This window comes from Quadrisphaera sp. KR29 (genome assembly GCF_052644995.1).
On the sequence record NZ_JBQXXG010000025.1, the window covers coordinates 1 to 45,847 of the forward strand.

42 protein-coding genes and 3 pseudogenes are annotated in these 45,847 nt (G+C 77.3%); 26 read left to right on the plus strand and 19 right to left on the minus strand.

Going from position 1 to position 45,847, the window contains the following annotated elements; translation table 11 throughout:
* Positions 1 to 74 precede the first annotated feature (74 nt).
* The 4 genes from ACUN9U_RS16885 to ACUN9U_RS16900 all read right to left on the minus strand — a co-directional run bounded on the left by ACUN9U_RS16885 (position 75) and on the right by ACUN9U_RS16900 (position 3,428).
* Positions 75 to 1,151, minus strand: a complete 1,077-nt coding sequence (locus ACUN9U_RS16885) for a GNAT family N-acetyltransferase (protein ID WP_445486160.1) — start codon at positions 1,149 to 1,151, stop codon at positions 75 to 77.
* A gap of 82 nt (positions 1,152 to 1,233) precedes the next feature.
* Positions 1,234 to 1,521 carry a YciI family protein gene (locus ACUN9U_RS16890; RefSeq protein ID WP_445486161.1) on the minus strand — a complete coding sequence of 96 codons (288 nt, stop codon included), beginning with the start codon at positions 1,519 to 1,521 and terminating at the stop codon, positions 1,234 to 1,236.
* Positions 1,522 to 1,650: 129 nt separating this feature from the next.
* Entirely contained in the window at positions 1,651 to 2,370 is a 720-nt protein-coding gene (locus ACUN9U_RS16895) for a class I SAM-dependent methyltransferase (RefSeq protein WP_445486162.1), read from the minus strand.
* The gene (locus ACUN9U_RS16900; protein WP_445486163.1) at positions 2,367 to 3,428 is read right to left on the minus strand and encodes an FAD-dependent oxidoreductase; all 1,062 of its coding nucleotides are present in this window, start codon (positions 3,426 to 3,428) and stop codon (positions 2,367 to 2,369) included. The genes ACUN9U_RS16895 and ACUN9U_RS16900 overlap by 4 nt, the downstream gene beginning before the upstream one ends.
* Positions 3,429 to 3,505: 77 nt before the next feature.
* Between ACUN9U_RS16900 and ACUN9U_RS16905 the strand changes: the two genes are divergently transcribed.
* The 8 genes from ACUN9U_RS16905 (at position 3,506) to ACUN9U_RS16940 (ending at position 9,859) form a co-directional block, all read left to right on the plus strand.
* Positions 3,506 to 4,111: a helix-turn-helix domain-containing protein gene (locus ACUN9U_RS16905; RefSeq protein ID WP_445486164.1), complete on the plus strand. Its 606-nt coding sequence runs from the start codon at positions 3,506 to 3,508 to the stop codon at positions 4,109 to 4,111.
* A 318-nt stretch (positions 4,112 to 4,429) separates the two neighbouring features.
* A complete protein-coding gene (locus tag ACUN9U_RS16910) occupies positions 4,430 to 5,356 on the plus strand; it encodes a DUF2127 domain-containing protein (protein ID WP_445486165.1) in 927 nt (308 codons plus the stop codon).
* 43 nt (positions 5,357 to 5,399) lie between these two features.
* Complete coding sequence (locus ACUN9U_RS16915; protein ID WP_445486166.1) at positions 5,400 to 6,617, plus strand: histidinol-phosphate transaminase; 1,218 nt, start codon at positions 5,400 to 5,402, stop codon at positions 6,615 to 6,617.
* Positions 6,614 to 7,234, plus strand: a complete 621-nt coding sequence (gene hisB / locus ACUN9U_RS16920) for an imidazoleglycerol-phosphate dehydratase HisB (RefSeq protein WP_445486167.1) — start codon at positions 6,614 to 6,616, stop codon at positions 7,232 to 7,234. Before ACUN9U_RS16915 ends, hisB begins: the two co-directional genes overlap by 4 nt.
* 30 nt (positions 7,235 to 7,264) lie before the next feature.
* Positions 7,265 to 7,777: a hypothetical protein gene (locus ACUN9U_RS16925; protein ID WP_445486168.1), complete on the plus strand. Its 513-nt coding sequence runs from the start codon at positions 7,265 to 7,267 to the stop codon at positions 7,775 to 7,777.
* Positions 7,770 to 8,858 (plus strand): potassium channel family protein, encoded by a 1,089-nt coding sequence (locus tag ACUN9U_RS16930; RefSeq protein ID WP_445486169.1) that lies wholly within the window; start codon positions 7,770 to 7,772, stop codon positions 8,856 to 8,858. Before ACUN9U_RS16925 ends, ACUN9U_RS16930 begins: the two co-directional genes overlap by 8 nt.
* Positions 8,859 to 8,924: 66 nt before the next feature.
* Entirely contained in the window at positions 8,925 to 9,467 is a 543-nt protein-coding gene (locus ACUN9U_RS16935; RefSeq protein ID WP_445486170.1) for a DUF1440 domain-containing protein, read from the plus strand.
* Between the two features lie 83 nt (positions 9,468 to 9,550).
* Positions 9,551 to 9,859 carry a DUF427 domain-containing protein gene (locus tag ACUN9U_RS16940; protein ID WP_445486171.1) on the plus strand — a complete coding sequence of 103 codons (309 nt, stop codon included), beginning with the start codon at positions 9,551 to 9,553 and terminating at the stop codon, positions 9,857 to 9,859.
* 94 nt (positions 9,860 to 9,953) lie between these two features.
* On the opposite strand, the gene ACUN9U_RS16945 is transcribed toward ACUN9U_RS16940, so the two are convergent.
* Both ACUN9U_RS16945 and ACUN9U_RS16950 read right to left on the minus strand, forming a co-directional pair.
* Positions 9,954 to 10,817 (minus strand): glycosyltransferase family 8 protein, encoded by an 864-nt coding sequence (locus ACUN9U_RS16945; RefSeq protein WP_445486172.1) that lies wholly within the window; start codon positions 10,815 to 10,817, stop codon positions 9,954 to 9,956.
* A complete protein-coding gene (locus tag ACUN9U_RS16950; RefSeq protein WP_445486173.1) occupies positions 10,814 to 12,241 on the minus strand; it encodes a D-arabinono-1,4-lactone oxidase in 1,428 nt (475 codons plus the stop codon). The genes ACUN9U_RS16945 and ACUN9U_RS16950 overlap by 4 nt, the downstream gene beginning before the upstream one ends.
* A 146-nt stretch (positions 12,242 to 12,387) precedes the next feature.
* On the opposite strand from ACUN9U_RS16950, the gene hisH reads away from it, so the two are divergent.
* The 7 genes and pseudogenes from hisH to ACUN9U_RS16985 form a co-directional block, all read left to right on the plus strand.
* Complete coding sequence (gene hisH / locus ACUN9U_RS16955) at positions 12,388 to 13,080, plus strand: imidazole glycerol phosphate synthase subunit HisH (protein ID WP_445486174.1); 693 nt, start codon at positions 12,388 to 12,390, stop codon at positions 13,078 to 13,080.
* A gap of 68 nt (positions 13,081 to 13,148) precedes the next feature.
* A complete protein-coding gene (locus ACUN9U_RS16960) occupies positions 13,149 to 14,795 on the plus strand; it encodes an amidohydrolase (protein ID WP_445486175.1) in 1,647 nt (548 codons plus the stop codon).
* A gap of 387 nt (positions 14,796 to 15,182) precedes the next feature.
* Positions 15,183 to 15,950 carry a bifunctional 1-(5-phosphoribosyl)-5-((5-phosphoribosylamino)methylideneamino)imidazole-4-carboxamide isomerase/phosphoribosylanthranilate isomerase PriA gene (gene priA / locus ACUN9U_RS16965; RefSeq protein WP_445486176.1) on the plus strand — a complete coding sequence of 256 codons (768 nt, stop codon included), beginning with the start codon at positions 15,183 to 15,185 and terminating at the stop codon, positions 15,948 to 15,950.
* Complete coding sequence (locus ACUN9U_RS16970; protein ID WP_445486177.1) at positions 15,947 to 17,005, plus strand: SseB family protein; 1,059 nt, start codon at positions 15,947 to 15,949, stop codon at positions 17,003 to 17,005. Before priA ends, ACUN9U_RS16970 begins: the two co-directional genes overlap by 4 nt.
* A gap of 53 nt (positions 17,006 to 17,058) precedes the next feature.
* The gene (locus ACUN9U_RS16975; RefSeq protein WP_445486178.1) at positions 17,059 to 18,156 is read left to right on the plus strand and encodes a TIGR03885 family FMN-dependent LLM class oxidoreductase; all 1,098 of its coding nucleotides are present in this window, start codon (positions 17,059 to 17,061) and stop codon (positions 18,154 to 18,156) included.
* Positions 18,156 to 19,811 carry an alpha-amylase family glycosyl hydrolase gene (locus tag ACUN9U_RS16980; protein WP_445486179.1) on the plus strand — a complete coding sequence of 552 codons (1,656 nt, stop codon included), beginning with the start codon at positions 18,156 to 18,158 and terminating at the stop codon, positions 19,809 to 19,811. The genes ACUN9U_RS16975 and ACUN9U_RS16980 overlap by 1 nt, the downstream gene beginning before the upstream one ends.
* 111 nt (positions 19,812 to 19,922) lie before the next feature.
* Positions 19,923 to 20,055: pseudogene (locus tag ACUN9U_RS16985) on the plus strand (DUF1684 domain-containing protein); the annotation flags it as partial.
* An 11-nt stretch (positions 20,056 to 20,066) separates the two neighbouring features.
* Here ACUN9U_RS16985 and ACUN9U_RS16990 read toward each other — a convergent pair.
* The 5 genes and pseudogenes from ACUN9U_RS16990 to ACUN9U_RS17010 form a co-directional block, all read right to left on the minus strand.
* Positions 20,067 to 20,504: pseudogene (locus ACUN9U_RS16990) on the minus strand (protein-tyrosine phosphatase family protein); the annotation flags it as partial.
* Positions 20,505 to 20,763: 259 nt separating this feature from the next.
* Positions 20,764 to 21,369: a response regulator gene (locus tag ACUN9U_RS16995; RefSeq protein ID WP_445486180.1), complete on the minus strand. Its 606-nt coding sequence runs from the start codon at positions 21,367 to 21,369 to the stop codon at positions 20,764 to 20,766.
* Positions 21,366 to 22,661, minus strand: a complete 1,296-nt coding sequence (locus ACUN9U_RS17000) for a sensor histidine kinase (RefSeq protein WP_445486181.1) — start codon at positions 22,659 to 22,661, stop codon at positions 21,366 to 21,368. Before ACUN9U_RS17000 ends, ACUN9U_RS16995 begins: the two co-directional genes overlap by 4 nt.
* Positions 22,662 to 22,678: 17 nt before the next feature.
* A complete protein-coding gene (locus ACUN9U_RS17005; RefSeq protein WP_445486182.1) occupies positions 22,679 to 23,524 on the minus strand; it encodes an ABC transporter permease in 846 nt (281 codons plus the stop codon).
* Positions 23,521 to 24,459, minus strand: coding sequence for an ABC transporter ATP-binding protein (locus tag ACUN9U_RS17010; protein WP_445486183.1), 939 nt, complete (start codon positions 24,457 to 24,459; stop codon positions 23,521 to 23,523). The genes ACUN9U_RS17005 and ACUN9U_RS17010 overlap by 4 nt, the downstream gene beginning before the upstream one ends.
* Before the next feature lie 235 nt (positions 24,460 to 24,694).
* Between ACUN9U_RS17010 and ACUN9U_RS17015 the strand changes: the two genes are divergently transcribed.
* Entirely contained in the window at positions 24,695 to 25,150 is a 456-nt protein-coding gene (locus tag ACUN9U_RS17015; RefSeq protein ID WP_445486184.1) for an SRPBCC family protein, read from the plus strand.
* A 187-nt stretch (positions 25,151 to 25,337) separates the two neighbouring features.
* Here ACUN9U_RS17015 and ACUN9U_RS17020 read toward each other — a convergent pair whose 3' ends face one another.
* The 4 genes from ACUN9U_RS17020 to ACUN9U_RS17035 form a co-directional block, all read right to left on the minus strand.
* A complete protein-coding gene (locus ACUN9U_RS17020; protein ID WP_445486185.1) occupies positions 25,338 to 25,595 on the minus strand; it encodes an HPr family phosphocarrier protein in 258 nt (85 codons plus the stop codon).
* Between the two features lie 58 nt (positions 25,596 to 25,653).
* A complete protein-coding gene (locus ACUN9U_RS17025; RefSeq protein WP_445486186.1) occupies positions 25,654 to 27,777 on the minus strand; it encodes a PTS fructose transporter subunit IIABC in 2,124 nt (707 codons plus the stop codon).
* A gap of 81 nt (positions 27,778 to 27,858) precedes the next feature.
* Positions 27,859 to 28,836 carry a 1-phosphofructokinase family hexose kinase gene (locus ACUN9U_RS17030; RefSeq protein WP_445486187.1) on the minus strand — a complete coding sequence of 326 codons (978 nt, stop codon included), beginning with the start codon at positions 28,834 to 28,836 and terminating at the stop codon, positions 27,859 to 27,861.
* Complete coding sequence (locus tag ACUN9U_RS17035; RefSeq protein WP_445486188.1) at positions 28,833 to 29,597, minus strand: DeoR/GlpR family DNA-binding transcription regulator; 765 nt, start codon at positions 29,595 to 29,597, stop codon at positions 28,833 to 28,835. The genes ACUN9U_RS17030 and ACUN9U_RS17035 overlap by 4 nt, the downstream gene beginning before the upstream one ends.
* Before the next feature lie 225 nt (positions 29,598 to 29,822).
* On the opposite strand from ACUN9U_RS17035, the gene ACUN9U_RS17040 reads away from it, so the two are divergent.
* Together ACUN9U_RS17040 and hrpB are read left to right on the plus strand one after the other, a co-directional pair.
* Positions 29,823 to 31,574, plus strand: coding sequence for a putative PEP-binding protein (locus ACUN9U_RS17040; RefSeq protein WP_445486189.1), 1,752 nt, complete (start codon positions 29,823 to 29,825; stop codon positions 31,572 to 31,574).
* A 145-nt stretch (positions 31,575 to 31,719) separates the two neighbouring features.
* Positions 31,720 to 34,393 (plus strand): annotated as a pseudogene (gene hrpB, locus ACUN9U_RS17045) (ATP-dependent helicase HrpB); the annotation flags it as partial.
* Here hrpB and ACUN9U_RS17050 read toward each other — a convergent pair.
* From ACUN9U_RS17050 to ACUN9U_RS17065, 4 genes are all read right to left on the minus strand, one after another.
* The gene (locus ACUN9U_RS17050) at positions 34,381 to 35,073 is read right to left on the minus strand and encodes an esterase/lipase family protein (RefSeq protein ID WP_445486200.1); all 693 of its coding nucleotides are present in this window, start codon (positions 35,071 to 35,073) and stop codon (positions 34,381 to 34,383) included. The pseudogene hrpB and the gene ACUN9U_RS17050 overlap by 13 nt on opposite strands.
* Positions 35,070 to 35,765 (minus strand): alpha/beta fold hydrolase, encoded by a 696-nt coding sequence (locus ACUN9U_RS17055; RefSeq protein ID WP_445486190.1) that lies wholly within the window; start codon positions 35,763 to 35,765, stop codon positions 35,070 to 35,072. The genes ACUN9U_RS17050 and ACUN9U_RS17055 overlap by 4 nt, the downstream gene beginning before the upstream one ends.
* A gap of 65 nt (positions 35,766 to 35,830) precedes the next feature.
* Positions 35,831 to 36,505: an alpha/beta fold hydrolase gene (locus tag ACUN9U_RS17060; RefSeq protein ID WP_445486191.1), complete on the minus strand. Its 675-nt coding sequence runs from the start codon at positions 36,503 to 36,505 to the stop codon at positions 35,831 to 35,833.
* 68 nt (positions 36,506 to 36,573) lie between these two features.
* Positions 36,574 to 36,930, minus strand: a complete 357-nt coding sequence (locus ACUN9U_RS17065) for a DUF1844 domain-containing protein (RefSeq protein WP_139713550.1) — start codon at positions 36,928 to 36,930, stop codon at positions 36,574 to 36,576.
* A gap of 350 nt (positions 36,931 to 37,280) precedes the next feature.
* On the opposite strand from ACUN9U_RS17065, the gene infC reads away from it, so the two are divergent.
* From infC to pheT, 8 genes are all read left to right on the plus strand, one after another.
* Positions 37,281 to 38,441 (plus strand): translation initiation factor IF-3, encoded by a 1,161-nt coding sequence (infC, locus tag ACUN9U_RS17070; protein WP_445486192.1) that lies wholly within the window; start codon positions 37,281 to 37,283, stop codon positions 38,439 to 38,441.
* Positions 38,442 to 38,553: 112 nt separating this feature from the next.
* Positions 38,554 to 38,748, plus strand: coding sequence for a 50S ribosomal protein L35 (rpmI, locus tag ACUN9U_RS17075; protein ID WP_445486193.1), 195 nt, complete (start codon positions 38,554 to 38,556; stop codon positions 38,746 to 38,748).
* Positions 38,749 to 38,805: 57 nt separating this feature from the next.
* Complete coding sequence (rplT, locus tag ACUN9U_RS17080; protein ID WP_445486194.1) at positions 38,806 to 39,192, plus strand: 50S ribosomal protein L20; 387 nt, start codon at positions 38,806 to 38,808, stop codon at positions 39,190 to 39,192.
* Between the two features lie 43 nt (positions 39,193 to 39,235).
* Positions 39,236 to 40,276, plus strand: coding sequence for a TrmH family RNA methyltransferase (locus tag ACUN9U_RS17085; RefSeq protein ID WP_445486195.1), 1,041 nt, complete (start codon positions 39,236 to 39,238; stop codon positions 40,274 to 40,276).
* Complete coding sequence (locus ACUN9U_RS17090; protein ID WP_445486196.1) at positions 40,273 to 40,653, plus strand: ATP-binding protein; 381 nt, start codon at positions 40,273 to 40,275, stop codon at positions 40,651 to 40,653. The genes ACUN9U_RS17085 and ACUN9U_RS17090 overlap by 4 nt, the downstream gene beginning before the upstream one ends.
* A gap of 63 nt (positions 40,654 to 40,716) precedes the next feature.
* Positions 40,717 to 41,970 (plus strand): ATP-binding protein, encoded by a 1,254-nt coding sequence (locus tag ACUN9U_RS17095; protein WP_445486197.1) that lies wholly within the window; start codon positions 40,717 to 40,719, stop codon positions 41,968 to 41,970.
* Between the two features lie 76 nt (positions 41,971 to 42,046).
* Positions 42,047 to 43,105 carry a phenylalanine--tRNA ligase subunit alpha gene (gene pheS / locus ACUN9U_RS17100; protein WP_445486198.1) on the plus strand — a complete coding sequence of 353 codons (1,059 nt, stop codon included), beginning with the start codon at positions 42,047 to 42,049 and terminating at the stop codon, positions 43,103 to 43,105.
* Positions 43,105 to 45,738, plus strand: a complete 2,634-nt coding sequence (gene pheT, locus ACUN9U_RS17105) for a phenylalanine--tRNA ligase subunit beta (protein ID WP_445486199.1) — start codon at positions 43,105 to 43,107, stop codon at positions 45,736 to 45,738. The genes pheS and pheT overlap by 1 nt, the downstream gene beginning before the upstream one ends.
* Positions 45,739 to 45,847 lie beyond the last annotated feature (109 nt).

Sequence of the window (45,847 nt, forward strand, 5' to 3'; positions counted from 1 at the left end):
GCCCCGCCCCCCCCCCCCCCCGCCCCGGGGGGCGGGGCCCCCCCCCCCCCCCCCCCCCCCCCCCACGCCCATGATCACGGGGCGGTGGCGAGGACGACGACCCGCTGGCCGTCCCAGTCCACCACCTGCTCGCGCACCAGGCCCAGGCGCTGGGCCACCGCGAGCGAGCGGGCGTTCCCCGGGCCCACGTAGCACTCCACCCGGGCCAGCCCCAGGCCCGGCGCCGCCTGCAGCCACGCCCGCCCCGCCTCGGTGGCGCACCCGGAGCCCCAGGCGTGCCGCGCCAGCCGCCACCCGACCTCCACCTGCTGCGGACGGCGGCGGTGGCGGGCGAGCCCGCAGAAGCCCAGGAAGGCGCCGTCGTCCTTGCGCTCCAGAGCGGCAAGCCCGAAGCCCTCCGCCTCGAAGCAGGCGTCGGCGTACCGCGCCAGCGCGTCGGAGGCGCCGCGCGCCAGCGGGCCCGACGCGAAGTGCTCCATGACCTCGGGGTCGGCGTTCATGGCGGCGAAGGGCTCGAGGTCGGCCTCGCGCCAGCGGCGCAGGAGCAGCCGCCCGGTCTCGAGCACCACCTCGGCGCCGCCACGGCCCACCCACGCGCCGAACCGGTGCCGCGGCGCCAGCAGCGAGGCCGGCACCGCCACCTGCTCGGGATGGGCCTCCACGCGGGCGCGCAGGTCGCGCGCGGCGGTGACCAGCGCCGTCGTCGCGGTGTCGACGACGACGGCGCCGGGCTCGCCGGGCTCGCGCCGCCAGGCCGGCCGGGCGCTGACCTCGCCCCAGCTCGGGACCACCTGGCCGGGCAGGTCCGCGGTGCGCTCGCTCACCCGCCGCTCGTGCAGCGCGGCGTCGGAGCACGCGACGTCGACCTCGAGCAGCGGCACGCCCACCCCGGCGGCCAGCGAGCGCCATCCGTCGCGGGCGACGCGCACGGGGTTGACCGCGTCGACGACGACGTGGCGTCCGCCGCGCAGCGCGTCACCGGCGACGACGTGCGCCAGGCGGTAGCCGGTGGCGTCGCCGTCGCCGTCGTGCAGGCCGAGCGCGGCCTCGAAGGCGTCGACGCGCACGTGCGGCGCGCCGAGCGCGCGGGCGAGCTCTCGCGCCAGCGTCGTCTTGCCGACGCCGGGCGGGCCGCTGAGCACCACGAGCACGCCCCAGACCCTCCACCGTGATCATGGGAGTCCGCCACCCGGGGTGGTCGACTGCCCATGATCACGGAGATGCGTCCGGGGGTCAGGAGGCGGGGAAGGCGTCCTGCAGGCTGCCCATGACGATGGTCCACCCGGCCACCGCGCGCTCCGCGACGATGCCCCCCTCGGTGACGAACGGGTCGTGGTCGAGCAGCTGCTCCACCTCGGTCGCGCTCGCGGCCTCGAAGACCAGGACGGCCCCGTCGGCGTCGGTCGGGCCCGAGACCAGCAGGCCCGGCTGCTCGCGCAGCCAGGACCGGTGCCGGGACCGGACGGCTGAGCGCAGCTCGCTGTCAGGCGTGTAGGTGTACGTCGCGACGAAGACGGCCATGCGGCCAGTCTCGCCCACCCGTCCCGGGGTCCGCTCCTGACCCACCACCGCCCCCCCCCGCGACGATCGAGGAAGTCCCGCCCGCGGTGGTGTGCGCCACTTCCTTGATCGTCGGGGGGGACGGCGGGGTCAGGCGAGGCGGCGGACGAGCACCACGCTGTCGTCGAGGTGCCCGTGCTGGCCGTCGGGTCCCGCGGCCGGGCGCCCTGCGACCTCGGCCCGCACCACCTGCCAGCCCTCGCCGAGGGCGAGGTCGGCGAGCACCTGCTGCGGCGTGGGGAAGCCGATCCGCGCCTGCTCGTCCAGGTCCGCCCACGGCGGCGGCTCGGCGTGGTCGACCACCAGCAGGTGCCCGCCGGGAGCCACCGCAGCCGCGGCGCGCCGCAGCACCTCCGGTCGCGGCCACCCGACCGGCGCCTGGAGGAACTGGGCGTTCACCAGGTCGAAGACCCCCTCGGGGAACGTCCGGGTGAGGTCGTGCCGCTCCAGGACGACGTCGACGCCGCGCGCCGCGGCAGCGCCGCGGGCTTTGGCGACGGCGGCGTGCGCCACGTCGACGCCCGTCACCGACCACCCGCGCTCGGCGAGCCAGACCACGTCACCGCCCTCGCCGCAGCCGAGGTCGAGCGCCCGCCCGGGCTGCACCCCCAGCTGCTCGAGCGCCTCGACGAGGCGCGCGTTGGGACGCCCGCTCCACCGGGTGCCGTCGCCGCTGTAGAGCTCCTCCCACCACGCCGGCAGGCCCTCGGCGGAGCCGGGCAGCGGCGGCATCCCGCGGCGCCCTCCGCCGCGCCCGTGGTCGTGGCCCCGCTCGTGCTCGCCGCCGTGCCCGTGCCCGTGCTCGCTCACCGTGCTGCTCCCGCCATCTCCTCGCGCGCGGCGCGGGTCCGCCGGGCGGCGGCCTCGGCGTCCTCGCGGACCAGGTCCATCGTCATCGCCGCACCGGCCTGCATGCCCGCCGCGGCCACCGCCGGCACCACGGCCATCGGGGCCGCGGCGTTGCCGGCCGCCCACACGCCCGCCGCCGTGGTCGCGCCCACCGCGTCGACGACCACCGCGCCCGTCGCGACGACGGTCCCCATGGCCTCCACGTCGGCCACCGCCGCGCCCAGCTGCTCGGCCAGCGTCGTGTCGACGCGCACCTGCGAGGCGGCCACCACCGCGCCCACCTCGAGCGCGCCGCCGGAGGCGAGCCGCACCCGCACGCCTCCCTCGGCGTCGTCCCCGAGCGGCTCGAGGGCGACCACCTCACCGGCGGTGAACCGCGTGCCGGCCGCCTCCAGCTGCTCGCGCTGCTCGGCGTCGACCGGCGGGCCGGTGTGCTCGAGCACCACCACGCGGTCGGCGACGGCGCGCCACAGCGTGGCGGCGTGCACCGTCATCGCGGCCGGTCCGGTGGCCAGCACCGCGACCGTGCGCCCGCGCACCTCCCAGCCGTGGCAGAACGGGCAGTGCAGCACCCGGCTGCCCCACAGATCGCGCAGGCCCGGCACCGGCGGCAGCGCGTCGGTGCCGCTGTGCGCCAGGAGCAGGCGGCGCGCCGTCGTCGTCCTGCCGTCCTCCAGGACGACGTCGAAGCGCAGCGGCTCGCCGTCCCCGCTGCTGCGCCGCAGCGCGGCCACGCGGCCGTCGACGACGGCGCCGCCGTACCCGGCCAGCTCCGCGCGCCCCGCGGCGAGCAGCTCCCGCGGGGACGTGCCCTCGCGGGCCAGGAGGTTGTGCACGCCGTCGGCGGGGGCGTTGCGCGGCTGGCCGGCGTCGACGACCAGCACGCGGCGCCGCATCCGCGCCAGCGCCACCGCGCCGGCCAGGCCCGCGGCGCCGCCGCCGACGACCACCGCGTCGTACTGCTCGTCGAGCGCGTCCCGGCGCTGGCCGGACTGCTGGGGGAGGGGTGCCTCGGTCATGCCGCGATCCTGCGGACCCAGGCACCCAGACGGCAAGCGTTGTTGCTGGAACAGCAAGGCTCGGGCATGCTGGGTGCGTGGCGGGTGCGACGACCGAGGACGACGTCGACGGCGTGCTCGACGCCGTCGGGCCGCGCCTGAGGGCGCTGCGCCAGCAGCGCGGCGCGACGCTGGCGCAGCTGGGCGAGGCGACCGGCATCTCGGTGAGCACGCTCAGCCGGCTGGAGTCCGGGCAGCGGCGCCCGACGCTGGAGCTGCTGCTGCCGCTGGCCCAGGCGCACCGCGTGGCCCTGGACGAGCTGGTCGGCGCGCCGGCCATGGGTGACCCGCGCGTGCACCTGCGCCCTCAGCGCGCCCACGGGCGGACCGTGGTGCCCCTGACGCGGCAGCCTGGCGGCCTGCAGGCGTGGAAGATCGTCATGGCGCCCGAGCCCGACCGGCAGCCGGAGGCCGACGGCCTCAAGGTGCACGAGGGCTGGGAGTGGTTCTACGTGCTGGCCGGGCGCGTCCGGCTGGTGCTCGGCGATCACGACCTCGTGCTGCGCGAGGGCGAGGTGGCCGAGTTCGACACCCGCACGCCGCACTGGTTCGCCAACCCCGGGCCGGGCCCGGCGGAGCTGCTCAGCCTGTTCGGGCCCCAGGGGGAGCGGATGCACGTGCGGGCGCGCACCCGCCGCGACTGACCGCCGGCCGCTCGGCCGGCGCTGCGTCCCGCCCAGCGGGCAGAAGTCGCCCCAGGCGCCCTCCAAGCCCCCGCCGGTGAGGTTCTGCACGTCCGGCGGGACGAGCCGAGGCCACACGGCCCTCCGGTCGCGGCCACGCGGCCCGCGGGCGTGACGCCCGACGTGCCGGGGTCGGCCGGACGGCGCTCCGCACCGGCCCCGGTGGACCTCGGCACGTCCGGCGTCACGCGCCGCACCGCCGGGGAGGCCGCGACCACGCCGGGTGGCGGTCAGGGAGCTCCCAGGTGCCGTCCAGCGGTCGCGGGTACCCCGTCCGTCGTGACCACCGTGCATCAGGGCGCCGCGGATCAGGCCGGAGGGGCCGGTCGGGCCGAGCGGCTGGAGCGGCCCGGGCAGCGCGGTGGGCGCCACGGCGGCCCGAGCCGGCGGCGCCGGCTGCCGGGGGTGCGCTGGGACCTGCTCGACTGCGCGCTGCAGGGGCACCACACGGTCGGCCGCGACGTCGCCGTCGTCCGCCCGCAGGACGCGCTGGTGCTGCGCGAGGACGCCGACGGCCTGCGCTGGCACCGCTGCCTGCGCTGCGACGCGTGGCTGCCCGCCGCCGCACCCGCACCCGGCACCGCGACCCGCGAGCACCTGCCCGAGCGCGAGCGGATCCAGCTGCCGCTGCGCGGACGTCCGCTGCGCGACAGGTACGTGCTGCGCCTCATCGCGCTGGACAGGGTGGTGCACGTCATCGGGCTGGGCCTGCTCGCGGCGGCGGTGCTGGTCTTCTCCGGCCACCGCGACACCCTGGACCGGTGGTGGACGTGGGGCCTGGACTTCGTCCAGCAGCACGGCGTGGTCGTCGACACCGCCCACGGCCTGCTGGCGGAGGTCTCCGGCTGGTTCGCCACGCCGTCGAGCCACCTGCTCGTCATCGGCCTGGGCCTGGCCGCCTACGCCGCGCTGGAGGCGACCGAGGCGGTGGGGCTGTGGACCGGCCGGCGCTGGGCGGAGTACCTGACCTTCGTGGCCACCAGCGTGCTCATGGTCCCCGAGGTCGCCGACCTGGCCAGCGGCGCGTCCGCCACCGGGGTGGCGCTGTTCGCGCTGAACCTCGCCGTCGTCGTCTACCTGCTCCTCGCCAAGCGCCTGTTCGGCCTGCGCGGCGGCGGCAGGGCGGAGGCCGCCGAGCGCGAGGCCGACTCGGGCTGGCCCGCCCTGGAGCGCACCGCCCCGCCGGCCGTCACGCGGCCGGCCTGACGCGCCCGGCCGTCGCGGCGCCGGCTCACTACCCTGGGCGGTCGTGAGCCCCACCTCCGCGCCGAGCCTGGTCTCGGACACCACCCTGGACGACCTCCCGCTGCGCGAGGACCTGCGCGGGCACGTGCCCTACGGCGCGCCGCAGCTCGAGGTGTCCGTGCGGCTCAACACCAACGAGAACAGCCACGACGTGCCCGCCGAGGTGGTGCGGGCCGTGGTCGCGGCGATCGCCGAGCAGGTCCCGCACCTCAACCGCTACCCCGACCGCGAGGCCGACGCGCTGCGCGACGCCCTGGCCGCCTTCCTGCGCGAGCAGCCCGCCTCCTCCGGCGTGCCGCTGACCCGCGGCAACGTGTGGGCCGCGAACGGCTCCAACGAGGTGCTCCAGCAGCTGCTGCAGGCCTTCGGCGGCCCCGGGCGCACCGCCATCGGCTTCACGCCGTCGTACTCGATGCACCCGATCATCACGCAGACCTCCGGCACCGCCTGGGTGGACGGCCGGCGCGGCGACGGGTTCTCCCTGGACCCCTCCGCCGTGGCCGAGCAGGTGCGGGCAGCCGGCGCTGACGGCCACGGCGCCGACGTCGTCTTCCTCACCAGCCCGAACAACCCCACCGGCACGGCGCTGCCCCTCGACGTCGTCGAGGCCGCCTACGAGGCCACCCGCGGCGTCGTCATCGTCGACGAGGCCTACGCCGAGTTCGCCCGGCCCCTGCACGCCGGCGGCACGCCCAGCGCCCTGACCCTGCTGCCGGGCCGGCCGCGCCTCGTGGTGACGCGCACGATGAGCAAGGCGTTCGCCTTCGCCGGCGCCCGCGTCGGCTACCTGGCCGCGGACCCGGCCGTGGTCGACGCCCTGCGCCTGGTCCGGCTGCCCTACCACCTCTCCTCCCTGACGCAGGCCGCCGCGACGGCGGCGCTGCAGCACGCCGGCGCGCTGCTGGCCACCGTGGAGGACACCAAGGCCCAGCGCGACAGGCTCGTGGCCGCGATGCCCTCCCTGGGCCTGCGCGCCCTGCCCAGCGACGCCAACTTCGTGCTGGTCGGCGGCTTCGACGACGCCCCCGCCGCCTGGAAGGCGCTGCTGGCGCGCGACGTGCTCGTGCGCGACGTCGGCATCCCCGGGCACCTGCGCATCACCGCGGGCACCGAGGCCGAGACGGACGCGGTGCTGGCGGCGCTGGCCGAGGTGGTCGCCGCGGCCGAGGCCGCCGCCCACCCGGAGGACACCGAGGACGACGACGAGGGGCAGCAGGCATGAGCGGGCAGCGCACGGCGCGCATCGAGCGCACGACCAGCGAGTCGAGCATCACCCTCGAGCTCGACCTCGACGGGACCGGCCGCACCGAGATCAGCACGGGGGTGGCGTTCTACGACCACATGCTCACCGCGCTCGGCAAGCACTCCCTCGTCGACCTGCGCGTGCAGGCCACCGGCGACACCCACGTCGACGCCCACCACGTGGTGGAGGACACCGCCATCGTGCTCGGGCAGGCCCTGCGCCAGGCCCTCGGCGACAAGCGGGGCATCGCGCGCTTCGGCGACGCGCTCGTGCCGCTCGACGAGGCGCTGGCGCAGGCCGTCGTCGACGTGTCCGGCCGGCCCTTCGTCGTCCACACGGGTGAGCCGGAGGGCTACGAGCACGTGCTCATCGGCGGTGGCGGCGGCGGGGTGCCGTACGCGGGCAGCCTCACCCGGCACGTCTTCGAGTCCATCGCGCTGCACGCGCACCTGTGCCTGCACGTGCGCCTGCTCGCCGGTCGCGACCCCCACCACGTCGCCGAGGCGCAGTACAAGGCGCTGGCCCGGGCGCTGCGCGCCGCCGTGGCGCTCGACCCGCGCGTCGACGGCGTGCCCTCCACCAAGGGCGCGCTGTGAGCGCCGCCGACGAGCGGGGCTGAGGACGGCGTGGACTACGAGGTGCCCGGGCTCGGCGGCGGCAGGTTCACCGACCCCTCCGAGGGGGCGCGCCGCGCCGTGCTCGTGCTGCCCGTGCTCGACGCCGAGCGCGCCGCCGACCTGTGCGCGATGAGCGGCGTGGCCGCCGCGTGCGCCCCCGTGGCCGGCGCGGGCGTGGTGGCGGTGCCGGCCGCGCGCGAGGACGTGCTGCCGGGGCTGGCGGGGGTCGACGCCGCCGAACGGCTCAGCCGCCTGCTGCGCGGGCTCGACGTCGTCCTGCTCCTCACCGAGGGGGAGCAGGGGCAGGAGGGGCAGGTGACCGCGCAGACCTGGCGCGGTGGTCAGCAGGCGCGCGACGGCCGCCCGGCGGGGCTGCTGCTGGCCTCCTGGCCCGGTGACGTGCTGCGGCTGCTGCTGGGGAGCCTGGAGGCCGGTGCGGTGACGGGCGCCACCACCAGCGTCGGACGCAGCCGCTGGACGGCGGTGCGCGGCGTGCTGCGGGGGCGCCGCGGCCGTGGCTGAGCGAGGCCCGGCGGCCCGGGCGTCGGCCGCGGCGGACCCGTCCGCGCAGCCCGGTCCGGGCGGGCAGGGCCTGACGCTGCCCAGGCTGAGCCGGCGGCGCACGCCGCTGGGCTCCATCGCGGTGCGCCTGGGCCTGGTGCTGCTCCTGCTCCTGGTGAACTGGGGGCTGGTGATGGTCGAGCGCGGCGACTACACCGACAACGCCGACGGGACCGTCTCGGCGATCGACGCCCTCTACTACACGACCGTCACGCTCACCACGACCGGCTACGGCGACATCACGCCCGTCACCGAGCGCGCCCGCCTGGTCAACGCCCTGGCCGTGACGCCGATGCGCCTGATGTTCGTCATCCTGCTGGTCGGCACCACCCTGTCGGCGCTCACCGAGCGCTCCCGCACCGAGATCCGCGTCCACCGCTGGAAGGCCCGCATGCGCGACCACGTCGTCGTCCTCGGCTACGGCACCAAGGGCCGCAACGCGGTCCGGGCGCTGCGGCTGAGGGACCACCCGGCCGACCGGATCGTGGTGGTCGAGGCCGACCAGGCCGCGGCGTCGCGCGCCAGCGGCGACGGCTACGCGGTGGTGGTCGGGTCGGCAACGCACAAGGCGGTGCTGCGCGAGGCCCAGGTCGAGCGGGCCGCCACGGCCATCATCGCCCTGGACCGCGACGACACCGCCGTGCTGGCCGCGCTCACCCTGCGCCGGATCGCCCCGCACGTCACGGTGCTGGCGGCGGCGCGCGAGGCGGCCACCGCCGAGCTGCTGCGCGAGAGCGGGGCGACCTCGGTGGTGGTCTCCTCCGAGACCGCCGGCCGCCTGCTCGGCCTGGCCACCGACAGCCCCGAGGCGGTCAGCGTGGTGGAGGACATGCTCTCCTTCGGCACCGGGCTCGACCTCGACGAGCGGGACGTCGCGCCGGGCGAGGTGGGCCGGCCCCCGCACGCCTGCGGGGTGCCGGTGGTCGGGGTGTGGCGCGACGGGCGCCTGCTGCGCTACAGCGACCCCGCGATCGGCGCGCTGCAGCCGGCCGACCGCATCCTGTTCGTCGCCTCCCGCGAGGACCCGCCGCCGCTGCGCTGACGGCCCTCCTGCTCGCGCGGCTCCGGTCGGGGTGCGCGGTGATCGGTCGTGCAGTACCCAGGTGCGGTGGCCTCCTCGAAGCTCCTGACCGACGTCGCCCTCGGCCTGGCCGCCGGGTGGGTGGGGGAGAAGGTCAAGGCCGCTGCCGAGTCGTCCCTGCAGGAGTGGGGCGAGCAGCTGCTGCCGCCCGAGCCCGGGCAGGAGGAGCTCGACGGCGCTGACCCGCAGGGGCACGGGGACCGCATGCCGCCGTCCCTGCTGTACAGGAAGCTCGTCGCCGCCCGGAAGGGCCAGGAGGCCGCCGACGCCCTGGACGACGACGAGGTCGAGGCCGGCGCCCAGTGGTTCCACCGCGCCCTGGCCTACGGCTACCCGGTGTTCTACGCCGTGCTCACCCGCCGCGTGCCGCTGGCGCGCGCCGGCGCGGGGACCGTGGGCGGCGCGGCGCTGTTCGCCGCCTTCCACGGCTCGACGCTGCCGGCGCTCGGCGTGCAGGCGCCGGCCTCCCAGCTGCCCCGGGCGTGGTGGGTCTGGGAGGGCGGCTCGCACCTGGCCTACGGCGCGGCGGTGGACTTCGTCGTCGACACCCTGCGCCGCCTCACCCGCTGACCCGCCGCCGCACGGGAGTGCGCAGCCCGTCCGGGGCGTTGGTGCTGGTGCACCTGTTCCCTGCGTCTGCACCTGGAGGAGCTGTGAAGGCACTGCTGGACGGCGTCGTGGTGGCCGAGGCCGACGACGACGCGATCGTGCGCATCGAGGGCAACGCCTACTTCCCGCCGAGCAGCGTGGTGGAGGGCGCCCTGTCTAAGAGCGCCACGCCGTACACCTGCCCGTGGAAGGGCGTGGCGCAGTACTGGGACGTCACCGCCCCGGGCGGGAAGACCGCTTCCGACGGCGCGTGGAGCTACCCCGAGCCGTACCCGGCCTCCTTCGACCGGGTCGGCGCCGACTACTCCGGCTACCTCGCGTTCGACAGGGCGCAGCTGCAGGTCACCAGCTGACCCACCCCCTTCGCAGCCGAGCGCCCGGTTGCTGTTCCCGAGCTTCGCGAACAGCAATCGGGCGCTCGGCTGCGATCGGGGGAGGAGGGGTCCGTCAGGCGGCGGACGACGACGGCGCGAGCGAGTCCCGCACCGCGGGTGTCGCATCGGCGAGGTCCCACCACAGCTGGTGCAGCTCGGCGTACCGGTCGCCCGGCTCCGGGCGGCGCTCCCAGGGCTTGTCGATGATGTAGTGGATGTTCTTCACCTCGGAGGCGTCCCACACCCGCGGGTGCTGGTGCGGCAGCGTCTTCAGCGCGTTGTAGACGTACGGCAGGGGCTGCCAGCGCCCGTCGAAGAACTCGTTGAGGAAGTCCTGCTCGGCGAACTGGTACGCCGACAGGTCGGCCAGCCCGCGCAGCTGCGCCAGCATCGCCGCGTGCACCGCCTCGTCGGGCTCGATGACGAGGAACCCGCCGTTGAAGTACTCCTCCACACCGGGCTCGCGCACGTGGTCGCGGCCGCGGCAGTGGGTGTAGAAGCAGTTCTCAGGCACCCAGCTCGCCGGGTAGCTGGCGATGCGGTTGGGGTTGCACCGGCACGCGTGGCACGCGGCGATGCCGCCGACGGGCAGCTCCAGGGAGAACAGCTCGTCCATGGGCCGCACGACGAGCATGTCGGCGTCCAGCACCACCAGCCGCGAGAACTCGGTCAGCCCCCAGGCCCCGAGCTTGGTCCACACCTCGGCGAACCGGGCGTTGGCGTAGTGCGCCTCCAGCGAGGGGTCGGGGCCCACGCGCGGCAGCTCGCGCACCAGCGCGCCGTCGTCGGCGAGGGCCTTGCGGGAGGGCTCGTCGACGTCGTCGGTCACCATCACCACGAGGGGGTGCTGCGAGCCGCTGCGCCGCAGGGAGGCGTGCAGCGCCCTCACGCCCACGAGGTAGGAGGGCTGCGTCAGCAGCGTCGCCCACGCCTTCACGCGGCGACCTCCCCGACCGACGACGGCGCGGGGAAGAGCCTGTCGGTGAAGGTGTTGCTGAACACGCGCTCGGGGTCGAGCGCCTCGCGCACGGCGAGGAAGTCGTCCCAGCGCGGGTACAGCGCCGGCCAGTCGTAGAGGGTCTCGTCGAAGTACTTGCCCCAGTGCGGGCGCCCGCCCTCCGCGGCGAGCAGCTTCTCGACCTCCACGAGGAAGTCGACGCCGTCGGCGCTCAGCGAGCCGTCCTCGGCGTAGTAGACGACGAAGCCGAAGTACAGCGTGTCGCCGCCCTCGGACGGGCTCAGCCAGGCCCGCGACGGGCCCGTGGCGCGCAGGATGATCGGGTAGTGCAGGTGCGGGCTCGTCTCGGCGTGCCAGGCGCGGATCTTCTCCACGACGGCGGGCGCGCGGTCCAGCGGCACCCCGATCTCCACGTTGATCTGCGGGGTCGCGATGCCTCGCATGAAGACCTGGTAGACGTCCCCGGTCACGTCGGAGAAGTCCTTGAACCGGGTCACGGTGCGGAAGGGCTTGCCCTGCGCGTCGAGGATGCGGGTGTCGGCGCGCATGTGGGCCAGCGCGGCGTCGACCGCGCGGTTCATGGCGTCGCTGGTCTCGGTGCGCTCCACCAGCTGCCGCCCGCCGGCCTCCCACGCCGCCACCTCGTCGGTGGAGGCGCGCTGCGCGGTCCAGACGTGCACCTGGTCGTCGTCGGGGAACCACCACGCCTTGGCCATCTCGTGGCCGCGGTTCCACACGAGCAGGTCGCTCTCGAGGGTCTCGGCGCCGGTGGCGCCCTTGACGCACGAGTACACGGCCACGGGCACGGTGCGCAGGGTCACCGCGGTGACCACGCCGAGGGTGCCCAGCCCCACCTGCAGCGCGCCGAACCACGGGTGGTCGGCGCCGAACTCCTCCACCGTGCCGTCGGCCATCACCAGGCGCAGCGAGAGCAGCGCGTCGCCGATGGAGCTCTGCTGCAGCCCCTGGCCGTGGGTGCCCGTGGCCAGGGCGCCGGCGAGGGTCTGCTCGGCGATGACGCCGGGGGAGGAGGGCAGCATGCGGCCCAGGCGTGCGAGGGCGTCGTAGACGTCCTGCAGCACGGTGCCCCCGGCGAAGGTGGCCCAGTCCTCGCCGTGGGCGAGCAGGCCGCGGTGGCCGCGGACGTCGAGCAGCAGCTCGGACTCCGGAGGCCCGGCCGGGGCGAGCATGCGCCCGGCGGACATCCGGCTGCCGACGAGCCGCACGCGGCCGGGCCGCGAGGCGAGCAGCGAGCGGACCTCCAGCTCGCTGCTCGCGCTGACGAGCGCCTCGGAACCGGCCAGCTCGGAGTTGCGGGCCCAGTTCCACAGGCGGCCGGCGTCGTCCTCGGAGACGTCACGGCGGGGGTAAGGACGCTCAAGAGCCATGGCTTGACCTCTCATCGCGCGATCCACCGACCTCGCCGGTGCGGCGGGTCGTCCTGCGCGGGCAGGAGCGGGTGCTCGCAGACGCTAACCGCGCCAGGGCCTGTTCGCTGCGCGCGCCGCCGTGGTCTGGGTCACATCCGCGCAGCGCCTAGCCTGGTGGAGTGACGAGCACGACCGCCGGTGCGACCACGGGCAGCACCACCCGGCGCCCCCGCGTCGTCGTCCTCGACCACGGCTCCGGCAACGTCCGCTCCGCCGTGCGGGCCCTCGAGCGGGTCGGCGCCGACGTCGAGCTCACCGCCGACCGCCGCGCCGCCCAGGAGGCCGACGGCCTCGTCGTGCCCGGCGTCGGGGCCTTCGAGACGGTCGTGCAGGGGCTCAGGGGCGTGCGCGGCGACGAGGTGGTCGACCGGCGCCTGGCCGGCGGCCGCCCGGTGCTCGGCATCTGCGTCGGCCTGCAGGTGATGTTCGCCCGCGGCGTCGAGCACGGCGTCGAGAGCGAGGGGCTGGGCGAGTGGCCCGGCACCGTGGAGAGGCTGCCCGCCGCGGTCGTCCCGCACATGGGCTGGAACACCGTCGACGCGCCGCAGGGCTCGGTGCTCTTCGACGGCGTCACCGACGAGCGCTTCTACTTCGTGCACTCCTACGGCGTGCAGCGCTGGGAGTTGGACGACGACGTCCGCGAGGACGGCTCGCTGCGCCGCCGCCGGCCGCTGGTGACGTGGGCCGAGCACGGCGCCCGCTTCGTGGCGGCGGTGGAGAACGGGCCGCTGTCGGCCACGCAGTTCCACCCCGAGAAGTCCGGCGACGCCGGGGCGCAGCTGCTGCGCAACTGGGTCACCTCGCTGCGCTGACCCGGCGGTGACCGCGCGCTGGCCGGCCCCCTGACGGGCGCGGCCCCGCCGCGCCAGGATGTCGAGCCGTGAGCTCTCCCAGCACGGCCGACCTGCTCGTCGTCGACGCCGACGTCATCACCCTCGACCCCGCCCGCCCGCGGGCCAGCGCGGTGGCCGTGGCCCGCGGCGTCGTCGTCGACGTCGGCGGCGAGGAGGTGGCCGAGCGCTGGCGCGGGTCGCGCACCGAGGTGCTGGCGCTCGGCGGGGCGACGCTGACCCCCGGGTGGGTGGACGGGCACTCCCACCCCGTCGGCGGCCTCACCCTGTCCGCCGGCGCGGACCTGACCGGGGTGCGCTCGCTGGAGGAGCTGCGCGCGCGGCTCGCGCAGCTGGCGCGGGAGAGCACCGACGGCTGGGTCCAGGGCTGGGGCCTGGTGCCCGACGTCTTCCCCGGGGGCGCGCCGCGCGCCGACCTCGTCGACGACGCGCTCGGCGGCGTCGACGGTGCGCGCGCCTTCCTGCGCCTGGCCGACGTGCACTCCGCGCTGGTCAGCACCTCGCTGCTGCGCGCCGCCGGCATCGACGGCCCGCGGCGCTTCCCCAGCGCCTCGGAGGTCGTCTGCGACGCCGACGGCACCCCCACCGGCCACCTCCTCGAGTGGGACGCCATGGCGCTCGCCGAGCGGCACGCGCCCCCGCTGCCCGACGCCCAGCTGCGCACCCGCCTGCGCTCGCTGCTGGAGGCCATGGCCGCCCAGGGCCTGGTCGGCGCGCAGGTCATGGACGGCGACGCCGCCTCCCTGGAGCTGCTGGACCGCCTCGAGGACGACGGCGACCTGCCGCTGCGGCTGCGCGTGGCCCCCTTCTGCATGCCCGGCGCCGACGACGACGACCTCGCCCAGCTGCTCGCGTGGCAGGAGCGCACCGGACGGCGCTGGCGGGTCGCGGGCGTCAAGTTCATGATCGACGGGACCGTGGACGGCGGCACGGCCTGGCTGGAGCACCCCGACGCCAACGGCGAGAGCACCGGCTCCTACTGGCGCGACCCGCAGGCCTACGCGCGCGCCGTGCGCGCGCTGGACGCCGCCGGCACGCCCACCGTGACCCACGCCATCGGTGACGCGGGAGTGCGTTTCGTGCTGAACGTCCTCGAACCGCTCGGCCCGCCGGTCCCCGCCGACGGCGCACCGGGGCGGCGCGCGGCGCACCGCCTGGAGCACCTGGAGACCCTCCCCGACGACCTCGTCGCGCGGATCGGGGCCTCCGGCCTGACCGCGTCGGTGCAGCCCACCCACTGCACCCACTTCGTGGCCGCCGACGGCAGGGACAACTGGTCGGTGCGCCTGGGCCCCGAGCGCGCCCGGCACGGCTGGCGCGTGCGCGACCTGCTCGACGCGGGCGCCCTGGTGGTGCTCGGCTCGGACTGGCCGGTCGCCGACTTCGACGCCCGCGCCATCATGGCCGCCGCCCAGCTGCGCCGGCCCGTGGAGGACGACGGCGCCGCGCCCGTCGGCCCGGAGCAGGCGATCGGCGCCGGCGCCGCGCTGGCCGGGTTCACGCGCGCCCCGGCCCTCGCCGCCGGCGACGCCTCGAGGGGCACCATCCGGGTGGGGTCCGCGGCCGACCTCACCGCCGTGGGCGCCGACCCGACCGCGGTGCCGCCGGCCGACCTCGCCGCCGCGCCGGTGCTCCTGACCGTGGTCGGCGGGACCCCCGTCCACCGGGCGCTCTGACGAGCCGCGAGCCCGACGGCGGGGTGGTCGTGCGGCGGCGTGGTCCGGGACGGACGGCGCGACCGCTCCCGCGGACCTTCCGGAGATGGCCCTCATCCCCGGACGCCGCGGTGACGGCGGATGAGGGTCAACTCCGGAAGCACCCGGCGCAGCGGGGCCGCGCCCCGACCCGTCGGGCCCCGCCTCGACGCGTCGGAACCGCGCCCCGACGCGTCGGAACGGGACCCGTGATCCGACACCTCGTGACGGAGTTCCGACACCTGGGGACCGGACCGCGACGGCGGAGGGGCACCTGGCCGCGGCGACGGCCGATGGGGGCCACCTCCGGAAGCACCCGGCGCAGCGGCGCACGAGGGGTGGGCGGACGGCGGGCGCGCGGCTGGGAGGATGACACCCGTGAGCAGTGAGACCACCGTCCCCTCGAGCGCCGCCCGCCTGCAGCTGCTGCCCGCCGTCGACGTCGCCGACGGCCAGGCGGTGCGCCTGATCCAGGGCGAGGCGGGCTCCGAGACCCACTACGGGTCGCCGCTGGACGCCGCGCTGGCGTGGCAGGAGGGCGGGGCGGAGTGGGTGCACCTGGTCGACCTCGACGCCGCCTTCGGCCGCGGCTCGAACGCCGAGCTGCTCGCCTCCGTGGTCGGGACCCTCGACGTCGACGTCGAGCTCTCCGGCGGCATCCGCGACGACGCCTCCCTGGAGCGGGCGCTGGCCACCGGCTGCCGCCGCGTCAACCTCGGCACCGCCGCCCTGGAGGACCCGGCCTGGACCGCGAGCGCCATCGCCCGCCACGGGGACCGCATCGCCGTCGGGCTCGACGTGCGCGGCACCACGCTGGCGGCCCGCGGCTGGACCAAGGAGGGCGGCGACCTGTGGGAGGTGCTGGCGCGGCTGGACCGCGACGGCTGCTCGCGCTACGTGGTCACCGACGTCACCAAGGACGGCACGCTGCGCGGGCCGAACACCGAGCTGCTCGCGCAGGTGTGCGCGGCCACCGACGCGCCCGTCATCGCCTCGGGCGGGGTGAGCTCTCTGGCCGACCTGGAGGCCCTGCGGACCCTCGTGCCCGACGGGGTGGAGGGTGCCATCGTCGGCAAGGCGCTGTACGCCGGGGCGTTCACCCTGCCCGAGGCGCTCGACGTCGCCGGGCGCCCTTGACCGCCCCCGGCGGGCCGACGACCGGCGGGCCGGCGCACGGCGGGCAGCACCTGCCGGGCCGCCACGGGGACGCCCGCGCCGACTCTGCCGGCACCCCCTGGGCGGGGCGGACGCTCACGGGCAGCCCCTTCGCCGGTGACGACGGCGCGGTCGCGCCGGCGGTGGCCGCCGTGCTCGACCAGGCGCGCACCAGCGGCGGGCCCGTCGACGTCGAGGCGCTCGTCGCCGCCCTGCCCGGCGCGCGGCTCTTCGTGCCGGTGACCGCCGTCTCCGCCGGCACCGACCGGGCCACGGGAGGCGACCTCGGCGCCGACATGGCCATCCCGACCCTGCGCTCGCCCGACGGCCGCGACGCGCTGCCCGTCTTCACGAGCGTCGCCGCGCTCACCGCGTGGAGCGCGACCGCCCGGCCCGTGCCCGTCGAGGCGCGCCGCGCCGCGGTCAGCGCGGTGCAGGAGGGTCAGCAGCTGCTCGTGCTCGACCCGGGCGCCGAGGGGCCCGCCGGCTCCGTCGTCGTCCCCCGCCCGGCCCTGTGGGCGCTGGCCCAGGGCGAGCCGTGGCTGCCCTCCCCGCGCGACCCCGAGGTCGCCGCCGCCGTGGCGGACCTCGGGCGGGGGCTGGACGGCGTCGTGGAGGTCACCGGCGAGGCCGGGCCCGGTGCGGCCGCGGGCCGCGAGCTGCGCGTGGTCGTGCACCTCGCCGCGGGCGCCGGCCGGGCCGGCGAGCAGGCGGGGGCCGCCGTCGCCCAGCGGCTGGGGCAGCACGAGCTGCTGGCCCAGCGCGTCGACTCCGTGGAGCTGGTGGCCCGCGAGCTGGAGCGGGCGGTGCTCGTCGTGCGCCCCCACCCCGGTGGCCTGCTGCGCCGCTGGGCGGTGCACGCCGTCGGGGCCGCGCCCGGGACGTCTCCGCACCCCACCTCCACCCACCGCAGCGAGGGCGCGGCGCGGAGCGCCGCCGCGCGGCTGTGCGAAGCCGACGGCGGGCACGAGCCAGCGCCCGGCGGTGGGCGCTGCCGCTGGTGCGGTGCGGCGGTGGCCCCAGGCACCCGCCTCTGACCTGCGCCGTCTCGACGTGCCCCGAGCGGCCGGTCCCCCTAGCGTCGCTGCCCGTGACGGTGATCGGGTTCCACTGCAGCCACGAGCAGATCCCTCCCAGCAGGCTCCTCGAGCACGCCGTCAGGGCCGAGCAGGCGGGCTTCACCGCGGCGATGTGCTCGGACCACATCACCCCCTGGGGGACCGCCCAGGGCCAGTCGGGCCTGGCGTTCGCCTGGCTCGGGGCGGCGCTGGCCCGCACGCAGCTGCCCTTCGGCGTGGTCCACGCCCCCGGCCAGCGCTACCACCCGGCCATCACCGCGCAGGGGATCGCGACGCTGTCGGAGATGTTCCCGGGGCGCTTCTGGGCGGCCCTCGGCAGCGGCCAGTACATGAACGAGCACGTCACCGGGCAGGGCTGGCCCCCCAAGGACGAGCGCGACGCGCGGCTGGCCGAGGTCGTCGACGTCGTCCGCCGGCTCCTCGCCGGTGAGGAGGTGACCCACCGCGGCCGCGTCGTCGTCCACGAGGCCCGGGTGTTCAGCCGTCCTCCGGTCGAGCGCGCCCCCGCGCTGCTGGCAGCAGCGCTCACCCCGCGCACCGCGCAGTGGGCCGCCAGCTGGGCCGACGGGCTCATCACGGTGAACTCGGCGCCCGACCAGATGCGCTCGGTGGTGCAGGCCTACCGGGAGGCGGGCGGCACCGGGCCGGTGAACCTGCAGGTGCACCTGTCCTGGGCGCCCACCCACGAGGAGGCGCTCGCGGTGGCCCACCACCAGTGGCGCAACAACGTCTTCAGCTCCAAGGTGCTGGCCGACCTGGCCACGGTCGAGCAGTTCGACGACGTCGGCCAGCGGGTGCAGCCCGCCGAGCTGGAGGACTCCGTGCTCGTCTCCGCCGACGCGGCCCGCATCGCGGACACCCTGGCCGAGTGGGCCGGGCTGGGCTTCGACGGCCTCTACCTGCACCACGTGGGGCAGGAGCTCGACGCGTGGGTCGGCGAGGCGGGCGAGCGGGTGCTGCCCCGCCTGTCGCCCACCCGCCCGGAGCCCCTCGTGGGCCGCACCGGCGGCGGGACCACCGCGCAGGCCCTGGCCGAGCGCGGGGGCGGCACCACGCCCACCACCGACCGCGCCGCCGACCGCGCCGCCGCCGGGGCGGGTGGCCTCTGATGCTCACCACGACCGCCGACGAGTGGTGGGCGACCGCCGTCGGCTACTGCCTGGACATCAAGCGCTTCACCGACTCCGACGGTGACGGCCGGGGCGACCTCGCGGGTCTCGGGGCGCACCTGGACCACCTGGGCGATCTCGGCGTCGACTTCCTGTGGCTGCAGCCGTTCTACCCCTCGCCCGAGGGCGACGACGGCTACGACATCTCGGACTACTACGGCGTCGACGACGGCATGGGCACCCTCGGAGAGTTCGTCGAGGTGGTGCGGGCCGCCCGCGAGCGCGGCATGCGCGTCATCGTGGACCTGGTGGTCAACCACACCAGCGACGACCACCCCTGGTTCCAGTCGGCGCGCTCGGACCCGGACTCCCCGTACCGCCACTGGTACGTCTGGCGCGAGGAGCCGGACCCCGCCGACGCCGACGCCGACATCATCTTCCCCGACGCCGAGGACTCGGTGTGGAGCCGCGACGAGGTGGCGGGGCTGTACTACCGGCACCGCTTCTACCGCCACCAGCCCGACCTCAACACCTCCGAGCCCGAGGTCCGCGACGAGATCCGCCGGATCATGGGGTTCTGGCTGCAGCTGGGGGTGGCCGGCTTCCGCGTCGACGCGGCGCCCTTCCTCGCCGAGACCGCCACCCGCGCCGGCGACGCCGACGACGCCGGGCCGGCGGGCACCGCCAGGTCCAGCGACGACGGCGAGCGCGACGAGCAGCACGACGACGACACCGCCCTGGACGAGTCCCTCGCGATGCTCGACGTCATGCGGTCGTTCCTGTCCCGCCGCAGCGCGGAGGCGGTGATGCTCGGGGAGGTCAACAAGCCCCGCGACGAGATCGCGCCGTTCTTCGGCGGCCCCGGGCAGCGGATGACGATGTGCTTCGACTTCACCCTCAACCAGGCGCTGTACCTGGCGATGGCCCGCTCGGACGCCGGCCCGGTGCGCGAGGCGCTGGAGTCGCGGCCCGAGCTCAGCGAGGGCAAGAGCTGGGGGCTGTTCGTCCGCAACCACGACGAGCTCACCCTCGACCAGCTCTCCGACGCGGAGCGCCAGGAGGTCTTCGACGCCTTCGGGCCGGACGAGGACGTGCAGCTGTTCGGCCGCGGGCTGCGGCTGCGGCTGCCGACGATGGTCGGTGGTGACCGCGACCGCATCGAGCTGGCGTACTGCCTGACGTGGAGCCTTCCCGGCACGCCGGTGCTCTACTACGGCGAGGAGGTGGGCCAGCTGGAGGACCTCTCGATCCCGGGGCGGCTGGCGGTGCGCACGCCGATGGCCTGGGCCGAGGGGGACGCCGGTCCGGGACCGGTGGTCGCCGACCAGGAGCGGGACGCCGGCTCTCTGCTGCACTTCTTCCGCCGGATGCTGCGCACCTACCGCGGCCGCCCCGAGCTGGGCCGCGGTGAGCTGCGCCTGGTCGACGTGGGGGAGCCGGCGGTGCTGGCGCACACCATGGCGTGGCGCGGGCGCACCGTGCTCGCGCTGCACTCGCTGCGCGAGGAGCCGCTCACCGTGAAGGTGCCCGACGGCGTCGTGGCACCGGGCACCGAGCTGGTGGAGCTGCTCACCTCGACGCCGCTGACCGTGCCGGACGGGCCCTTCGAGGTGGAGCTGCCGCGCTACGGGAAGGTCTGGCTCGGCGACACCTGAGCGCTCCGGCGCCCGCCCCTCACCCCCTCGCGACGATCGAGGACCTCGGCGCCACCACGGCGACGGCTCCAGCCCGGCAGCTCACGGGTCCCGGCGACCGTCCGGTCGCGCGACCGGGCCACCGACCTGCCCTGCGCGTCCACCGACCTCGCCAGCTGCCCGCTGCCGCCGGCGGAGGACCGCCTGCCGGGTGGCCGTCGAAGCGGGGGAGGAGATGATGTCCAGCGAGCGCGGCGGCGCCTGACCGGGCGCTGATCCGGAGCGCTGCACCCACCGCCGCTGCCACGGCGTCTCCACGGCCGTCGCGCGGTAGTGCCCGCGCACCCACGCCACCGCCTGCGACGGGTCGACGCCGTCGAGCACCGCCATCACCGCCAGCGCCGTCCCCGTGCGCCCGTTCCCGCCTCCGCAGCAGACCTCGACGCGCTCGGTGGCGGCGCGCTCCCACGCTTCGCGCAGCGCCGCGCGGGCGTCGGAGGGCACCAGCGGCAGCCCGAAGTCGGGCCAGCGCACCCACCGCACCGGCCACGGCTGTGACGTCGGCCGCACCCACGTGCACTGGTAGCTGACGTCGGGCTCCAGCACGGGCGGAGGAGCGCCTGCGCGCACGCCGCGGCCGCGCACCCGCCGCCCCGACGGCAGGACGATGACGCCGGGTGCGTCGTCCGGCCACTGCCCGTCCCGACCTGCCACCTGCAGATCCTCCCCTCCCGCCTGCTCCGGCTCCGCGACGTCCGAGGAGCTGGGCGCCCCAGGCCCGTGCTCCGACGCTGTGGCAGCGCGTCGCCCGGAGGTGGGCAGGCTCAGCACCGGTGGGCGGGCTGGGTCCCGGGTCCAGGCCCGGAAGCGGGCGTCCGCCTGCTCACCGGGCCTCAGCCTGCCCACCCTCAGGAGCAGGTGACGCTCAGGTCCTTGATCGTCGCGAGAGGGGGGCGGAGGGGCGGAGGGGGCGTCAGATCCAGCCGGCGGCCTGGGCGCGGGTCACGGCCTCGTGCCGGTTGGACACCCCGAGCTTCTGCACCGCCGCCGACAGGTAGTTGCGCACCGTGCCCGGCGAGAGCGAGGCGCGCACCGCGATCTCCTCCACGCTCGCCCCGCCGGCCGCCAGCTCCAGCACGTCCGCCTCGCGCGGGGTCAGAGGGGAGTCACCGGCGGCGATGGCGTCGGCGGCCAGCTCGGGGTCGACGTGGCGACCCCCGGCGTGCACGGTCCTGATGACGGACGCCAGCACGGCAGCCGACGTCGTCTTGGGCAGGAAGCCGCGCACGCCCGTGGCCAGCGCCCGCTTGAGGTGCCCGGGCCGTCCGTGGCCGGTGACGATGACGACGCCGCAGCCCGGCACCTGCTCGCGCAGCTGCGCCGCCACCTCGATGCCGTCCAGGCCCGGCATCTGCAGGTCGAGGACGGCGACGTCGGGCTGCAGCTGGCGCGCCACCGCCACGGCCTCCGGCCCGGACGCCGCCTGGCCGACCACCTCGACGTCGTCTTCGAGGTCGACCAGGGTGGCCAGGGCGGTGCGGATGAGCTGCTCGTCGTCGGCGAGCACCACCCGGATCACGCCGGCACCTCCAGCCCCGCGTCGCGGCCCAGCTCGGCGCGGTCCGCGGCGACGGTCGCCGTCAGCACCACCCGGCCGCGCTCGCGGCGCACCTCCAGCGAGCCGCCGCGCGCCTCGAGCCGCTCGCGCAGCCCCGTCAGCCCGGCCCCCGGGCGGACGGGGTGCTCGCCGTCGTCGTCGTTGCGGACCACGAGCACCGCGGTCCCCTCGACCACGGAGAGCGACACCGTGCAGTGCCGGGCGCGGGCGTGGCGGACCACGTTGGTCACGGCCTCGCGCACCGCCCACGCGAGCGCCTCCTGGGCGGGAGGGGCCAGCGCGGCCACCGCGCCCGGCTCGACGCGCAGCTCGCAGGCCACTCCCGCCGAGCCGAGCAGCGAGCGGGCGCCGGCCAGCTCCACCTCGAGGTCGGCGCGGCGGTGCCCGCGGACCACGGCGCGCACCTCTGCCAGCGACGCCTGCGCCAGCTCGCGCACGGCGAGCGCCTCGGCGGCCGCCTCGGGCCGGCCCCGCTCGGCCAGGCGCGCCACCACCTCGGACTTCAGGGCGATGGCCGAGAGGTCCCGGCCGACGACGTCGTGCAGGTCCCTGGCGAAGCGGAGGCGCTCCTCGGCCACGGCGAGGCGGGCGCGGTCGCCCTGGGCGTCGGCGAGCTGGCGCACCACGTCGAGGAGCCACACCGACAGCCGCAGCGTCATGACGATGAACGCGGAGCCCCCCAGGGTGATGACCGCCGTGGTGAGGACGACCAGCGCGCCCGCCCCGCTCAGCGCCGCCGAGGACCCCACGGCCAGAGCGGCCCCGACCGGCACCAGCCACCCCGCGCGGCGGTGCACCACCGCGACCGCGGCGGGGGAGAACAGCACGGAGTAGACGACGACGGCCTGGCGCGGCGACGCGGCGAGGTCGCCGTCGCCGCCGATGAGCGCAGCGACCACGAGGAGCGCTGCTGTGCTCGCTCCGAGCGCCACGAGGCCCGGGCGGCGCTGGGCGCGCCAGTGGAGCTCGAGCCCTGCGCGCAGCACCACGAACGCCGCGACGCCCTGCGCCGCCGACAGCCCCACCACGAGCGGGGTCTGCCACGCGGGGCCGGTGCCGCGCGTCAGCACGAGCAGCAGCAGCGGCGCCACGGCGCCCAGCCAGTAGAGGACCTGGGCGGTGTAGACCTCCACGCGCTGCACCTGGTCGAGCGAGTCCCACCAGGCGCGCGGGGAGCGCCACCACGGCGGCACCCGGCCGGTGACCGGTCGTCGTGGTGGCGCTCCCCGCTCCTCGCGCGTGTCCGTGCTCACGCGGACAGCCTGCTGCATCAGCCGCGGGGCTCCCAGCGCCACAGCCGGCGGGCCACCGCCGCGAAGATGACGGTCCACACGAGCAGCAGCGCCAGGTCGACCAGCTCCTCTGGCACGGGCACCGGGAGCTCGGCGAGCGAGACCGAGGCGCCGGAGGTGCGGGCCACGAGGTCGGTGAGGCTCGCGAAGGGGAACAGCAGCAGCACCTGGCGCACCGCCTCGGGCAGCACGCTGACCGTGAGCATGTTGGCGGCACCCGAGACGACCACGAGCAGGGGCACCGCCGCCCAGTTGGCCTTCTCGGCGTTGCCCGACAGGCCGGCCACGGCCACACCGGCCGCCACGAGGCCGACCGAGCCGACCAGCACGCCGGTCAGCAGCGGCAGCCACCCGAGGGCGTCGGGCAGGGAGCCACCGCGCGCGGCGAGCAGCCCGACCACGGCCAGCGCCTCCAGCACCCCGACGACGACGAGGGGCAGGTACATGCCGGCGACCAGCTCACCGCCGCTCAGCTCGGAGGTCCGCAGGCGCTTGAGCACCTGCGCCTCTCGCCGGTTCACGGTGAGCATGACGGCGGCGAAGTGCGTGGTCAGCGCCATGACGACGAGCACGCCCATGCCCGCCAGCGCGGCCAGCGCCTGCGGGGAGCTGCCGGGGCTGAGGGCGGCGAGCGCCAGCACGAGCAGCGGGCCGGACAGCAGCGTCACGAGCGTGGTGCGCTGCTTGGCGAGCATCGAGGTCTCGAACCTCGCGAGCCGCAGGGTGCGCTGCAGCGGCGAGACCTGGCGGCGGCGGCGGTCCGTCGTCGTCGTGCGGTCAGCGGTGGAGGCTGCCTGGGCGGGAGTGGGGGCGGTGGTGCTCATCGGTGGGCTCCCTCGCGGGTGGTGGCGGGTGCGGTGACCTCGCCGCGGACGACGGCGTGGAAGACCTCCTCCAGGGAGGCCGGGGTGGCGCGCAGCTGGTCGAGCGCCGCGCCGGTGCGCTCGGCGTCGACGAGCAGGCCGAGCAGGTCGCGCTGGAGGTGGTGGGTGCGCAGGTCCACCGCCTCGTCGGCCTGGCCGGGCGTGCGGCGGACCGCGGTGATGCGGGCGGGGCGCTCGCGGAGCACCTCGGCGAGCGTGCCGGCCACGGCGATGCGGCCGCGGTGCATGATCGCCACCCGGTCGGCGAGGGCCTCGGCCTCCTCGAGGTGGTGGGTGGTCATGAGCACGGTGGTGCCGCCGTCGCGCAGCTCGCGGACCAGGCTCCACAGCGTGGCGCGCGACTCGGGGTCCAGGCCCGTGGTCGGCTCGTCGAGCACGATGAGCTCCGGCGCCCCCCACACGGCGAGCGCGAGGTCGAGGCGGCGCTTCTCCCCGCCCGAGAGGTCCTTCACCAGCACCGTGCGGCGGTGCGCGAGGCCCACGCGCTCCAGGACGGCGTCGGCGTCGTCCAGCCGGCTGCTCAGGGAGGCCCACAGCTGCAGCGCGCTCAGCGGCGTCGCCTCCGGGACGAAGCCGGCCTCCTGCACCATCGTGCCGCTGGCGGCGCGGATGCGGCGGGTGCTGACCTGCGGGTCCTCCCCCAGCACGTCCACCGAGCCGGCGGCGCGGCGGCGGAAGCCCTGCAGCGCCTCCAGGGTGGAGGTCTTGCCGGCGCCGTTGGTGCCGAGGAGGGCGAACACCTCACCGCGGCGGACGTCGAGGTCGACGCCGTCCACCGCGGTGAAGGAGCCGTAGCTGACGGACAGGCCCCGGACGTCGACGACGAGGTCGGTCGCCGTCCTCTCCGGGGCCGAGGCGGTCGCTGTCGTGGTCATGGCTCCACGCTCCCGCCTGGCGGGCGCCGTCGGCAGTGCGCCCGCTCACGAGGTGGGGTGCGCCCGTCACGGCGGTGACCTGACATCCGTCACACCGCCCCGCCCCCTCGCCTTGATCCGCACGTGCCGCGGGAAGGGCGCGGTGGAGGGCGGCTCTTCCCGCACGTGCCGCGGAGGGTGCCGGAGGGGGTGCGGACGGGTGGTGGTCCGGGGCGCGCCCTGCGACCGTGCGGGGATGAGGACGACGATGGCGCTGCGCCCGGCCCCGCCCATCACGCGCGAGCGGACCACCTCCGCACCGCCGGCCGCCGTGCAGGACCTCCTCGTCGACGTCGGCAGCTGGCCGCTGTGGTCACCGCACGTCGTCCGCACCGACCCCGCCTCCGGGCGCGTGCACCCCGGCTGGCGCGGGCGCGTCAAGCCCTGGTTCGGTCCCGCGACCACCATGGAGGTCACCGAGGTGCTGCCCGGCGGCGGCATGCGCTGGCGCACCCGGGCGCTCGGGCACGAGCTGCGCTACGCCCAGCTGGTCAGCGCGGCCCCCGGCGGCGGCAGCCGCGTGGTGTTCACCGCCGAGGTGCACGGGCCGGTCGGCCCACTGGTCCAGCGGCTCGCCGCGCCGCTGTCGGGGTTCGGGCAGCAGCGCCGCCTCGAGCGCCTGGTCCTGCTCGCCGAGCGCACGGCGGCCTGACCCCGGAGCTCCGCGGCAGCGTCGTCCTTCGACCGTGGACGCTGTGCTCCGGTCTGAGGGCTCGTACCGGAGCACAGCGTCCACGGTCGGGGGCGCGGCCGTGAGCCTCGGGCGGTCAGCACGCAGCAGGGCCCCCGCCGCGGTGCGGCGGGGGCCCGGTGGTGCTGCGGCGGGCGCAGCGGGTGCGTCAGGCGTCGAGGTCCGCGGCGACGAGGTCGGCCACGGTCTGCATGGCGGCCTCGTCGTCGGACTCGACGGTGACCTGGTCGCCCTTGGCGGCACCCAGCGTCATGATCAGCAGCGCCGATCCGGCGTCGACGGGCTCCTGGCCCTCGACCGACAGGGTCACCTCGGCGCCGGTCTCCGTCGCCGCCTGCGCGATGACGGCCGCGGGGCGGGCGTGCAGGCCGACGGCGGACCCGACGGTCACGGTGGTGCTGGGCACGGTGCTCTCCTTCGTCAGGGGGTCGTGTCGTTCGGTGAGGAGTCGACCAGAGCCGGCCTCAGGCCGCGACCGGGGTCTTCGCGGTCGCCTTGAGCACCGTGACGGCCAGCGCGGAGACGACGGTCCCGAGGAGCACGGCGAGGAAGAAGGTCGCGAACGGCTGCATGGCGAAGAAGACGAAGAAGCCGCCGTGGGGGGCGCGCAGCTCCGTGCCGAAGGCCATGACCGCCGCGCCGGTGACGGCACCGCCGACCATCGAGGCCGGGATGACGCGCAGCGGGTCGGCCGCGGCGAACGGGATGGCGCCCTCGGAGATGAAGGACGCGCCCAGCAGCCAGGCCGCCTTGCCGTTCTCCTTCTCCACGGCGGAGTACAGCTTCGGGCGGATCGCGGTGGACAGGGCCATCGCCAGCGGCGGCACCATGCCGGCCGCCATGACGGCCGCCATCACCTGGAAGGAGGCCGGCGTCTGCGCGGCCAGGCCGGCGGTGGCGAAGGCGTACGCGGCCTTGTTGACCGGGCCGCCGAGGTCGAAGCACATCATCAGGCCGAGGATGACCCCGAGCAGGATCGCGGCGCTGCCGGACAGGCCGTTGAGCCAGTCGGTGAGGCCGTTGGTCGCCGCGGCCAGCGGACGGCCGAGGAAGAGGAGCATCAGCCCGCCGGCCACGACGGAGGCCGCCAGCGGGATGATCATGACGGGCATGAGGCCGCGCAGCCACTTCGGGACGTCGAGGCGCGAGAACCAGTAGGCCACCAGGCCCGCGAGCACACCGCCGACGATGCCGCCGAGGAAGCCCGCGCCGGAGAAGACGGCGACGGCGCCGGCGGTGAAGCCGGGGGCGATGCCGGGGCGGTCGGCGATGCCGAACGCGATGTAGCCCGCCAGCGCCGGCACGAGGAAGCTGAAGGCCAGGCCGCCGATCTGGAAGAACACCGCGCCGAGGTAGACGAGCAGGGCGCTGTCGCGCAGGCCGTCACCCTGGAGCAGCGGGTCGGCGGCCTTGAGGGCGGCGACGTCGGGCAGGTTCCACAGCGAGTTGGTCAGCAGGATGCTGTCCGCGCCGCCGGGCAGGTTGGTCACCCGGTACCCGGCGAAGAGGAAGCCCAGGGCGATGAGCAGACCGCCCGCGGCCACGAACGGGATCATGTAGCTCACGCCCGTGAGCAGCACCTGGCGCACCTTGACCCAGAACGACACGTCGCCCGCGCCCGCGCCGGAGGCTGCCGCGCCCGCGCCCGCCCCCGAGCCGCCGCCGGCCACGCGCGCGGCCTGCGGGTCGGTGGAGGCGGTCAGCGCCTCGGCGAGCATCGCGTCGGGCTCGTTGATGGCCCGCTTCACCCCCGAGGCGACCACCGGCTTGCCGGCGAAGCGCTCGCGGCCCTTGACCGGGACGTCGGTGGCGAAGATGACGGCGTCGGCGCTCTCGATGAGGGAGGCCGGCAGCGGGGTCGTCGCGCCGGAGCCCTGCGTCTCCACCTTGAGCGTGATGCCGGCGCGCTCGGCGGCGGCCACGAGGGAGTCGGCGGCCATGTAGGTGTGCGCGATGCCGGTGGGGCACGCGGTGACGGCCACGACGACCTTGCCGCCGGCGACGCCGGCGGACGGCGCCGAGGCGGCGCCCGCAGCGGCGGGGGCCGTGGTCTGGGAGGCGACCGACGGCGAGGTCGACGCCGTCGCCGGGGTCGTGGCGGCCTCGGCCTTCGGCGTGGGGGAGACCACGTCGGTGACGAGGTCGACGACCTCCTGCTCGGTCTTCGCGGCGCGCAGCGCCGCCGTGAAGGCCGGCTTGACCAGGGCGCGGGCCAGCGCGGTGAGCAGCTTGAGGTGCTCCTGCCCGCCGGAGGCCGGTGCGGCGATGAGGAAGGCGAGGTCGGCGCCGCCGTCGGGGGCGCCGAAGTCGACCTTCGGCGAGAGCCGGGCGAAGGCCAGCGTCGCCGTCGTCACGGCCTCGGAGCGGCAGTGGGGGATGGCGATGCCGCCGGGCAGCCCGGTCGCGGACTGCGCCTCGCGGGCCATCGCGTCGCGCTGCAGGCCCTCGGCGCTGGTGGCGCGCCCGGTGCCGGCGACGTTCGCGGCGAGGGCCGCGATGACGTCCTCCTTGCGGGCGCCGAGGTCGGCGTCGAGGCGCACGAGCTGCAGCGTGATCAGCTGCGCCTGCGCTGTGGTGTCGGTGGACATGCGGTCCGTTCCTCCTGGTCTGGCCGACGGCGTCGGCGGTCCGTGCTGGGGGAGCTGCTGGAAGGGCTGGGGTGGTGCGGCTCAGAGGCGCCGGGTGGTGACCCGGTCGCGCTGCACGTGCTCGGGCCCCGGCAGGGTCGAGCCGGGCAGCTGCACGGCAGCGGTGCCGTGGGCGACGGCGACGGCGAGGCGCTCGGCCTCGTCGGCGCCGTCCAGCTCGGCCAGCAGGTAGCCGGCCAGGGTGGAGTCGCCCGCCCCGACGGTGCTCACCGGCGTGACGGGCTCGTGCGCCGCGTGCCAGGCGCCGTCGGCGGTGACGAGCAGGGCGCCCGCTCCGCCGAGGGTCACCAGGACGGTCTCGACGCCCCGGTCGACCAGGGTGGAGGCGGCCTTCGCGGCGGCGACGGGGTCGGCCTCCAGCTCGGCGCCCGCTGCCGCGGCGCGGCCGGGAGCCGCCAGGCCGGTGAGCTCGGCGAGCTCCTCGGCGTTCGGCTTGAGCAGGTCCGGCAGGGCGGTCCGGGCCGACGGCGCGTCGGGCCCGGCGGTCGCGAGCAGCGCCGCGCCCGAGGTGTCCACGGCGGTGCGGGCACCGGTGGGGCGCAGCTGCGCCACGAGGCAGCCGTACCAGTCGTCGTCGACGCCGGGGGGCAGCGACCCGGACAGCGCCACCCAGCGGGCTCCCTCGGCCTCCCGGCGCAGCGCCTCGGCCAGCCCGGCCCGCGCGGCCGGGTCGAGGGGCGCGCCGGGCGCGTTGACCTTGGTGGTCGTCCCGTCCGGCTCGGCGAGGGTGAGGTTGACCCGGGCGTGCCCCGCGATCGGCACCGCCGTGTGCACGAGGTGCAGCTCGCGCAGGGCGAGCAGCAGCGGGTCGTCGGGGTGGCCCGGCAGGACGGCGACGGCGCTGCGCCCGCCGGCGGTCACCACGCGGGCCACGTTGACGCCCTTGCCGCCCGGCTGGTCGACCGCCGCCGCGGAGCGCACCACGGCGCCGCGCTCGAGGACGCCTGCCAGCGCGACCAGGCGGTCCAGGCTGGGGTTGGCGGTCAGGGTGACGATCACGCGACCAGCACCTCCACTCCACGGGCTTCGAGGGACTCCAGCTCGCGCCGGGGAGCGCTCGCGTCGGTGATGAGGACGTCGACCTGCTCGAGCCCGGCGAAGCGCACGAGGTGCTCCTGCCCGAGCTTGGAGGCGTCGGCGAGGACGACCACCCGGCGCCCGGCGGCGACCAGCGCGCGCTTGAGGGCGGCCTCGTCGTGGTCGGGGGTGGTCAGGCCGTGGTCGGCGGTGATGCCGTTGGTGCCGACGAAGGCGGTGTCCACCCGCAGCGCGCCGAGCGCGGCCAGCGCGTCGGGGCCGACGGCGGCGTGCGTGGTGCCGCGCACCCGGCCGCCCACGAGGTGCAGGTCGATGCGGCCGGCGCCGGCCAACTGGGCGGCGACGGGCACGGCGCTGGTCACCACGAGCAGGGGGGAGTCCAGCGGCAGCAGCCGGGCCAGGCGGACCGTCGTCGTCCCGGCGTCCACGGCGATGGAGCCGCCGGTGGGGACCAGGTCGAGCGCGGCGCGGGCGATGCGGTCCTTGGCCTCGGCGCGCTCGACGTCGCGGTCGGCCACGGCGCGCTCGACGACGGTGAGGGAGGAGGTGGGGACGGCGCCGCCGTGCACGCGGCGCAGCAGGCCCGCCTTCTCCAGGACGGCGAGGTCGCGCCGCACCGTCTCGGTGGTGACCCCGAACTGGGCGGCGACGTCGGTGACGGCGACCCGCCCGTGCTGGCGGACCAGCCCGGCGATCGCCTCGTGGCGCTCTGTCGCGTACAACGGCGCACTCCCTCGTGCCTGTGCCTGTCACGGCGGTGGTGTCTCCGGCCACCGACCCCGTCGGTGTGGGTCTGTGTGGGAAACATCTTTGTGATGTGTGGTTCTACGCCCGTTCATGTTGTTGTGTCAAGGGGTGGGTTCGGTGCACGCTGGTGCCGGACACCACCCCTCACCCCGTCCCGCCCCGGTCCGTGCGGCGGGTCCCGCTCCAGCGCAGGAGTCACGATGAGCAGCGTCGCCACCCCTCCCTCCGCCTCCGCCGGCCCGTCCGTGAGCACGGGCCCGGAGGGCCGCTCCCTGCTCGGCATCCCCGTGGTGCCCGGTGTGGGCGCGGGCCCGGTGGTGCGCCCGGCCGAGCGGCCGCGCATGCCCGAGGTGACCGGCGAGCCGTCCGTGCCCGAGGACGCCCGCGCCGGCGAGGTCGAGCGCTTCCAGGCGGCAGCCGGCGTCGTCGCCGAGCGCCTGGAGGGTCGCTCCGCGCGCGCCACCGGCGCCGCTGCCGAGGTGCTCGAGGCCACGGCGGGCCTCGCCCGCGACCGCGGGCTGCTGGCCGCCGTCGCGAAGCGCGTCAAGGCCGGCGCCTCCGCCGAGGTGGCCGTGGTCGGCGCGGCCGAGCAGTTCAGCGCGATGTTCACCCAGCTCGGCGGCGTCATGGCCGAGCGCGTCACCGACCTCGCCGACCTGCGCGACCGGCTCGTGGCCGAGCTGACCGGCCAGGAGGAGCCCGGCGTCCCGGTGCCCGCCGACCCCTCGGTGCTGCTCGCGGACGACCTCGCCCCCGCCGACACCGCGGGCCTGCAGCCCGAGCTGGTGCTCGCCATCGCGACCACGCGCGGCGGCCCCACGAGCCACACCGCGATCATCGCCCGCCAGCTCGGCATCCCCTGCGTCGTGGCCGTCGGCGGCCTCGACGACGTCGCCACGGGCCAGTTCGTGCTCGTCGACGGCACGTCCGGGGAGGTGGCCGTCGAGCCCGACCGCGCCCACGCGCAGGCCCGCGTGGAGGCCTCCCAGCGCGAGGCCGCGGCCGTCGCCGCGTGGACCGGTCCGGGGGCCACCGCCGACGGGCACGCCGTCGACGTGCTGGCCAACGTCCAGGACGGCGCGGGCGCCCGCAGGGCCGCCGCCACCGGCGCGCAGGGCGTGGGCCTGTTCCGCACAGAGCTGTGCTTCCTCGACGCCGACAGCGAGCCGTCGGTCGAGGAGCAGGCGCGCGTCTACGGCGAGGTCCTCGCCGCCTTCGCCGACCGCCCCGCCGGCGCCGGCACCGGGAGCAAGGTGGTGCTGCGCACCCTCGACGCGGGCTCGGACAAGCCGCTGAGGTTCGCCACCGCCCCCGACGAGGAGAACCCCGCCCTAGGCGTGCGCGGCCTGCGCATCGCCTGGAAGCAGCCGGGGATCCTCGACCGCCAGCTCGACGCGGTCGCGCTGGCCGCCGAGCAGACCGGCACGTCACCGTGGGTGATGGCGCCGATGGTCGCCACCGCCGCCGAGGCCCGCGACTTCGCCGCCCGCGTGCGCTCCCGGGGCCTGACGGCGGGCGTCATGGTCGAGGTCCCCGCCGCCGCGCTGCACGCCGAGCGGATCCTGCGCGAGGTCGACTTCCTCTCCATCGGCACCAACGACCTGGCGCAGTACACCCTCGCCGCCGACCGCCTCTCCGCCGACCTGGCCCACCTCAACGACCCGTGGCAGCCCGCGCTGCTGCAGCTCGTGGCGCTGACCGCCGCTGCCGGGGTCGCGGCCGTCAAGCCCGTGGGCGTCTGCGGCGAGGCGGCGGCCGACCCGCTGCTGGGCGCGGTGCTCGCGGGGATGGGCATCACGTCGCTGTCGTGCGCGGCGAGCGCCGTCTCCGCCGTCGGCGCCCGCCTGGCGCAGGTCGAGCTCGCCGCGTGCCAGGAGGCCGCGCGCGCCGCCGTCGCCGCCGACGACCCCGCCGCCGCCCGCGCCGCCGCCCGCGAGGTGCTCCTCGGCTGAGGCCCCCCTCCCCCTCGCGACGATCAAGGACCTCCGCGCCAGCTCGAACCGCTCGTCGGCGAGGTGGTGGCGCTGAGGTCATTGATCGTCGCGAGGGCGGGAGGAGGGAGGAGGCGGGACGGGGCGGGGGAGGATGGGTGGCGTGATGCTGCCGCCCGCGGGACGGCCCGGCCCGGGCACCGACCTGCCGGTCCGGGAGGTCCTCGGCGAGCTCGCCGCCGCCCTCGCCGAGCGCGGCACCGCGCTGCTCGTCGCCCCTCCCGGCACCGGCAAGACCACGCTCGTGCCCCTGGCCCTGGCCGACGCCCTCCCGCCCGGAGCCGGCCGCGTGGTCGTCGCCGAGCCCCGCCGCGTGGCCGTGCGCGCCGCCGCCCGCCGCATGGCCTCCCTGGTCGGCGAGGGGGTCGGGGAGCGCGTCGGCTGGAGCGTGCGCGGCGAGCGCCGCACCGGCGCCGCCACGCGCGTGGAGGTCGTGACCACCGGCCTGCTGCTGCGGCGCCTGCAGCGCGACCCCGAGCTGCCCGGCGTCGCCGCCGTCGTCCTCGACGAGGTGCACGAGCGCCACCTCGACGCCGACCTCGCCCTCGCCCTCCTGCTCGACGCCCGCGCCGCGCTGCGCCCCGACCTGCGCGTGCTGGCCGCCTCGGCCACCCCCGACACCGCCCGGCTGGCCGCCGTCCTCGGCTCCTCGGACGGCCAGGAGGACGGCGACGGCGGTGCGCGCCCGGCGCCCGTCGTGGTCGCCACGGCGCCCGTCCACCCCCTCGAGGTGGTGTGGGCGCCCCCCACCCGGCCCGTGCGCCCCCCGGAGGGCACCCGCACGGACCCGGCGCTGCTCGACCACGTCGCCGCGACCACCCGCCGCGCCCTGGCCGAGCGCCCCGGCGACGTGCTGGTGTTCGTCCCCGGAGCGGCCGAGGTCGGAGGCGTGCGCTCCCGGCTGGCCGCCTCGGTGGACGCCGACGTCGACGTCCTCGCCCTGTCCGGCCGCCAGTCCACCGACGCCCAGGACGCCGCCTTGCGCCCCTCCCGGCCCGGCCGGCGGCGCGTGGTGGTCTCCACCGCCGTCGCCGAGTCGAGCCTGACCGTGCCGGGCGTGCGCACCGTCGTCGACGCCGGCCTCGCGCGCGTGCCGCGCACCGACCACGCCCGCGGCCTCGGCGGCCTGGCCACCGTGCGCGTGAGCCGCGCCGCCGCCGAGCAGCGCGCCGGCCGCGCCGCCCGCGAGGCCCCCGGCGCCGTCTACCGCTGCTGGAGCGCGCTGGAGCACGAGCGCCTCGCCCTCCAGCCCCAGCCGGAGGTGGCCACGGCCGACCTCACCGGCGCGGTGCTGGCGCTGGCGGCCTGGTCGCGCGCTGACGGCGCGGGCCTGCCGCTGCTGGACCCCCTGCCCACCGGCGCCACCGCCGCGGCGGTGGGCGTGCTGCACGACCTCGGCCTGCTCGACGGCCGTGACCCCGCCACCGCACGCCCCACCGCCCGCGGCCGCGCGGTGGCGTCGCTGGGGCTGGAGCCGCGGTGGGGTCGTGCCCTGCTGGACGGCGCCGCGCTGGTGGGGGAGCGGACCGCCGCCGAGGTGGTCGCCCTGCTCAGCGAGGACGGCCTGGTGGGCGGTGGCGGCCCGGGCGGGGGATCCAGCGACGACGTCGCCGCCAGCTGGCGCGCGCTGCGCCGCGACGACGACCCCGGCCGCTCCGCCCGCTGGCGCGCCGAGGCCCGCCGCCTGTCCGGTGCGCTCGCGGAGGTGCCGCCGGACCAGCGCACCGGGCGGGACGCCGCGCGCGCCTCGCGCCTGACCGACGACACCGCCGCCGGCCTCGTCGTCGCCCTGGCCCACCCCGCGCGGCTCGCGAGGCTCCGCCCGGGCGGGGAGGGCGGGACCTACCTCACCACCGGCGGCACCGCCGTGCGGCTCGCCCCCGGGTCCGCGCTGCACGGCGCTCCGTGGCTGGCCGTGGCAGTGGCCGACAGGTCCGGCAGCGACCCGGAGGCCCGGGTGCGCGCGGCCGCCGCCCTCGACGAGGACGGTGCGCGCGCCGCGGCCCCGCAGCTGCTGTCCGACGTCGAGGAGGTCTCCTGGCAGGGCGGAGCTGGCGGTGACGTCGTCGCCCGCCGGGTGGAGCGCCTCGGCGCGGTCGAGCTGACCAGCCGCCCGCTGACCGGCGCCCCGGACGACCGCCGGCGCGCCCTCGTGGCCGACGCCCTCGCCGACGGCCTCGCGCAGGCGGGCCTGGCGCTGCTGCCGTGGCCCGACCCGGCGGTGCGGCTGCGCCAGCGCCTGGCCGCGTGCCGGCTCGCCCTCGGCGACCCGTGGCCGCCCGTCGACGACGGCGCCCTGCTCGCCCGCGCCGCCGCGTGGCTCGGCCCGGAGCTGGCCGGCGCCCGCCGCCGCGCGGACCTGGACCGGGTGGACACCGCGTCCGCGCTGCGGCGCCTGCTGCCGTGGCCCGAGGCCGCGCGCCTGGACGAGCTGGCCCCCGAGCGGCTGCCCCTGCCGGCCGGCGGAAGGGGGCAGGGCCCCGACCGGCCCAGCGCGCGGCTGGACTGGTCGGACCCGGCGGCGCCGGTGCTGGCCGTCCGGCTCCAGCAGGTGCTGGGCTGGACCGGGGCGCCGCGCGTGCTGGACGGGCGCGTCGCCGTCGTCGTCCACCTGCTCTCCCCGGCGGGCCGCCCGCTCGCGGTGACGGCGGACCTGGCGGGGTTCTGGCGCGGCGCCTACCGGGAGGTGCGGGCGCAGGTGCGCGGGCGCTACCCCAAGCACGCCTGGCCGGAGGACCCCCTGGCTCCCTGAGGCGCGCCGAGCCCCTCAGCGCAGGGAGTCGAGCACGGCCCGGTGCAGGCGGGGGTCGCTCAGCACCCGGAAGTGGCCGACCACCGGCAGCCGGACGTTGCGGGCCCCGGGCAGGTCGCGGGGGCGCGGGGTGGTGGGGTCGACGGCGCTGCGCACCGCCGTGATGCGGTCGTCGGCCCCGTGCGCCGCGGCCAGGCGCGCCAGCAGCGGGTCGTCGGGGCGGAAGGCGCGCACGGAGCGCAGCAGCGGCACCCACCGGGCCAGCGAGGAGCCTGCGAACGGGGTGTTGACCGCCACCAGCCGCTCGAACGGTGCGTCCGGCCGGCCCAGCGCACCGGCCCCGGCGTCCTGCACCAGCAGGAGCTTGCCCACGAGCCCGCCCTTGCTGTGGGCGACCAGCGCCGCGCCCCGCAGCCCGCGCTCGGCGGCGAAGGCGCGCACGAGGTCGGCGCCGTCGGTGATGCTCGCCCGCTGGAAGCCGAGCGCCTCCACGGCGTGCACCGCGTGGCCCGCGCCGCGCAGCGCCTCGGTGAGGGGCGCCAGGAAGCGCCACGACTCGTAGACCCCGGGCACCAGCACCACGTCGCGGCAGCCCGGTGCCGGTGGGCCGTCGTGCGGCGGGGACCCGCGCCGCAGGCTGCGCAGCTGCCACCGCAGGGCGTAGGCCCAGTCGGCCAGCCACCACCACGCGACGGCGGCGCGGTTCACGCCGGCTCCCCGTCGACCGCCGCGGCCAGCTGCGCGGGGTGGGACCACTGCAGCACGTGGCAGCCGGGCACCACCACCAGCCGTCCCCGCGGTGCCGCGGCGGCCAGGTGGGCGGACCACTCCGCGGAGCACAGGGGGTCGCTCTGGCCGTGCACCACGGTGACCGGCACGCCGACGCCGGGCAGCCGGTCCTCGACGCGGTGGGCCAGCACGGGGCCGATGGTGCGCAGGTACGCCAGGGGTCCGCACGCCAGGACGGAGGCGACCTGCACCGGCAGCACGCTCGGCGGCTCGCGCACGAGGCTGCGCAGCATGCAGCCCACCTGCACCAGCACCGAGCGGGCGCTGGCGTCCACGGTGGGCGTCACCAGCACCAGCCGCGAGGCCGCTCCCGGGTGGCGGACCGCGAGCTCCACCGCCACCTGGCTGCCCATGGAGTGCCCCACGACGACGGCGCCGCGCGCGCCCTCGGCCTCCAGCAGGGCGTGCAGGGCGTCGGCGTGGTCGGCGAGGGTCGGCACCGGGCGCAGCAGGCCACCGCGCCGGCCCCGCGCCCGGTGCGGTCGCGGCGGTCGGGGAGAGCGCCCGTGGCCCGGCAGGTCGGGCGCGAGCACGCGCCACCTGCCGGCCAGCTCCGGCACCAGGCGGCGGAAGTACGCCCCCGAGGACCCGATGCCGTGCACGAGGACCACCGCGGGAGCGCCAGGGTCACCGGCCCGCCGCACGTGCAGCCCCTCGCCCCGGCGCCCCGGCGCCCTCACCGGGCGGCCCCGCCGGCCTGGTCGACCAGCGCCGCGACGTGCTCGGGGTGGGACCACTGCGCCACGTGGTGCGCGCCGGGCACCTCGCTGACGCCGACCAGCGCCGGGCGCGGCACCCGCTGGGCCAGCCGGGCCAGCCAGGCCCGCGGCGCCACCGGGTCGTGCTGCCCCCGCGCCAGCAGGACCGGCGCGCTGGCGGTGGCCAGGTGCTCCTCGATGCGGTCCGCGAGCATCGGCCCGACCGTGCCGAGGTAGGTCCGTGGTCCGCAGCGCAGGTAGGAGGCGGCCTGGACGGGCGCCAGCGAGAGCGGCTCGCGCGGGCTGTTGCGCGCCAGGCGCAGCCCCTGCCGCAGCGCGCTGCGCGCGCGGTCGTCGGTGGTGGGGCCGAGCAGGACGACGGCGCGGGCGGCGTCCGGGCGCGCGGCCAGCAGCGCCGCCACCACCTGGCAGCCCAGGGAGTGCCCGAGCAGCACGGGGGCCTCGAGGCCCTGCTCGTCCAGGTGGGCGGCGAGGACGTCCGCGTGCTCGCGCACCGTCAGCGGGCGCGCGGGCTGCGGGGAGCGCCCGTGCCCGGCCAGGTCGGGGCCGACCACGCGCCAGCGCTCGGCCAGGACCCGCGCCAGGGGGCGGAAGTACGCGCTGGAGGAGCCGATGCCGTGCACGAGCACCACGGGCGGGGCGGCCGGGTCGCCCAGGGCTCCGGCGCGCAGGTGGACCGCGGGGCCGCTGGACGGGCCGCTCAGCGGACCGGGCCCGTGTACTTCTCGCCGGGACCGGCGCCGTGGGCGTCGGGGAAGGGGGACGCCTCCCGGAAGGCCAGCTGCAGCGAGCGGAGGCCGTCGCGCAGGGGCCTGGCGTGGTGGTCGCCGATCTCGGGGGAGGCCGCGGTGACCAGGCCGGCCAGCGCGGTGATGAGCACGCGGGCCTCGCCCAGGTCCAGGTGGCCGCCCTCCTCGGCGTCCTCCGCGAGCCCGCACTTCACGGCCGCAGCGCTCATGAGGTGGACGGCGGCCGCCGTCACCACCTCCACCGCAGGCACCTCCGCCAGGTCCCGGACGGCGGTGGAGGACTCGGCGCTGGTCTCTGGCTGGCTCACGCTGGTACATTAGGCGACTGACCGACCGCGGCTCCGTGACCGCGCACGCCCCCGCCCGGCCCGCCGGGCGCCCGGGGGCAGCGCAGCACGGGGTCCGGTGCGCCAAGTGGAGGCCTCCTCCCACCCGCCGCGGCCCTCCGGGCCGCCGGGTCCCCGGTCCACCGCACCGCCCTGGTGATCACCAGGGCGGGGGCGGTTCCCGGGCGTCGCCTGCGACGCCCGGGCCGGGTCAGGCCCTCGCGACGCGTCCGCCGGGGGAGACCCTCCCGCGACGGTGGTTCCCAGCACGTCGCAGAGGAGCAAGGCACATCAGCGAACCGCGCATCAACGACCGCATCCGCGTCCCCGAGGTGCGGCTGGTCGGGCCGAACGGTGAGCAGGTCGGGATCGTGCGCGTCGAGGACGCGCTCAGGCTCGCCCAGGAGGCCGACCTCGACCTCGTCGAGGTCGCCCCGCAGGCGAAGCCCCCGGTCTGCAAGCTCATGGACTTCGGCAAGTTCAAGTACGAGTCCGCGATGAAGGACCGCGAGGCTCGCAAGAACCAGTCGAACACCGTCCTGAAGACCGTCCGCCTGCGCCTGAAGATCGACCCGCACGACTACGAGACCAAGAAGGGCTTCGCGGAGAAGTTCCTCGAGGGCGGGGACAAGGTCAAGGTCATGATCATGTTCCGCGGTCGCGAGCAGTCGCGCCCGGAGATGGGTCTGCGCCTGCTCCAGCGCTTCGCCGGTGACGTCGCCGAGCTGGGGTCGATCGAGTCCAGCCCGCAGCAGGACGGCCGCAACATGGTCATGGTGATCGGCCCGACGCGCCGCAAGGCCGACGTCAAGGCCGAGCAGAAGGCCGAGCAGCGCAGCCGCCGCGACGCCGACCGGTCCGCCCGCGCCGAGCGCACCGAGCGCGACCGGGCCGAGCAGGCAGAGCGCGAGGCCGCGGCCCCCGAGGCGCCCGAGGCCCCCCAGGTCTCCCCGCTCATCGCCGAGGGCGACGAGCCCCTCTTCGTCCGCCGCGCCCCCCAGCCCGCGTCCGCCCCGGCGGCGCGCGAGGGCGGCTACCGCGGTGACCGCGACGGCGGGTACCGCGGAGACCGCGAGGGCGGCTACCGCGGAGACCGTGACGGCGGGTACCGCGGTGACCGCGGCGGCGACCGTCCCGACCGCGAGGGCGGCTACCGCGGAGACCGCGGCGACCGTCCCGACCGCGACGGCGGGTCGCGCCCGCCGCGCACGTCGTCGGCCCCGTCGCGCCCCTCCGGCCCGCCGCCCGCGGCGCGCCCGGTGCGGCCGGCGATGCCGCGCCCGTCGACCGGCCCGGCCGCCCCGGGCCCCCGCCCGTCCCCGGCAGCGCCCTCCCGCGAGGGCGCCGCGCCGGCCCCCGCCCCCGGCCCCTCGCCGGCGGCCCGTCCCGCGGCCGCCCGCCCGGCCGCACCGGGGCCCCGCCCCACCCCGGCCGCGCCGCGGCCGACCCCCCGTCCGGCCCGTCCGGCCCCTCCGCCGCCCTCGGGCGACTGAGGGCCGGGCAGCCAGACCGACAGCACCCGTGACGCCCGGAGGGACCCCTCCGGGCGATGACCAGAGCACGGGCGGGCGACCACGCCCGCTCGCGATGAGGAGGACGGCAGCCGTGCCGAAGATGAAGACCCACAGCGGGGCCAAGAAGCGCTTCAAGGTCACCGGGAGCGGAAAGCTCATGCGCGAGCGCACCAACCTGCGCCACCTGCTGGAGGGCAAGTCGACCCGCCGCACGCGCCGCCTGTCCGTCGACACGCAGCTGTCGCCGGCCGACACCAAGCGCGCCGAGCGCCTGCTCGGTCGCTGAGCCGCCCGGCTCGGCCACCCCTCACCCCGACCTCGAGACACCCCCAGGAGCACTCCCGTGGCACGCGTCAAGCGGGCTGTCAACGCCCAGAAGAAGCGCCGCACCACCCTCGAGCGGGCCAGCGGCTACCGCGGCCAGCGCTCGCGGCTGTACCGCAAGGCGAAGGAGCAGGTCACCCACTCCCTCGTCTACGCCTACCGCGACCGCCGCGCCCGCAAGGGCGACTTCCGCCGCCTGTGGATCCAGCGCATCAACGCCGCGGTCCGCGACAACGGCATGACCTACAACCGCTTCATCCAGGGCCTCAAGGCCGCGGGTGTCGAGGTCGACCGCCGCATGCTCGCCGAGCTCGCCGTCAACGACCCGGGCGCCTTCGCCGCGCTCGTGACCACGGCCCGCGCGGCCCTGCCGGCGGCGCCGGCCGCCGCCGGCTCCGCGGCCTGACGGCACCCCCGGACCCAGCGGCGCGACGGGCGTGGGCAGCAGCGTGAGCGCCGGTCCGGTGGAGCACCGGACCGGCGCCCGCCGGTCGGCGGCCCCCGCCGCACCGGACGGGCTGCTGTCCAACCCGCGCGCCGACAGGGTCCGGGCCCTGGCGCGCCTGGCGACCCCCGCCGGGCGCGCCCGCGCCGGCGCCTTCCTCGCCGAGGGCCCCCAGGCCGTCCGCGAGGCCGTCGGCGCCGCAGCCCCGCACCGCGTGCGCACCGTCGTGGCCACCGCCGCCGCCCTGCGCAGGCACCCCGAGCTCGGCCCCGGCGCGCGCAGCGCCGGGGCCGAGCTGCTGGAGTGCACCGAGGAGGTGCTCGCGGTGCTGTCCGGAACGCGCACCCCGCAGGGCGTGCTGGCGGTCTGCGACGCGGTGCGCCCTGACCTGGACGGCGTGCTGGCCCCGGGGCCGCCCGCCCTGGTGGCGGTGCTCGCCCGCGTGCAGGACCCGGGCAACGCGGGCACGGTGGTCCGCGTGGCTGACGCGGCGGGCGCCGGGGCGGTGCTGCTGACGCGCGGCAGCGTCGACGTGCACAACCCCAAGGTCGTCCGCTCCACGGCGGGCAGCCTGTTCCACCTCGACGTCGTGCAGCCCGTCGAGCTGGCCGAGGCCGCGCAGCGACTGCGCGCGGCGGGCGTGGCGGTGCTGGCCACCGACGGGGTCCCCGGTCGGGGCAGCGCCGACCTCGACGACCTCCTCGACGCCGCGCACACCGGCGAGGGCCCCCTCGCCGGCCCCACCGCGTGGCTGTTCGGCAACGAGGCCAGCGGTCTGGACCCCGCCGAGCGCGAGGTCGCCGACCTCGCGGTCCGGGTGCCGCTGCACGGTCGCGCGGAGAGCCTCAACCTCGCCACCGCCGCGGCGGTCTGCCTGTACGCCAGCGCCCGCGCCCACCGCGCGCAGCGCCGCCGCGGCGCCGCGCCGCGGGGCCTGGTCGGCGCCGGGGGCCGCGTCGGCCACACTGGCGCCGTGGAGCACCGCACGCCGACGCCGGGCGCGAGCGCCGGCGGGACCGGCGGCGCCGGGGCGGGCGCCTCGTGACCGAGACGGTGCTGCCGTGCGGCCCGGAGGCCGCCGGCCAGGCGCGGCGCCTGGTCGCGCAGGCCTGCACGGCCGCGCAGCTCCCACCCGACGCCTGCGACTCCGCGCTGCTGTGCACCAGCGAGCTGGTCACCAACGCCATCGTCCACGGCCGCTCCGACGTGAGGCTGTGGGTGCGCACGGACCCGGGGTGGATCCGCATCGAGGTCGGTGACGACAACTCCCGCCACCCCCACCTGCAGCCGGCCGACGACGGCGCGCTGGACGGGCGCGGGCTGTTCATCGTCGACCTGCTCACCACCCGGTGGGGCGTGCGCGACGACAGCATCGGCAAGGTCGTCTGGTTCGAGCTGCGCGCGGACGCCTCGGCGGGGTGAGCCGCGGCGCACCCGTCGCCCGGGCCTCCCGCTGGCGGCGGTGCGACGACGAGGTGGCGGTCGATGGTGACCGGGAGTGACACAGGGCCCTCCGCTGGCGGTACGGTCGCCCCCGTGGACGCCGCGCTGGGGCTGCTCGAGGAGCTGCCGGACGGCGTGGTGGTCGTGGGGGCGGACGCCCGCGTGCAGCTGGTCAACGGCGGCGCGGAGCGGTGCACCGGCCGGCGCCGCGAGGACCTCCTGGGCCGCGACGTGCGCAGCGCCCTGCCGCTGCAGGACACCACCGGTCGTGACTGGTGGGCCCTGACCGACCCCTTCACGGGCCTGGCCACCCGCAGCGGGCACCGCGAGCGCCTGCTCGTGCTGCCCGGTGACCACGAGGTGCTCGTCACCGCCCGCTACGTCCGCCCCGCCCGCAGCGCGCCCGTCCAGCGCGTGGTGCTGCAGCTGCGCGACACCGAGGCGCGCCGCCGCCTGGAGAACGACCACGCCGGGCTCATCTCCACCGTCGCCCACGAGCTGCGCTCCCCGCTGACGTCGGTCAAGGGGTTCACCTCCACCATGCTCCGCCGCTGGGAGCGCCTGTCCGACGCCCAGAAGCGCCTCATGCTCGAGACGGTGGAGGCCGACGCCGACCGCGTCACCCGGCTCATCGCCGAGCTGCTCGACATCTCCCGCATGGACGCCGGCCGCCTGGAGGTCAAGCGGCAGGTGGTCGACCTGCCCGGGCTGGTCCGCGGCCAGGTGGACCGCGCGGTGGCCACCGGGCAGCCGGCGGAGCGGTTCAACGTGGCCATCGCCGCCACCCTGCCGGAGGTCTGGGCGGACCCCGACCGCCTCGAGCAGGTGGTGAGCAACCTCGTCGGCAACGCCGTGCGCCACGGCGCCGGCCAGATCGACATCTCCGTCACGCCCGACCCCGACGGCGACGGCGTGGCCGTCGTCGTCGACGACGAGGGCGAGGGCATCCCCGCCGAGCACCTGGGCGTGGTCTTCACCAAGTTCTGGCGCGGCTCGCGGCGCGGCGGCACCGGTCTGGGCCTGTACGTGGTGCGCGGCCTGGTCGACGCGCACGGCGGCCGCATCACCGTGGGCACCTCGCCCTCCGGCGGGGCCCGCTTCCGCTTCACGCTGCCGGCCGCCGTGCCCGAGTTCGTGCAGCTGCCGGGCACCCCGCTGCTCGACCGGCGCTCCGGCGCCGAGCGCCGCCAGCTGCGGCTCGACCTTCCCGACGGCGTCGACGAGCGCAGCCCGACGACGTCGGCGACCGCGGTGCCGACGACGACGGCGGCGGAGACGGCGCAGCCCGGCCTCTGACCTCCTCGCGACCAGCGCTGGGGAGGACGGACGGGCGGGCGGGGGAGCGCGCTGCGCGCTCTGGCAGGCTTGCCCGGTGCCCGAACTGGATGACCCGCTCGGCGAGAGGGGCGTCGAGAGCGCCGTCGCCGCAGCGCTGGCCGCTCTGGCCGCCGCGCCCGACCTGGACGCGCTCAAGGAGGTGCGCCTGGCGCACACCGGGGACCGCAGCCCGCTCGCCCTGGCCAACCGCGCCATCGCCGACGTGCCCCCCGCCGAGCGCGCCGCGGTGGGCAAGCGGATCGGGGGCGCCCGCGGCCGCGTGCGCGCGGCGCTGGAGGCCCGCACGGCCGAGCTGGAGGCCGAGCGCGACGCCCGCGTGCTGGTGGAGGAGGCCGTCGACCTGACGGTGCCCGTCCAGCGCGCCCGGGCCGGCGCGCGCCACCCGCTGGCGCTGGTCGCCGAGCGCGTCGAGGACGTCTTCACGGCCATGGGCTACGAGGTGGCCGAGGGCCCCGAGGTGGAGGCGGAGTGGTTCAACTTCGACGCCCTCAACTTCGGGGTGGACCACCCCGCCCGCCAGATGCAGGACACCTTCTTCGTCGACCCGCCCAGCTCCGGGCTGGTCATGCGCACCCACACCTCCCCGGTGCAGGCCCGCTCCCTGCTCGAGCGCGGCGCCCCGCTGTACGTGGTGTGCCCCGGGCGCACGTTCCGCACCGACGAGCTCGACGCCACGCACACCCCGGTGTTCAACCAGGTGGAGGGCATCGCCGTGGACGAGGGCCTGACGATGGCCCACCTGCGCGGCACCCTCGACAGGCTGGCGACGGCGCTGCTCGGCCCCAGCGCGCGCACCCGCCTGCGCCCCTCCTTCTTCCCGTTCACGGAGCCGTCCGCGGAGCTCGACGTGTGGTTCGAGCGCCCCGACGGCTCCGGGAGCGGCTGGCTCGAGCTCGGAGGCTGCGGCATGGTCAACCCGAACGTCCTGCGCGCGTGCGGGGTCGACCCCGAGCGCTACAGCGGCTTCGCGTTCGGCATGGGCATCGAGCGGATCCTGCAGATCCGCAACGGCGTCGCCGACATGCGCGACATGGTCGAGGGCGACGTGCGCTTCTCGCGCGCCTTCGGCACCGGCCTGGGGACGGCCCTCTGATGCGCGCGCCCCTGAGCTGGATCCGCGAGTGGGTCGACCTGCCCGCTGACGCCACCGGCGAGCAGGTCGCCGCCGCGCTCGTGCGCGTCGGCCTGGAGGAGGAGGGCCTGCACGGCGGCGACGTCGTCGGCCCCGTCGTCGTCGGCCGCGTGCTGTCCGCCGACCCCGAGCCGCAGAAGAACGGCAAGACCGTCAACTGGTGCTCGGTCGACACCGGCGAGCTCGCGCGCGGCGAGGAGCCGCGCGGTGTCGTGTGCGGCGCCAGCAACTTCGCCGCCGGGGACCTCGTCGTCGTCGCCCTCCCCGGCGCGGTGCTGCCCGGGCCGTTCCCCATCGCCGCGCGCAAGACCTACGGGCACGTCTCCGACGGGATGATCTGCTCCGCGCGCGAGCTGGGGCTCGGGGAGGACCACGCGGGGATCATCGTGCTGGAGCGCCTCCTCGGGGCCGGCGCCTCGGCCCTGGAGCCCGGCCAGGACGCCCTCGCGCTGCTCGGGCTCACCGAGGAGGTCGTGGAGGTCAACGTCACCCCCGACCGCGGCTACTGCTTCAGCGTGCGCGGCCTGGCCCGCGAGTACGCCCACGGCGCCCGCCTCGACGTGGCGACGGCCTTCCGCGACCCCGCTGCCGTCGAGGTGCCCGCCGCGGGCGGGGGCGGCTCCGGCTCAGCCGCCGGCCACGGCGTCGAGCTGCGCGACGACGCGCCGGTCCACGGCGCCCCCGGCTGCACCCGGATGGTCACGCGCGTCGTGCGCGGCGTCGACCCCACCGCCCCGTCGCCGTACTGGCTGCAGCGCCGCCTGCAGCAGGCCGGCATGCGGCCGATCTCCCTCGCCGTCGACATCACCAACCACGTGATGCTCGAGCTGGGCCAGCCGCTGCACGCCTACGACCTCGCCGCCGTCGACGGCCCGCTCGTCGTGCGCCGCGCGCGCCCGGGGGAGCGGCTGGTCACCCTCGACGGGGTCGACCGCGCGCTCGACCCCGAGGACCTGCTCATCACCGACGGACCCGACGGCGCGCGCGCCATCGGCCTCGCGGGCGTCATGGGCGGGCGCGAGACCGAGGTGACGACGACGACGCGCGACGTGCTCGTCGAGGCCGCCCGCTTCGACCCGGTGAGCATCGCGCGCACGGCCCGGCGCCACAAGCTGCCCAGCGAGGCCAGCCGCCGCTTCGAGCGCGGCGTCGACACCGCGCTGCAGGCCGCTGCCGCCGAGCTGGCGGTCCGCCTGCTCGTGGAGCACGGCGGGGGGACGGCGGACGACGCCGCCACCGACGTCGTCGCGCCCGGCGCCGTGGTGCAGCCGCCCGCGATCGCCCTGCCGGTCGACCTCCCGGCGCGGCTGTCCGGCGTTCCGGCCGACCAGCTCGGCCGGGCCCGCGTGGTGGAGCTCCTCGAGCAGGTCGGCTGCACCGTCTCGCCCGCCGGCCCCGGGGACGACGGCGGCGACCAGGACGTGCTGCGGGTGCTCCCGCCGACGTGGCGGCCCGACCTCGTGCAGCCCGTCGACCTGGTCGAGGAGGTCGTGCGCCTGCACGGCTACGAGGCCGTCCCCTCGCAGCTGCCGCCGGCGCCGCCCGGCCGCGGCCTGACCGCCGGGCAGCGCCTGCGCCGCCGGGCCGCCGACGCCCTGGCCGCCGGCGGGTTCGTGGAGGTGCGCTCCTACCCGTTCACCTCCGCAGCGCGCAGCGACGAGCTCGGGCTGGACGGCGACGACCCGCGCCGCACGGCGCTGCGCCTGGCCAACCCGCTGTCCGACGAGCAGCCCCTCCTGCGCACGAGCGTGCTGGCCACGCTGCTCGACGTCCTGCGCCGCAACACCTCCCGCGGCGCCGCCGACGTGGCGCTCTTCGAGCTGGGCGGCGTGGTGCTCCCGCGCCCCGGCGCCCCGGCCGCGGCGCGGCTGCGGGTCGACGCCCGCCCCTCCGAGGAGGAGCTGGCGGGCCTGCTGGCCGCGGTGCCGCCCCAGCCCGTGCACGTGGCGGGGGTGCTGGCCGGTCGCGCCGAGCCCGAGGGCTGGTGGGGGCCCGGTCGAGCTGCCGACGCCGCCGACGCCGTGGCCGCCGCCCAGCTGGTGGCGCAGGCGCTGCGCGTGGAGCTCGTCGTGACCAGCGGCGCGCTCGCGCCGTGGCACCCGGGCCGCTGCGCGCAGCTGTCGCTGCCCTCCGCTGACGGGGGCGCGGGTGCGCCGGTGGGGCACGCCGGCGAGCTGCACCCCGCGGTCGTCGCCGCGCTGGGGCTGCCGGCGCGGACGGTCGCCTTCGAGCTCGACCTCGACGCGCTCGTCGCGGCGGCGCCCGAGCTGGTGCCCGCGCCGCGGCTGTCGCCCTTCCCGCCGAGCAAGGAGGACGTCGCGCTCGTCGTGGACGCCTCCGTGCCCGCCGAGGACGTCCGCCGGGCGCTGCTGGCCGGCGCTGCGGCGGCCGGTCACGGCGACCTGGTGGAGGAGGTGCGCCTCTTCGACGTCTACACCGGCGCGCCCGTGCCCGAGGGCCACCGCTCGCTGGCCTTCTCGCTGCGGCTGCGCGCCCTGGACCGGACGCTCACCGCGGCGGACGCCGCCGCGGTGCGCGAGGCGGCCGTCGCCGAGGCGGCCCGCCGCCACGGCGCCGTGCTGCGCGGCGCATGACCGCCCGCCCCTCCCACCCCGTGGGGGGGGGGGGGGGGGGGGGGCCCCCCCCCCCCCCCCCCCCGCCCCCCCCCCCCCCCCGGGGGGGGGGGGGGGGGCCGGGGGGCGG

What these genes read in the sequence shown, in the direction of transcription:
- ACUN9U_RS17025 (WP_445486186.1), bottom strand. Translation starts at nt 27,777, where the DNA reads ATGTCCACCGACACCACAGCGCAGGCGCAGCTGATCACGCTGCAGCTC.
- pheT (WP_445486199.1), top strand. Translation starts at nt 43,105, where the DNA reads ATGCGCGCGCCCCTGAGCTGGATCCGCGAGTGGGTCGACCTGCCCGCT.
- ACUN9U_RS16890 (WP_445486161.1), bottom strand. Translation starts at nt 1,521, where the DNA reads ATGGCCGTCTTCGTCGCGACGTACACCTACACGCCTGACAGCGAGCTG.
- ACUN9U_RS17015 (WP_445486184.1), top strand. Translation starts at nt 24,695, where the DNA reads ATGAGGACGACGATGGCGCTGCGCCCGGCCCCGCCCATCACGCGCGAG.
- ACUN9U_RS17095 (WP_445486197.1), top strand. Translation starts at nt 40,717, where the DNA reads ATGGTGACCGGGAGTGACACAGGGCCCTCCGCTGGCGGTACGGTCGCC.
- priA (WP_445486176.1), top strand. Translation starts at nt 15,183, where the DNA reads ATGACACCCGTGAGCAGTGAGACCACCGTCCCCTCGAGCGCCGCCCGC.
- ACUN9U_RS16980 (WP_445486179.1), top strand. Translation starts at nt 18,156, where the DNA reads ATGCTCACCACGACCGCCGACGAGTGGTGGGCGACCGCCGTCGGCTAC.
- ACUN9U_RS17040 (WP_445486189.1), top strand. Translation starts at nt 29,823, where the DNA reads ATGAGCAGCGTCGCCACCCCTCCCTCCGCCTCCGCCGGCCCGTCCGTG.
- ACUN9U_RS16900 (WP_445486163.1), bottom strand. Translation starts at nt 3,428, where the DNA reads ATGACCGAGGCACCCCTCCCCCAGCAGTCCGGCCAGCGCCGGGACGCG.
- ACUN9U_RS17005 (WP_445486182.1), bottom strand. Translation starts at nt 23,524, where the DNA reads ATGAGCACCACCGCCCCCACTCCCGCCCAGGCAGCCTCCACCGCTGAC.
- ACUN9U_RS16950 (WP_445486173.1), bottom strand. Translation starts at nt 12,241, where the DNA reads ATGAGAGGTCAAGCCATGGCTCTTGAGCGTCCTTACCCCCGCCGTGAC.
- ACUN9U_RS17010 (WP_445486183.1), bottom strand. Translation starts at nt 24,459, where the DNA reads ATGACCACGACAGCGACCGCCTCGGCCCCGGAGAGGACGGCGACCGAC.
- hisB (WP_445486167.1), top strand. Translation starts at nt 6,614, where the DNA reads ATGAGCGGGCAGCGCACGGCGCGCATCGAGCGCACGACCAGCGAGTCG.